We start from the raw sequence: 56,753 nt of genomic DNA, 5'->3' as shown, positions 1-56,753 counted from the left end.
GCGCACAAGCGCCAGACCGATGCCCTTTGACGCACCGGTGACAAGCCATGTTTTCTCGTTCTTACTCATGATGATCCTCTAAGCGGATGGATAAAAAGCGATGCAAGCCGCAATGGTCACCGTGCGGCAGTGTCGCTGCTGGCCGCACTTGCGGCGTAGGTTGATTGATTATCTTCTCCACCACATCCATCGAGGTGCACGATCAGGGATTAATGATGCATAAAAGTCCGAATCTTCCCCAGGACCGCACCTGACGCTCGTAGCAGACGATAGTCTTCACTGGTTTGTTCGCCTCGACCTATCTGCCGGGTCAAAATTCGGATTTTTATGCACTAACTATGGAAGAACAGACAGCCCAACTTCGCTGCTTTACCCGATAGTAAACACAGCTACTGAGGTAGGAGACACCACATGTCGAGTCCACTTGGGCGACTAATGGTGATACCTCTCCCGCGCACGCTCCGGTTCAACTAACACATCTATCGAGGATTGATATGAAACACGCCTTAGTTATTAATGCATTTCAGTTGTATGAAGGATTCTCCAAGGGAGAGCTCAATAAGACGATGGCCAGCGTAATCCAGGAAGAGTTGGAGCGCAGGGGCTACGAGGTCCGAACGACGAATATCGAGCAGGGCTACGTCGTACAAGAAGAAGTCGAAAAGCATCTGTGGGCGGACGTAATCATCCTGCAGACCCCAATCCATTGGTTTGGCGCCCCTTGGATCTACAAGAAGTATGCCGACGAGATATTTACGGCAGGACTGCTGCAGAAAGTTCTGATCGTGAACGATGGGCGCGTCCTGGGCGATCCCTCCAAACAGTACGGCACTGGCGGCTTGATGCAGGGCAAGAAGTACATGCTGTCCTTGACCTGGAACGCCCCGCGCGCCGCTTTTGACGACAAAGGCCAGTACCTTTTTGAGGGAAAGTCCGTCGACGACGTCATGGTCGCCAACACGGCCAACTACCGGTTCTGCGGCGCAGAGGTTCTCCCTTCCTTCTCGTCCTTCAACGTCATCAAGGACCCGCATGTGGGCGAGGACATCGTGCGGCTTCGCGAACACCTGGCGCAGCTCTTCCCGATCCCTGCAGCGGACGGCGGAGAAGAGACGGTGGCATGGCATGCGCAGGCAGAAACTGCCTGAGCGGGGGAACACGATGCGCCGTCTTGAAGCGTCCAAGACCTACCGGATACTTGAATCTGGCCCCATCGTCATGGTCTGCACAAACGATGGCGCACGCTCCAACATCATGACCATGGGGTTCCACATGATGGTTCAGCACGCGCCACCGCTGATCGGATGCGTCGTCGGCCCCTGGGATCACAGCTTCACTGCGCTCCGCGCGACCGGCGAATGCGTTCTCGCGGTGCCCGGTGCTGACTTGGCGCGCACCGTCGTTGACGTCGGAAACTGCAGTGGCGCGGAAGTGGACAAGTTCGAACACTTCGGCTTGGCCACCTCTAAAGCGGCGAAGGTCAAAGCCCCGCTATTGAGCGACTGCCTCTACAACATCGAATGCGTCGTGCACGACGACACACTGGTCGACAAGTATCAGCTTTTCATCCTTGAAGCTGTTGCTGCCTGGTCCAACGATTCGCGCAAGGAACGCCGCTTCTTGCATCACCACGGCGACGGCACGTTCACTGCCGACGGGGAGCGCTTCGATTTGCGAGACCGCATGACGCTTTGGAAGCAATTCCAAGTTGACCTGTAAATGCCTACACCTTTGGAGTTTCGGATATGGATCAGACCAAGTACGCCTTCATCATCAAGGCACCCGGCTACCGCCGGAACACGCACAAAGCACACATGAAATCGCCTACGTTCGACGCGAAATTCATCGGTGTGGAGGACTTTGACGAAGCGCTGGCTGCCATCGACGACCTTGCCGGTGCAGGTACACAGGTTGTCGAACTTTGCGGCGGCTTCTCGGCGCAGGAGGCGACAAAGCTGCGTCGCCGTTTCCCCGACTGCGAGATCGGGCGCGTGACGTACCCGTAAGAGATCCCACTCTACGGGGAGCTTTTTTTCATCCACTTCATTCCTATTGGAGATCCATCATGAAATACAAGACTCTAGGCAACACCGGCCTTCTCGTTTCCCAACTGTGTCTCGGCACTATGACGTTCGGTGACGGTAGCGGAATCTACAAGCACATCGGCGCCGCTGGACAGAAAGACGCCGACGATCTCGTCAAGGCTGCGCTGGACGCAGGCGTCAACTTCTTCGATACCGCCGATGTCTACTCCGCCGGCGCCAGCGAACAGATGCTGGGTCAGGCCTTCAGAAATCTTGGCATCGCGCGCAAAGATTTTGTTCTCGCGACCAAGGTGTACAGTCGAATGGGAGAAGGCCGCAACGACGTGGGCGCCTCGCGTGGGCACATCATGGACGCCGTGGAGGCGAGCCTGAAGCGCCTGCAGACCGATCATATCGACCTGTACCAGATTCACGCCAACGACATGGTGACGCCGGTGGAAGAAACGCTGCGCGCCCTTGATGACTTGGTCCGACAAGGCAAAGTCCGCTACATCGGCGTCTCGAACTGGCAAGCCTGGAAGATCGCTCGTTCGCTGGGGACCTCTGAACATCGGAATCTGGCGCGCTTCGAAACGTTGCAGGCTTACTATTCGCTGGCCGGGCGAGACCTCGAACGAGAACTCGGCCCACTGCTGGAAGCAGAAAAGATGGGCCTGCTGGTATGGAGCCCGCTTGCCGGCGGCTTACTCTCGGGCAAATTCACTCGCAACAATCAGAAGCCTGGCGATTCGCGTCGCTCTGAGTTCGACTTCCCGATCGTCAATCGAGATCGCGCCTGGAACATCATTGACGTTCTGCTGCCTATCGCAAAAGCCCACGGTTGCAGCCCGGCGCGCGTCGCTTTGGCGTGGCTGCTATCCCGGCCGGTCGTCACCTCGGTGATCATGGGGGCCAAGCGCCTGGACCAACTCCAGGACAACCTGGCAGCTATCGACCTAATCCTGACCGAGGATGAGTTGCGCCAGCTCGACGAAGTCAGCGCACTTCCGCCCGAGTACCCGGGCTGGATGTTGAATACCCAGGGTGCCGACAGGCTAGGCCCAGTCGATCTGTGGTCGGCAGCTAGCACTTCCTGAGACCGGTAACGAGCATCTCGCCTATATCTTCTGCCGTGTCCGAGTCGCCTACGGTTCGGGCATGGCTGCAGCAAGGGAATCCGAATCATGACCTCTATACAAGGCAAGACCATTATTGTTACTGGCGCAGCCAACGGCATCGGACGAGCGGAAGCCGATCTGCTCGCGCAGTCGGGTGCGAACGTTGTCTTCACCGACCTCGACGAGGTCAACGGCACATCGGCAGTCGAAGCATTTAGCGGCCACGCAATTTTTGTGCGCCACGATGTTTCCTCCGCGTTGGATTGGGAACGAGTGATCGCTACCACCATTGAACGCTTCGGCCGCCTAGATGGGCTAATCAACAATGCTGGCATCTACCGGCCAGGCTCGCTGGAAGAGACGACCGAGGAGATCTTCGACAGACAGGTCGCCATCAATCAGAAAGGCACCTTTCTCGGTATGAAGTACGCTGCTGCCGAGATGAAAAAGGTTGGAGGCGGTTCTATCGTCAACACTTCGTCGATCTGCGGCATCCGTGGCATCCGTGGCTGTATCGCCTACAACGGTACCAAGTGGGCGATACGCGGCTTGACCAAAACAGCCGCCGCGGAACTTGGTGAGTACGGCATCCGCGTCAATGCGATCCTGCCCGGCTTCATCGACACCAACATCCTCGCCGCCAACCCGCCAGAGATGAATCAGCAGGCAGCCAAGGACGCTGTCCTCAACCGCTTGGGGTCCCCGGGAGACATCGCGTCACTGGCGCAGTACCTAATTTCGGACGAAAGCTCCTTTGTAACCGGTGCGGACTTCTTAGCTGACGGCGGCTACACCCTTTGAAGTACGCCGTACCAGATCGAGCATTCGATCGCCGATGGCGCGGCCTTGGTGGGCTGCAGTTACGCTTCTCGATGAGAGACGAAACGGTGTTTGACGGATTGAGCCAGGAGGGCAGCCTTTGGAGCTACGACATCTTCGCTGCTTCGTAGTCCTCGCTGAGGAACTGCATTTCACGCGGGCCGCTGAACGCCTGCATATCGAGCAACCCCCTCTATCTCGCGCCATCAAAGACCTTGAGGATGAGCTAGGGGTGCTCCTTTTCGATCGAAACCGCCGAGGAACGGAACTGACAGCAGCGGGTGCCGCATTCTTGCAGGACGTTCGCAGACTATTCACCATCTTGGAGCAGGCACGCGAGAATGCCAAGGCTGTAGGGGCGGGCTTGCGAGGGAGCATTCGCATCGCAGTATCTGACGGAGCGATCGATCCTCGACTCTCGGCGTTTCTCGCCCGGTGCCGCGCAGAGGAACCAGAAATCGAGATACGCCTCTGCGAACTGCCTTTGTCTGAGCAGTTGCGCGGCCTCCGCTCGGGCGACTTTACGCTCGGGTTCGCCCACACTGCCGATGTCGGAGAGGGCATTGTTGCTGAACCCATCTGGCAAGATCCATTGGTGATCGCCGTACCAGCCCGACACTCACTCCTAGCCCACAAGGAGGTGCCACTCCACGAACTCGGAGGTCATCCGCTTGTCTTGTGCGACCCGCACGCATGCGAGGGTTATTGCCGCGAGCTCGGGCGTCTCCTACAGGCAGTGGAGCACAAGCTGAACGTCGTGGAGGAAGTGTCCTCGCTGGATATGATGCTCACCGTAGTCGGTGCAGGCTACGGCGTCGGCTTCATGACCTCGACCAAGATTCCGGTCTCCCAACGGCCGGATGTGGTGATCCGTCCCCTGGCGATGGATTCCGCCATGATCACCACTTACCTGCTTCGGCCCGACAACAGCACTTTGTCGGCTTCGCTGGAGCGGTTTATCGTTCGCCTACGCGACTCTTCGGGCGGCTGACGGAACACCGCCGGCGTACCCCCTCACTGATCGGTTTCGGCACGCAGATTGCGTTCGGTCGCCGTCATCAGTTCAGCCGCGCTTATCCTGAGCGCCGTAGAAATTTTCAGTATGAGCGGAAGCGTGGGCACGTGCTCACCACGCTCGATCTTGCCCATGTGCGAGCGCGAAATGCCTGCCCGAGATGCGAACTCGTCTTGCGCGATTCCTTGAGCGACACGCGCAGCGCGCACGGCTTGTCCGAAGGCTGACGCCGCCTCGGATTCATATGTCGATGTGCCAGAAGGACGGCCTGGCTTAATTGTCGGTTTCTGCATCAGCAGAAGCGTCAATCAATCCTCCAAAATTAACCACGTTAAAGATGACGACGTTAAACTTCACTCTTAGACTTGTTGACTCGTCTTTCTGACCAGATCGCTTCTTGGGGGCCCTCATGCACGATGCCACCAGCCGGTTTTCCCACTTCAGGCTTGCTATAGCGCCTGGGGTTCCGTCCCCATGTCTCTCCACGCTTCTTGCCCTGCAGCGCGCGGAAGAGCCGGACATCACCATCGCGTTCTTTGAGACCTCGGGTGACGACTTGGTGACAGGCCTTCATGAAGGCCGCTACGACGCAGGAATGTCGCTTAGAAACGTGAATGCTCCATCCTTGAAAAGCCAACCGCTATGGAGCGAGAGCATGGCCGTTGCCATACCGTTGCGGTCCCCCTTGCTCGGCCAGGCGAAGCTCATGATCGCCGAGCTTCTGGACTATCCCGTGTTTCGCTGGCCGGCAGAAACCTGCGCACTGCTGGATCAGCGGCTGTCCTCCCTCCCGTCGGTGAGCCAGCCGAGCATCCAGCACGTGACCTCGTTCGAGATGATGGCGCTATGGGTCGCTGCCGGCTATGGGGTCGGGATATCCGCGCAATCGCGCATTGAGCACGCGCGTGGATGGGAGATCAGCACACGGCCGCTGTCCGACGGCCCCTACGAGGTCGTGACGCATCTGCAGCGGCCCAGCGGACAAGCCAATCCTGTTTCTGATCGGTTCGAGAGCAGAGCACTACAGGTTGCCAGGGTTGGAATAGCTTAGGGAGCCCTATGGCCGAGGGCATCTTTCCCCGGCCATAGGGTGGCGCATCGGGGCTAGGCCTGTTCAAGCACCACAGCACTATCCACCAAACGGCGGACGCTCTGCCGCACATTCTCAGGGATAGGCCGCGAGGGCGAGACCGCATCGGGAACATCTGCGTGCTGTTGGCTGCCTGCGATGACGTGGACGACCATGCCCAAATTCGTCGGCGTCACCACATCAATGGCCGCGCGATCACCCAGGTCCGGGTGCGGTCGGGTCAGCATGCGGTAAAGCTCCCACGAATCCGCATGCGGGCACTGGTTCATGAGCACCTGGGCCAGCTTGTGCTTGAGCGGCACCAGTTGCCAATCGGGAACACGCTGCCCCCGATTGCCCAAACTGATGGACAGCAACTTGCCCGCTTTCAGTTCGCGGTTGATCTGGTCCTTGGACTTCCCGGCCAGCTTGCCGAACAGCGGGACCGGCAAGCTGCTTGGCGACTCGTAGATGGTCAGCATTTCCTCGCGCTCGCGCTGGATCGCGGACACTTCCGGCTCCGGGGCATGCGTCGGAGGCGGCGGCACCTGAGACAGCCGCTGGAACGTGATCCCGCCGCTGCTCGGGGTTACGACAATAGGCGTGGCCACGACGGGCGGGACGCCGGGAGGAGTGGGCTCGGCCATCGTGAGGGCCGCATCCACCGCTTCCTCCACTTCTGCCATCGCCGGCACCCCGTCGATACGGATGGTCAGGTGCGCGCTCGCGGCTTCCACTTCGCCCTGTTCGAGCAGGTCGAGCCGATCGGCCCAGTCCTGCATCATCCGGCGGCGCGGTTCCACGTACTTGGCATGGTTGTAGGCCGAACTCACCTTGTTGGGGTCGGAGTGCGAAAGCTGCGCGTCCACCCAAATCTTCGGATAGCCGATCTCGTTGAGCGCCGTCGAGATAGTGCCGCGGATGCCGTGGCCGGTCAGGCGCCCCTCATAGCCCATGAGCTGCACGGCCTTGTTGAGGGTGTTCTCGCTGATGCGCTTCTTGAGTTCGCTACGGTGCGACAGCACGTACTTCTGCGCCGGCCGCATCACGCCCAGGAGGTAACGAACGATCTCGATGGCCTGCTGGGACAGAGGCACGATGTAGGGCGGCACGTCCTGCGGCCGCTTGCCGGCCTTGCGCATCTCGTCCTGAAGCTGCTTGACGACCTGTGGCGGGATGATCCACAAGCCCCGGTCGAGGTCGAACTGTTCAGGTTCCGCCAACCGCAGTTCGCCCGTGCGCACCCCCGTCAGGAACAGAAGCCGGATTCCAAGCTGGGTCTGCCAGCCACGAGGGTTGTAGAGCCGGAGCTTCTGGAGGAACTCGGGCATCTCGGGCAGGTGCAGGTAGGGGTTGTGGGTCACCGGGGGCTTGGGCTCGGCAACCACGTCCAGGTCGGCGGCCGGGTTGACCTCCAGCCCCTCGGCGATGACCAGGGCATAGCGGAACAACTGGTTGAACCAGGTACGGACCTTCTCGGCGGTGGTGAACGCCTTGCGTTTCTCGATCGCTGCTAGAACACCCAGGAGTTGGGGGCGGCGAATGTCATAGATCGACATCTTCCCCAGGGTGGGCAGCACGTCCTTGTTGAAGATGCGCAGGATCTGCGAAAGCGTGCTCTGACGGCCTTCCTTGAGTTCCTTGCGGCGGTGCTCGACCCAGGCATCGAAGACGTTCTTGAAGGTGTGTTCGCCTGCCAGCTTGGCGGCGTGCCGCCTCCGGTCGCGCTCGACCTGGGGATCGATCCCCCTAGCGAGTAGGGCCTGGGCCTTGTCTCGCTCGACGCGGGCCTCGCGCAAGCTGAGGGCGGGATAGCCGCCCAGGGACATGCGCTTCTGCTTGCCCAGCCAGTAATAGCGGAATAGCCACGACTTGCCGCCTGCGGCAGAGACCAGCAGGCCCAAACAGTCGTTGTCGGAGATGGTGTAGCGTTTTCCGGTGGTCCTTGCCTGCCGGACGGTCAGATCAGAGAGTGCCATTTCGAGGCTCCTAAGTTATGACTTAGGCTCTATGCTCGTCATGGTTCCCGCTCAGCCCCAGCAACTATCCGGTAGCCGACCCGCCCGCATTCTTGTGCCTCAATTGGCGCCTCAAAAACGCTGGCTGTAGGTGGACTTCCGTGGCGCTCGCTGGAATGAAAAAAGGGGCCGAAGCCCCTTTTTTCAACGACTTACAGACGTCAATAGAAGTCTGTAGATCATAATTTGGAGCGGGAAACGAGTCTCGAACTCGCGACCTCAACCTTGGCAAGGTTGCGCTCTACCAACTGAGCTACTCCCGCATGACACCGAACACCAAGGATTAACTCACTTAATGTCCAGTGTGAAAACTGGAGCGGGAGACGAGTCTCGAACTCGCGACCTCAACCTTGGCAAGGTTGCGCTCTACCAACTGAGCTACTCCCGCATTGTCATGCGTACTACCAATCCATCAACTTCTTAAAACTTCGCTGCCGGGCTAGTGCCGTAGCAGCGAGAAGGAGATTATGTCTAAACGTCGATTCAGTGTCAAGCACCTGCACTGAAAATTTGTGAAGTATTTTCTCCTTCACTGCGCAGTTCGCGCGTCCATCCCGCATTTTCAGGGACTTACGCTCACATCTGCGCGCCGCCACGCTCGCGAATCTGCGGCCACGCGCGGCGCAGATAGTACAGCATCGACCACAAGGTCAGCACCGACGCCACGTAAATGAGCCACGTGCCCCAGAAGCGCGAGTCGAAACGCAGACCGTTCCATGCCACCGTGCCGTTGAAGAGCAACAGCGGAATCGCCACCATCTGCGCCGCCGTCTTGATCTTGCCCAGTTGATGCACCGCCACGCTACGCGACGCGCCAATTTGCGCCATCCATTCGCGCAACGCCGAAATCGTGATTTCCCGACCGATGATGATCAGTGCCACCAGCGCATTGATCCGGCCCATCTGCAACAGCATCAGCAGCGCCGCCGCCACCATCAGCTTGTCAGCCACCGGGTCCAGGAATGCGCCGAATGCCGACGTCTGGTTCCAGCGACGCGCCAGAAATCCATCGAACCAGTCCGTCAGCGCCGCCAGCACGAACACCGCGCACGCGACCCAGTTCATCTCGACCGATGACAACCAGGTCGTCGGCAAATAGTAGACGCCGACCACCAGCGGGATCAGCACGATCCGAAGCCAGGTCAGGAAGATGGGGACATTAAAAGGCATGGCAGCATGAGTTCGGCAAACAGCGGTCGACACACGGCGCGCTCGGCAGCCGTACCAGACCCGCATTGTGCCGTGTCTGCCCCGCAGCGACAAGGCCGGGGCACCTCACGCCTGTTGACATGTGCGCCGGTGTGCCCCTATCTTGCTCGCAACATCCCGCCAATAGCGCCGATCTCGTGAAACTGCCCCGGCCCCTGCCCGCCCTGCGTGGTGCCCTGCACCGCCCCGTGCTCTCCGCGCACATCGTCATCGCGGCGCTGGTCGGCATCGACGGCCTGCTGCTCGTCGCGTCAGTCCTTCTGCGCGTGCCCGGCTCGCTGCTCATCGACCTGTTCGTGCGCGGCGACATTTCCGCGCTGGAGCGCATCGAAGCCACCCATTTGCCCCGCCTGCTGTTCGGCCTGAACGCCATCGAGCGCATTGACTTCTCGCATCTGCCCCGCGCGCTCGTCGGTCTGGCGCTGGTCGCGCTCGCCTGCGGGCTCGTCATCCGCGCACGCACCGCGTGGGCGTTCACGCTGGTGATGCTCGTGCTCGCTGCCACGATCAACTTCCACCTCAACATCCGCTTCGATCTGACGTTCGTCCTTTCGCTCGTCTGCTTCGGCCTGCTGCTCTGGTACTGGCGTGAGTTTGACCGGGCAAGCTTTGCCGCCGCCACGCTCTACACACTCGTGGCGGTGTTCGCGCTAGTGGTCTACGCGACGTTCGGCACGATGTATCTGGGGCGCGAATTCAAGCCGAACGTCGCCGATCTGGCGACCGCCTTCTACTTCGCCATCGTCACGATGACGACCGTCGGTTATGGCGACATCGTGCCCATCTCGACAGACGCTCGCCTGTTCACCGCCTCGGTCATCATCTTCGGGATCAGCGTGTTCGCCACATCGCTCACGGTCGTCATCGGCCCGCTGGTCGGTGGCAACCTAAAGAAAATTCTCGCCGGGAGATTCACACACGTGATACGAAAGAACCACTTCATCGTGGCCGGTGCCTCGCCGCTTGCCGTCAACGTGCACCACGAACTCACCAAGCGCGGCTGGCCGGTGACGGTCATCATCGCAAGCAGTGTCGACAACCCGTATCCGGAAGGCGCGGATGTCATGCACGGTGACGCCAGCGATAACACCGTGCTCACGCAAGCCGGGATCGATCACGCGAGAGCCGTGCTCGCCTTGCGGGCGGACGATTCGGAAAACGCCTTCATCGTGCTTGCCGCGAAGGAGATCGCGCCGAAAGTTCGCACGATTGCGTCGGTCAACGACAGCAAGCATCTGAGCAAACTCAAGCGCGTGCAGCCGGATATGATCTTCGCGCCGCCGGTCGTCGGTGGTGAACTCCTCGCACGCACGCTCTCCGGGGAGACGGTCGACAACGAGACCGTCATGCGCCTGCTGTTTCACGGCGATACGTGATGTGACGTGGCGTGGCGTGACGTGGCGTCGTGCAATTCGAGTCGACGACGCAGCCAGCGCCGTGATCGCGCCCGCACCGTTGGCGTTGCGCGCAACGGCGAGGCGGTTCCAGTGTGCGTCCACGGATTCGCGGTACGCGTTCTATCGACTGACGCCGACGGCGATCAGTGAAGCTGACGGTAGATCTGTTCGGCGAGCGTCGTGGAGATGCCTTCGACGCTGGCCAGTTCGTCGACGCTGGCCGACGCCACGCCCTGCAAACCGCCGAAGCGCATCAGCAGGCGCTGACGTCGCTTCGCGCCAATACCCTCGATCTCCTCAAGTCGCGACGTCTGACGCGCCTTCGCACGCTTGGCCCGCATGCCGGTGATCGCGAAGCGGTGGGCTTCGTCACGAATCTGTGCGATCAGCATCAGCACGGCGCTCTCGCGGCCAAGCTCCAGCGGCGCCCGACCGTCGGCAAAAATCAGCGTTTCGAGACCCACTTTGCGGCCCTCGCCCTTCGCCACGCCGACCAGACGGCCGATGTCGATACCCAACTCGACGAACACCTGACGCGCGACCTCCACCTGCCCCTTGCCGCCGTCGATCAGCACCAGTTGCGGCAGGTTGGCTTCGACATCGGAGACGTCCGGCTTACCGGACGCCGTCGATGCCGTCACTTCAGTCGCCTCGCCATCCGCAACGACCGAAGTCTCGGCCTCGGCACGCGCCACATCGGCCGCGACCGATGACGGGTCGGCCGCATCGGCCAACGTCACGGAAGCCGCCGACGCCGCCTCCATCAGACGGCCATACCGCCGCGTGAGCACCTGACGCATCGCCGCGTAGTCGTCGCCCGGCGTGATGCCAGCGATGTTGTAGCGCCGGTACTCGCTCGTCTGCATCTTGTGATGATGGAAGACGACGCACGACGCCTGCGTGGCTTCCCCCTGCGTATGGCTGATGTCGAAGCACTCGACGCGCAGCAACGCCGGATCGTCGATATCGAGCCCGATCGTCTGCACCAGATCACGCGTTCGCGCCTGCTGGCTGCCTTGCTCGGTCAACAGACGTGTCAGTGCCAGTTGCGCCCCCTGCTGCGCCATGTCGAGCCACGCGCGACGTTGTCCCTGCGGTTGCCGCACCATCGCAATACGACGGCCGGCCTGCTCCGACAACGCGGCCAGCAACTCGTCGTTGGGCAATGCGTGGCTCACGACCAGCACCGGGGGCACCGACTGCCCCAGATAGTGCTGCGCGACGAAGGCTTCGAGCAGTCGCGATTCGAGCGACGCCGACGGCGTATCCGACGGCATCTCGCCGGCGATCTCGCCTTCGTTGAGGGTCGCGTCCTTCGGCGGGTCGCCCGATGCGTCCTGCGCCAGCACCTCGTCTTCCTCGAACTCGTCGGCAATGCCGCCCTCGACGCCGCGCTCAACGTGCGCCGGGAAATACGCCTTGTCGCCCAGGTGACGTCCGCCGCGCACCATCGCGAGGTTCACGCATGCGCGCCCGCCCGCGTACGCGACGGCCAGAATGTCGGCATCGACGTCACCCGCCGTCTCGACGGATTGCTGCTGGAGAACGCCTGACAACGCCTGCATCTGATTGCGCACCACCGCCGCCTGCTCGAACTGAAGCGCCTCGGCATACGTCATCATCTTGGCTTCCAGCGCACCGAGCACCTCGTTCTGGCGTCCGGAGAGGAATGCCGCAGCGTTTTGCACGTCGCGCGCGTAGTCCTCGTCCGTAATCGCCCCCACGCACGGTGCGCTGCATCGCTCGATCTGATTCAACAGACAAGGCCGCGTGCGGTTCGAGAAGACGGAGTCTTCGCACGTCCGCAGTTGGAAGACTTTTTGCAGAATCTGGATGCTTTCGCGCACCGCCCATGCGCTCGGGAATGGTCCGAAATACTGTCCACGACGATCCACCGAACCCCGGTAGTAAGCCATGCGCGGGTATTTGTGCTGCGTGAGTTTGAGGAACGGATACGACTTGTCGTCGCGAAACAGGATGTTGTAACGCGGATGCAGCGCCTTGATCAGATTGTTCTCAAGCAGCAGCGCCTCGGTTTCCGAGCGCGTCACGGTCGTTTCGAGCTTCGCGATACGCGCGACCATCAACGCGATGCGCGGCGAGAGCTGCGTCTTGTTGAAGTAGCTCGATACGCGCTTCTTGAGATTGCGCGCTTTGCCTACGTAGAGGACGTTGCCCGCTGCGTCGTAGTAACGGTAGACGCCCGGCAGGTTCGGCAATTGTGCGAGGACCTTGCGGGCATCGAACCGTGGGGCGTCGTTGGCGTCGCCGGTTTGGGAAGCGGTGTCAGTGCTATCGACGTTACCGGCTTTGCGGGCGCGCGTCGTCTTGCTGGCCTTGGCCGGTTTTGTGGTGGCCGGTGCGTCGCTCGCCGCGGCCGTCGTGCCGCTCGTGTCCACTTTGGCCGCATCGGTCGCCTTAGCGGTCCCGGTGGGTTCGTCAGCCGGCACCGATACCCGCGGCGCAACGCCCTCTCCCGGTTCGACTACGCCGGTGCCAGACTGCGCGACGGAATCGTCGACCGACGCCGACGTCTTCGTCGGCTGAGCGACGCTCTCCCCCGACTCGGCTTGAGCGGCTCTGGCTTTGCGGGACTTGCGCGGCGGCGTGACGTCGTGGGCGTCTTCGGTCATGAACTGTGGTGATCGGTGCGTCCCCGGGAAGCGGCGCGACACGACGGCAGCGGTGACACCGGCGCCGGTGTTTGCACCGGGCACGTCGCCGCAAGATGACATCGTCACGCGTCACAGGGACTAAAATCAAGAGTTTAGACCAATCCGCGTTTCCGCTTCTCAATGTCCCTGCCTGTCACGCCGTCCTCCGTCGCCCCGATCTCAGGCGCCCTTCCTCCGGTACCGCGCTGCGATCTGTTCTGCACGGTCGTCGACAATTTCGGCGATATCGGCGTGTGCTGGCGGCTTGCGCGTCAACTCGTGCGCGAGCACGGCTGGTCGGTCCGGCTGTGGGTCGACGACCTCGCAAGCTTCCGTTATCTGCGCCCTGACATCGATCCGACGTCGCCCCGGCAGCGCTGCGACGGCATCGACGTGCGTCGCTGGGATGCCGACTTCGGTGCCATCACCGACGACAACGGTCCCGGCGACATCGTCATCGAAGCCTTCGCCTGCTACCTTCCGGACAACTACATCCAGGCGATGCACGCCCGCAAGCAAGCCGGTCGCGCGCCGATCTGGATCAACCTCGAATACCTGAGCGCGGAAGCATGGGTCGACGACTTTCATTTGCAGAAGTCGGTCCATCCGCAACTGGGGCTCGTCAAAACGTTTTTCCTGCCCGGCTTCACGCCCCGTACGGGCGGACTCGCCCGCGAGCGCGAGCTGTTCTCTCGTCGTGACGCTTTTCTTGCGTCTGACGACCTACGTAACGCATGGTGGCAACGCACGCTGGGGCTACCCGCCGCACCGCAGGATGCGCTGGTCGTCTCGCTCTTCGCGTACGAAAACGCGGCGCTGCCGGGACTGCTCGCCCAGTGGGCGACCAGCCAGACGCCTATCGTCTGCCTTGTGCCCCAGGGGCGTATCGCCCCCGCCGTTGGCGAGTGGTTCGGCCGCGAGGCGTTCGCGCCGGGAGAATCGGCCACGCGCGGAGCGCTGACGGTGTATGGCCTGCCTTTCGTCCCGCAAACTGAATTCGACGCCCTGCTCTGGGCCTGCGATCTCAATTTCGTACGCGGCGAGGACTCGTTCGTCCGGGCGCAATGGGCCGCCAAGCCATTCGTCTGGCATATCTATCCGCAGGACGAAAATGCGCATCACGTGAAGCTCGACGCGTTCCTCGAACGCTACCTGGACGGCACGACGCCCCCGCTCGAACAGGGTGCGCGAGAGGCCTTGCGCACCTTCTGGCACCTATGGAACGGTTACGCGAGCACGGCGCCCGACTGGGCAGCGCTGGCATCGGCCTTACCCGCGCTGCACCGCCATGCGCAGGCATGGGCGCAGGCTCAGGCGAGCCTCCCGGACCTTGCGCGACAGTTGGCAAGCTTCGCGGAAAATCAGGTAAAATAGCTGGTTTTTCAACGCTTTGCTGCTGAACCTGCTGCCCCGGAGACCGTTCCGGGCGGACGCGGGAATCAAGCGGCGAATGGGCGTATGGAAGCGCTCAACAAGCGGCAAATCGCTTATTTCGTCACAGGATCTCGTTTTTTATGAAAACCGCTCAAGAACTCCGCGTCGGTAACGTCTTCATTCTCGAGAATGAACCGAACGTCGTGCTCCGCACCGAATTCGTCAAGTCGGGCCGCAACTCCAGCATGGTCAAGCTGAAGTACAAGAAGCTGCTGAAGGAAGGTCGTGGCGAATTCACGTACAAGGCAGACGAAAAGTTCGACACCGTCACGCTCGACAAGAAGGAAGTGACGTACTCGTACTTCGCCGATCCGATGTACGTGTTCATGGACGCTGAGTACAACCAGTACGAAGTCGAAGCGGAAAACATGGACAACGCGATCAAGTACCTTGAAGCCGACATGCCGTGCGAAGTCGTGTTCTACAACGAGAAGGCTATCTCGGTCGAACTGCCGACCACGCTCGTGCGCAAGGTCGAGTACACCGAACCGGCCGTCAAGGGCGACACGTCGTCGGGCCGCGTTCTGAAGAACGCCAAGATCAACGACCTGCTGGAAATTCAGGTGCCGCTGTTCGTCAACACCGACGACATGATCGAAATCGACACGCGTACCGACGAATACAAGAGCCGCGTCTAATCGACGGCTTGTGAGCGCGGTGCCTTCGGGCGTCGGGCTCGTCAGGTAACAAAAAAGCGCTCGTCCCTTCGGGGTCGAGCGCTTTTTGTTTGCGTGACCGCGTTTGAGTTGCGTTACCCGCCGAATGTCTCCGCGATCAGACGCTTCGCCGCCTGATATTCCGGCTGCGCCAGCATCTTCTCCCAGCCATGCACCTTGCCACGGCCCTGGAGATGTTTGATACGACGCTGCGAGACCGTATCGGCGACCGGTTTCATCTCGCGCAGCAGGCGATCCGCCTTCTCCGGACTATTGCAGATGAGCACCATGTCGCAGCCGGCATCCAGCGCCGCATGCGCCGCCGTCACCACATCACCTGCGGCACTCGCGCCCTGCATCGACAGATCGTCGCTGAAAATCACGCCGTCGAACCCGTATTTGCCTCGCAGAATTTCCTTCAGCCATTTGGCCGAAAAACCTGCCGGATTCGGATCGACCTGCGGATAGATCACATGCGCCGGCATCACGGCCGAAAGCGACATCCCCAGCCAGTCGTACGGCTGCGCGTCGACGGCAAGAATCTCGTCGAGCGAACGCTCGTCGACGGGAATCTCGTGATGCGAATCGGCCGCCACGAAACCGTGCCCCGGGAAATGCTTGCCGCAGTTCGCCATCCCGGCCAGCAGCAATCCGTGATTGAGGCTCTTGGCCAGCATGGCCACGACGCGCGGATCGCTGTCGAATGCGCGGTCGCCAATCACGGTGGACGTGCCGTAATCGAGATCCAGCACCGGCGTGAAACTCAGGTCGATGTCGCACGCACGCAGTTCTGACGCCAGCACGTAACCCACAGCGGTCGTCGCGCGCGTCGCCTTGAACACGTCGTCATGCCAGAGCTTGCCCAGCTTGCCCATTGCGGGCAGATGCGTGAAGCCATCGGTACGGAAGCGCTGCACGCGTCCGCCTTCGTGATCGACCGCGATCAGAATGTCGTCGCGCACGTCGCGAATCTGCTTCGTGAGCGAACACAGTTGTGCGCGATCGTCGAAGTTGCGGGCGAACAGAATGACACCCCCAGTCAACGGATGGTCGATACGACGGATGTCATCTTCGCTGAGGGTCAGCCCGACGACGTCCAGCATCACCGGGCCCGGCCTGCGCTTCGTCATTACGTTTTCTCCGATGCAATATGGCTTGCGTTACTTGAGTTATCCAAATGGCGCGAGGCGATCGCAAACGCGACCGCATAGTCTTTTTCGTCGGTGATCGAGATCTCGATCGACAGTTGCCGGTCCGCCAGCCACTGCACCAACTCGCCGGACGCCACGACCACCGGCTTGCCCGACGGCGCGTTGAGCGTCTGTACCGCGCGCCACGTCATCGGCCAGCGCATGCCGAGGCCGATGGCCTTCGACACCGCCTCCTTCGCGGCGAACCGCGTGCACAGGTAGGCGAGTCCGCGTACCTCGGAGCGCTTCTGACGGGCGTAATAAACCTTGAGTTCCTCGGGCCCCAGCACGCGCTCGGCAAATCGGCCCTTGGTGCGTGTCATGACGCCGACCACCCGGCTGATTTGCAGAATGTCGGTGCCGACTCCGTAGATCCCTGTCGCGCCTTGCACCGGGGCGACAACGTGCCCGCGCTGCACCGACGTATCCGGCGATGCGGGCGGGGTGACCGAGGCCGACGAAGCCGACGAAATGGGCAGGGAGGACGAGGGTGTCGTATCGCTCATGAGTATCGCGTCGCGTTATCGCGAATTCGGCGCTGGCGAAAAGAAAAGTCGCACGCTCAACCGCGCGCTGCGATACGGCTGGCCACCATGATGGCCTTCATCTCGCGCACCGCATTTTCCCAGCCGGCGAACAGTGCATGCGCAACGATGGCGTGGCCGATGTTCAACTCGGAAATACCTTCGATCGCGGCGATCGGCTGCACGTTTTCGTAATGCAGGCCGTGCCCGGCATTGACACGCAACCCGAGCGACACGCCCAGCGCAACCGCACGTTCGATGCGGGCAAACTCCGCCTCACGCGTCGCTTCGTCGTGCGCTTCGGCGTAACGCCCCGTGTGCAGTTCGACCACCGGCGCGCCCATACGTGCCGCAGCTTCAATCGCCGCCGCATCCGGATCGATGAAGAGCGACACACGGCTACCCGCTTCGCCGAGTTGCTGCGTTGCCGCCGCGATACGGTCGTAAAGACCCACGACATCCAGACCGCCTTCGGTCGTCAACTCCTGACGGCTCTCAGGCACCAGGCAGACATCGTGCGGCTTCACGCTGCACGCAATCTTCAGCATCTCTTCCGTGACCGCACATTCGAGGTTCATGCGCGTGATCAGCTTGTCGCGCAGATTCGTCACGTCCTCGTCACGAATATGGCGACGGTCTTCGCGCAAATGCAGCGTAATGACATCGGCGCCCGCCTCTTCAGCCAGCAATGCGGCCCGGATCGGGTCGGGATACCGCGTACCGCGCGCATTGCGCACCGTCGCAACGTGATCAATGTTCACCCCGAGGTCGATGGGGTTGCCTTGGAAGAAGAGGCTCATAGTTTTTGCAGATCAAGCAGGATCTGCCGGGTGTTGAGCGGCACGCCGCCCAAATGGTGGTTGAGAAGAAAGCGCATGAGCAGCTTGCTTTGCTGCACGGTCTGCGCCCGTGAATAGTCGTCTTGCTCCATGTCGAGCAGTGTCTGGCCAATGACCACGGGCCAGTCTGACGGCTCGTCGCCACGCGCCGGGCGTACGCCCCAGTCGGGATGAAACACGTAACGGCGATCCGACGTGACCTTGCCGCGCGTTTGCGTGCAACGGTCGAACGCCACGGCATAGCCGGTCTCGCGCAACAGCACGCGCTCGAACGCACGCAGGATGATGCCTGCCGGCTCGCCGTGCGCCAGATGATGGAGTGTCGTCAGATAGTGCTGGAACAGTTTGTCGTGCGGATCGTCGCGCGCACAAAACTTCACCAGCAGTTCGTTCAGATAGAAGCCCGAGAGCAACGCGTCGCCTTCCAGCGGACGCAACCCGCCCACCCATTCGGCTTTCGTCAGCGTACGCAGCTCGCCTTTTCCCAGCCAGGCCAGCGAGAGCGGCTGAAAGGTCTGAAGCACGCCGCGCAAGGCGGAATGCGGACGCTTCGCGCCCTTCGCAACCAACGCGATACGGCCATGATCTCGCGTGAGCACGTCGATGATCAGGCTGGTTTCGCGGTAGGGATAACTGTGGAGCACGAAGCCGGGTTGTTCCGTCACCCGGCTCTGCTCGCGCTCAGCCACCCGGGCGGGTGACGGCGCACGCCGAACGCGCTTGGTTTCGCGTTTGGCATCACGACCGGCGTTCTCGGCATTGGCTTCGGCCTGCTGAAACGCCTCCGAGGCATCGTCATCCACGGCGCGTGAGCGCGGACTACGGGACTGACGCGCGGGCCGCGCCCCTGTCTCCGATGACGAGGACCCACGCGACGTTCGCAACGCGTTGCCCGCCGGGGTTACCTCGGCGGGTGCAGCGATGTCGTCGTGTGAAGTTTCGAGCTCACTCGTAGCCATATGCCCGCAGGCCGGCTTCGTTGTCGGCCCAGCCGCCCTTCACCTTGATCCACACTTCCAGATACACCGGTCCGTCGAAAAGCTTCGCCATATCCAGACGCGCATCGGTCGAAATCTGCTTGAGCTTGGCGCCCTTGTTACCGATGATCATCGCCTTGTGGTTATCGCGGTCGACCAGAATCGTCGCGAAGATACGGCGCAGATTCCCTTCCACCTCGAACTTGTCGATGATGACGGTGCTTGTGTACGGCAGCTCGTCGCCCGTCCAGCGGAACACCTTTTCGCGCAGAATCTCTGCCGCCATGAAGCGCTCGCTGCGATCGGTCAGATCATCTTCGCCATAGATCGGATCGCCTTCGAGCAGATACGGGCGCAGCACGCCGAGCAGGCGCTTGATGTCGTCCACACGCTTTGCGGACAGCGGCACGATTTCCCGGAAATCCCGCACTTCACCCACCTTGCGCAGGAACGGCAGCATTTCCGCCTTGTCGTTGATGCGATCGAGTTTGTTGACGATGAGCAGCACCGGCGTGGTCTCCGGCAACAGCTTGAGCACCTTCTCGTCGTCCGGCCCGAAATTCCCCGCCTCGATCACGAACATCACGACATCGACGCTCGAGAGCGTGGACGTGACCGCACGATTGAGCGAGCGGTTCAGTGCCGTGGCGTGACGTGTCTGGAATCCCGGCGTGTCGACGAAGATGTACTGCGCATCTTCCGTGGTGTTGATGCCGGTAATGCGATGTCGCGTCGTCTGCGCCTTGCGCGACGTAATGCTGATCTTCTGACCGACGAGGGCGTTTAGCAACGTCGACTTGCCGACGTTCGGACGCCCGACGATCGCCACGGTACCGCAGCGAAAATCCGTCTTATCGTTCATGTTTGGAAACTCTCTTGAAAAGGGGCAGCGCGTTGCGCTCGCCCCCAAATGGGACTCAGGCGGCTGCCGGAGGCTGCTTGGCGGCGTCGGCCTTCTCTGCCGGCTTTTCGGCAGCTTTTTCGACAGCCTTCTCGGCAGGCTTCTCCGAAGGTTTTTCCGCGGGCGCTGCCGTGCCGCGCGGCGCAGCGTGGCTCGACGCCGTCATCGCCGGTGCCGCCGACGATCCCGTCGCGGCATCACGCGCGTCCTTCGGCTCTCGCGACTCCTTGATGTCCTTCTGGTCCTTCGCGTCTTTCGCTTCAACTGGCTGTGCCCCCGTAGCATTCGTGGCACTCGCCGCCTTCTCCGCCTTTTTCGCTTCGGACGCCGCAGCCTTGGCCGCACGCTTTTTGGCGGCCTTGGCGCTCTTCTCGGCCTTCGGCTTGGCCAGCGCGGGCATCTTCTGTACCTCTTCCAGCGCCTTTTTGGCAGCGGCTTGCTCCGCCGCCCGGCGGCTCGCGCCCGAGCCACCGACCTTGATGTCGAGCTTCGGCACCGTGCACTCCACCTCGAACTGCTGGTTGTGTGCCGCGCCGTGGGTGGCAATCACCGTGTACTGCGGCAGTGCGATCTTGTGCCCTTGCAGGTATTCCTGGAGCAGCGTCTTGGCGTCTTTGCCGAGCGTCTTCGGATCGACGTGTTCGAGCACCGGCGTGTACAGACGCTCGATGACCGCGTAGGCCGCTTCGAATCCACCGTCGAGGTACATGGCGCCGAACAGGGCTTCGAGGGTATCGGCCAGAATCGACGGGCGACGGAAACCGCCGCTCTTGAGCTCGCCTTCGCCCAGGCGAAGGAAATCGGAAACACCAAGCGTCTGCGCGATCTCGTACAACGACTGTTGCTTCACGAGATTGGCACGCACACGAGAGAGGTCGCCTTCGTCGAGCTTGGCGTAGCGCCGGAACAGAATCGCTGCGACCGAACAATTCAGAATGGAATCGCCGAGAAACTCCAGCCGCTCATTGTTGGCGGCACTATGGCTACGGTGCGTCAGTGCTTGGCAAAGCAATTCCGCATCGTGGAAACGGTACTGGAGGCGTTCTTCCAGTTGGTTCAGTGATTGAGGCATGGCGCAAGTATAGCGCGACGCTCCCGCCCCGGCGTGCGTCGTCGCCAAGAAACGACGGGCTTTACCCCCGTCCAGCGGGCTTTTCGGACTCACGTGAGAGCAGTGGATCGGACAATACCGAGGTCAGGACAGACGCTTCCCAACGGTAGTCATCCCCCGTCGCATCTTTTATTTCTTATTTAAAAATAATAATGCGGAAATCGACGAAATTACGTCAATTTCCGCATTAATTCAATGCATATCGAAGGAAACGATCTCCTCCGGGGCATCGAGACTTACTGGAAGCTACCCAGACGCTTCAGATTCGAGAAGTTCATCCAGATAAAGAATGCGCGGCCGACGATGTTCTGCTCCGGCACAAAGCCCCAGTAGCGGCTATCCGCGCTGTTGTCGCGGTTGTCGCCCATCATGAAATAGTTGCCCGGCGGCACCTTGCAGATCACGCCCTGGCTGTTGTACTGGCAGTTCTGCTTGTTGGGGAAGTCGTCGGCGCCCATGATGTACGGCGGCACGTTCGGATCGTTCAGAATCCGGTTCTTGACGCCCCCCACGGTCTCCTCGAACTGCTTGAAGTAAGCGATGTGTTCGTCGTCGAAGAAATCCGGCAAGGCCGTTTCCGGCACCGGCTGACCGTTGATCGTGAGCTTCTTGTTCTGATACGCCACGACGTCGCCCGGCACACCGATCACACGCTTGATGTAGTCCATCGACTCATCTTTCGGATAACGGAACACCACGACATCGCCACGCTTCGGCTCGCCGAGATCGATGATCTTCTTGTTCACCACCGGCAGACGAATGCCGTAGTCGAACTTGTTCACGAGGATGAAATCGCCGACGAGCAGCGTCGGAATCATCGACCCGGACGGGATCTTGAACGGCTCGACCACGAACGAGCGCAGCACGAACACCGCCAGAATCACCGGGAAGAAGCTGGCCGAATATTCCAGCCACCACGGTTGACGGAGCTTTTCGTCCCGCAACTTCGCACGGGCGCTCGCCAGTGCATTGCCTTCCTGCGCGCCAGAGCCCTGAATGCCGGACCCCTGCAAGGCCAGTTGCTGCTGATCGAACTGCGACACAGCGTCTTGTGCTGCCCGGCGGCGCGCCGGTTGAAACACCAACTTGTCGGCCACCCAGGCCACCCCGGTCACCAGCACCAGGATCAAAAGAATCAGGGCGAAATTCATGCGGGACCCGTCGCTACGTTATTTGTCTTCGACTTGCAAAATGGCAAGGAACGCTTCCTGGGGAATTTCAACGCTCCCCACCTGCTTCATGCGCTTCTTACCTTCCTTCTGTTTCTCGAGCAGCTTCTTCTTACGCGTGATGTCGCCACCATAGCACTTTGCCAACACGTTCTTGCGCAATGCCTTGATGTTTTCACGGGCAATGATGTTCGCACCGATCGCCGCCTGAATCGCCACATCGTACATCTGGCGCGGAATGATTTCCCGCATCTTCGATGCGACCTGCGCACCGCGACGACGGCTCTCCGAACGGTGAACGATGATCGACAGCGCGTCGACCTTGTCGCTGTTGATGAGCATGTCGACCTTGACCACATCCGACGCGCGATATTCCTTGAACTCGTAGTCCATCGACGCATAACCGCGCGATACCGACTTCAGACGATCGAAGAAGTCGAGCACGATTTCGGCCATCGGAATTTCATAAATCAGACGGACCTGACGGCCGTGATACTGCATGTCGATCTGAATGCCGCGTTTCTGCTGGCACAACGTCACGACCGAGCCGACGTACTCCTGCGGCATATAGAGGTTCACGGTCACAATAGGTTCGCGAACTTCTTCAATACGGCCCGGATCCGGCATCTTCGACGGGTTTTCCACCGACACGACCGTACCGTCGCGCTCCGTCACCTCATAAATCACGGTCGGCGCCGTGGTGATGAGGTCCATGTCGAACTCGCGCTCCAGACGCTCCTGCACGATTTCCATGTGCAGCAGCCCCAGGAAGCCGCAACGGAAGCCGAAGCCCAGTGCCTGCGACACTTCCGGTTCGTACTGGAGCGAGGCATCGTTGAGCTTGAGCTTCTCGAGGGATTCGCGCAGCGCGTCGTACTGGTTCGCTTCGACCGGATAGAGGCCGGCGAACACCTGCGGCTTGACTTCCTTGAAGCCCGGCAGCGGCGCCTCGGCCGGCTTGGTGGTCGTCGTGACGGCATGCGTCACCGTATCGCCCACCTTGGCTGCGCCCAGCTCCTTGATGCCCGAGATGATGAAGCCCACCTGACCGGCCGACAGCGACGTACGCTGCTGCGACTTCGGCGTGAACACGCCAACCTGCTCGACCAGATGGCTCGAACCCGTAGCCATCAGATGAATCTTGTCCTTCGGCTTGAGCGTGCCGTTGACCACACGGACCAGCATCACCACGCCCACGTAGCTGTCGAACCACGAGTCGATGATCAGCGCCTGCAACGGTGCGTTCGCATCGCCCTTGGGCGGCGGCACCTTGGCAATCAGCGCTTCGAGTACATCCTCCACGCCTAGACCGGTCTTCGCCGAGCATCGCACGGCGTCGGTCGCCTCGATCCCGATGACGTCCTCGATCTCCTGAATCGCGTTTTCCGGCTCCGCCGACGGCAAATCGATCTTGTTGAGCACCGGCACCACTTCCACGCCCAGCTCGATGGCGGTGTAGCAGTTGGCAACGGTCTGCGCTTCCACGCCCTGCGAGGCGTCGACCACGAGCAGCGCGCCTTCACATGCAGACAGCGAGCGGCTCACTTCGTATGAGAAGTCGACGTGTCCCGGCGTATCGATCAGGTTGAGGTTATAGACCTTGCCATCGCGCGCCTTGTATTGCAGCGCGGCGGTCTGCGCCTTGATGGTGATGCCTCGCTCGCGTTCGAGGTCCATCGAGTCGAGGACCCGCGATTCCATTTCACGATCGGACAAACCGCCGCTAAGCTGGATGATGCGATCGGCCAAGGTGGATTTCCCATGGTCGATGTGGGCGATGATCGAAAAATTGCGAATATGGTCCATGAGACGGGCTATAGAAAAGTCGGTGCCATCGGATTCGGCTCGGCAGCGGCTTTCGAGAGAATCGGCAAACACGACATTTTAGCCGAAAGCGCACCGATGCCGCCCGGAATCACGTCGCTATTGCATGTTTCGCACGTCATTGACGTTGCAAATGTTTCGCGGCAATACGCTGGAAATGGCGGGAAGGTATGGGAGACGTCCGTGGAAGGCGTGGCAGGCGGGGTCCGTAGCGTCAAGCCGACTGGAACACCGTCGCGACGGCATCGGCATCGAATCGATACCGGCACAACTCCCGCTCCCCCAGCGCCAGCACCGGCACGATCTCGTCGTACCGGGCTTCGAGCGCGGGGTCGCTGTCGACATCGACGACCGTTACCGAAAAATCCCACGCCGGACGCATCGCTTCGAGCGCCGCAAGCATGTCATCGCACAGATGACACCACTTGCGGCCGTAAAGCGTGAACGCCGGCGCGGTCATGGGCAGAATTACTTGCCGCTCGGCGCGCGCGGGCGCAGCGGCACGAACTGCGTAGCGTCGCCACGGCGCACGAGGATCGGGACCAGACGTTTCGGATCGAGCGCCTTGACCACTTCCTCGAACTGCTTGGCGTTGGCAATATCGGCGTCGCCGACGCGCAGGATGATGTCACCCTGCTGAAGCCCCGCACGCCCCGCCGGACCCTCTGCCAGTTCGACCTGCACGCCGCCGCGCAGCTTCAAGTCCTTCTTCTGCGCCTCGGTCAGATCGGAGACGACCAGGCCCAGCGCATTCGGATGCGGCGTATCCGCGGCCCCACCCTGCGCCTTCGACGCCTTGGGCGTATCGGCGTCAGCCTCGGCAATCGTGATCTTCAGATCCTGATTCTTGCCCTTACGCAACACTTGCAGCGTGGCGCTGGAACCCGGCTTGGTCTCACCGACCATACGCGGCAGGTCCGTAGCATGGTCGACGGGGCGGCCCTCGAACTTCATGATGATGTCGCCCGGCTGCACGCCCGCCTTCTCGGCAGGGCTGCCCGGCTCGACACTGCGCACCAGCGCGCCTTGCGCACGCGGCAAGCCCAGCGAATCGGCCACTTCCTTGCTGACTTCGCTGATCGCCACACCGATACGGCCGCGCACGACTTTGCCGGTCTTCTTGAGCTGATCGACCACACGCATGACTTCGTCGATCGGAATCGCGAACGAAATGCCCATGAAACCGCCGGTCTGGCTGTAGATCATCGAGTTGATGCCCACGACCTCGCCGCGCATGTTGATGAGCGGGCCGCCCGAATTCCCCGGATTGACCGCAACGTCCGTCTGAATGAACGGCAGATAGTCACCGGTATCGCGGCCCTTGGCCGACACGATACCCGCCGTTACCGTATTTTCGAGACCGAACGGCGAGCCGATGGCCACCACCCACTCGCCGACCCGCAGCTTGTTCGAGTCGCCGACGGGCACCGTCGGCAGATCCTTGGCTTCTACCTTGACCACCGCCACGTCGGTGCGCTTGTCGGCCCCGATCAGTTTCGCCTTGAACTCACGCTTGTCGGTCAGGGTGACGTAAATGCTGTCAGCACCATCGACGACGTGCGCGTTCGTGAGAATGTAGCCGTCGTTCGAGACGATGAAGCCGGATCCCACGCCACTGTTCTGCTCTTCATCCGGCTGCGGCTGGCCGCGGCGCGGCGTGCCGCCCTTCGGGCCCGGCTGCTGCGGCATCGGCACGCCGAAGAATCGACGGAACAGCTCGGCCATATCGTCGTCCATTCCCGGCGGCAAGCCGCGCTGCGAACGGCTGACGCGCTCGGTCGTACGGATGTTCACGACGGCCGGCCCGACACGGTCGACGAGTTGCGTGAAATCGGGAAGATTGCTGACGAGGGGTGCGTTCGGCGCCGTTGAACCGCTGCTCGGCGCTGAAGCCGGTGCGGCATAGGCGGCGGGCACTCCCGCCAATTGAGCGGCAATGGCGCCGCCGAGGATGACACGAAGCAGGAGAGTCTTCTTCATTGGAAGATCGTGGTGCGCGAAAGTCTCGGAATCCCTGAGGGCAGTGCGGCACCCGACGCATCATCGCGTCTCATAAGCGCCTCGCTACCCGGACCGCGCCGTTACCGGTCGCGGCCCACCCGACAGCCGGTCACTTCGCCGGCTGTTTGTACTCGATACTGGAGGCGAATTGTTGCAGAGTGGTCTGCGGCACTTCGCCGAGCAAGGTCAGCCAGAAGTCGCCATAGCGCTTGATGAGGATGTTCGTCGCCCCCGCGCTACCGTGGCCTTCCTTGCGCTCACGCGTGGCTGGCTCGATGAACACCGAAAGTCCCGCCATGCCGTCGGAATATACCACCTGCTGGACTTCCAGCGGCTTGCTGTCCGCCGAAGAACGCATCGTGCGACGCACTTCGCGCACGGCCTTGAATCCCGGCACCTTCTTGTCGACGTCGATGCTCCAACCGGCATCGGACAGCCGCGTCGAGGCAATTTGCGGCTTGACGACATGCCACCCGTGCGTCGCCTGGATCGCGTGCACGATGCGCGCCTTATCGTTCGGCACGCCGATCGAAATTTGCGAAAACGCCGCCTGCTCCAGCAGATGACCTTCCGCGTCGAGCGTCTGCGCACGCAACAACAGGCCGGTATTGCGATCGGCCCACAGGCGATACCCGAACCGGTACTCATCCTTCGGCGAAAGCTCGATCACCATGCAGTCGAAGCCCGCCATCCGTTCGTTCGGCAGCAGCTTCGGCGCGTAATAGTCGAGTACATCGCGATTGGGCGTGGCGAGCAACGCGGGGAAAGAATCCTTGCTCTCGCGCTTTTCCTGGAAGACGGTCTTCTGCTCGGGAATCAGCGTGTAGACGTCGTCGTTCTGACGAAGAATGCGGCGCTGACGTCCGTCGAGCGTTTCGAGTTCTTCGTACTCGTTCCCCTTATCGGCGAAATGACTGATCTTCGACGAACGCATGGTCGAGCCACGCTGGTAGACGAAGGTGCCGATGTAGTTCTGCGTCTGCGCGGCGCGGTGGATCTTGTTGAGCCAGGCGCTGACTTCACGCTTCTCGATCAACGGATCGGTGGACGGCGCGGATGCCTGGGCCCACGCCTGCGTTTGCAGCGTGGTCGCCAACAGGAAAGCGAACAGGAAGAAAGTGCGCCCGATGGGCGCACGCGGCAAGGATTCGATACTCAGGCGCTGCATTTATTCGTCCGCTTGCGCCGAGGCTCGCATGTAAGGGGAAACGCTCTGGCCGATAGGGGCCGGTGCGTATTGCTGGTGAGCCGCCAGATACTGGTCGAGACGCGCATCGCGCAGCACGATCAGATCATTCGGCCCGCCGGTGGCGGCGCCGTTGGCAGCCACGGCGGCCTGGGGTTGCTGCGAGAGCGCCACACGCGTCAGGCTGGAGCCACCGGCTGCGGGAGCCGCCTGAGCGAGCACCTGCGGTTGTGCGCCGCCGGCCGGGTGGTCCTGCAAACGCGGCACCACGACCCACGACAGCGCAGCGACGGCCGCAGCGGCCGCAGCCGTCGGCAGAACGCGGCGCACGCGCAGGAACGGATTGATACGCGTGACGCGCGAGCCGGCAGCTTTCGCATCCGGCGCGGCCACGGCCTGCGCATCAGCCAGAGCGGCCGGTGCGAGCAGGTGCGGCTCAGCGTCGAGACGCGCTGCGAAGGACGCCATGAAGGCAGACTCCGAACGCGGCAGCGTCAATTCATCGGAGCGCAATGCGTCCCCGATCAGGTGGTAGTCGTCCCACAGAGGCCGGCCCGAGGTGTCAGCCTCGTCCAGCAGGGCGGCCAGTTCGTCCGGATCGAATTCCCCGTCCATCAACGCGGAAATCCGCTCGGCTTGCAGCCCCCGCTGCGTTTGCACCGTCGCTGATCCCATGATATCCCCCAACGAAAATAACTTTCCCGGCGGCGCGCTCACCAGCGCTTACCGTCAGGCGTGTCCAGCAGCGGCCTCAGCCGGCTGGCAATCGCTTCACGCGCCCGGAAAATTCGCGAACGGACCGTTCCGATCGGGCACCCCATGGCTTCGGCGATCTCTTCGTAGCTCAGACCCTCGATTTCTCGCAGGGTGATCGCCGTCCGAAGTTCATCGGGCAAAGCCTCCATCGCTGTGTTGACCGTCTGAGCAATCTGCTTGCTCATCAGCATCGACTCAGGCGTGTTGATATCCCTTAGTTGATCGGCCTCGGCAAAAGTTTCCGCTTCTTCAGCGTTCGCTTCAGTCGAAGTCGGTGCACGGCGTCCCTGCGTTGCCAGGTGGTTTTTCGCCGTGTTGACAGCAATACGATACAACCAGGTATAGAACGCCGACTCGCCACGAAATTGCGGCAAGGCGCGGTAGGCCTTGATAAAGGCCTCCTGCGTCACATCCTCGACCTCGGCGGCGTCGCGCACGAGCCGCGATACGAGGCGGATGATTTTGCGGTGATATTTCGCGACCAATAGCTCGAAGGCGGCTTTGTCGCCCTTTTGCACGCGCTCAACGAGCGCCTGGTCGATTTCTCGTTCACTCACCTGATATGGATCCGTATTTTCTCTGGCTGCCAGGCCCCGGTCGGGCCCGATTGCACCACGGCGGCAATCGCCACCGTAGCTGGAAGTGTCTTTGACGCCGCACGCCCGGGCACACTCACCGGAGCGTGGGTCAGCGGGACGGGACGCCTGCGCGGCGTCCCGCGAACTTAGACGCGCTGGAAGACCAGCGAGCCGTTAGTCCCGCCAAATCCGAAAGAGTTCTTCAACGCAACATCAATTTTCAGATCACGAGCCGTGTTTGCGCAGTAATCGAGGTCGCAAGCCGGGTCCTGATTGAAGATATTGATTGTCGGCGGCGATATCTGATGGTGAATCGCCAGCACGGTGAACACTGACTCCAGACCGCCGGCGCCGCCCAGCAAGTGGCCGGTCATCGACTTGGTGGAGTTCACCACGACGTTCTTGGCCGCATCGCCCATCAGGCGCTTGACCGCGACCGTCTCGGCGATATCGCCCAGCGGCGTCGAAGTGCCGTGTGCGTTCACGTAATTGACGGCGTCGGCATTGATACCGGCGTCGCGCAACGCGTTCGTCATGGCGCGCAAGGCACCGTCGCCATCTTCGCAAGGCGCGGTCATGTGGTACGCGTCCGCGCTCATGCCGAAGCCTTTGAGCTCGGCGTAGATCTTCGCGCCGCGCGCCTTGGCGTGCTCATACTCTTCGACCATCATCACGCCGGCGCCTTCGCCCAGCACGAAACCGTCGCGATCCCGATCCCACGGACGGCTCGCCGTCGCCGGGTCGTCATTGCGCACGGACAGGGCCGTCATCGCCGCAAAACCGCCGATGCCCAGCGGCGACACCGTCGATTCGGCACCGCCGGCAAGCACTGCGTCCGCATCGCCGTACTGAATCATGCGTGCCGCCTGACCGATACAGTGCAGACCGGTCGTGCAAGCCGTGACGATGGCGAGGTTCGGACCCTTCAGGCCGTACTTGATGGAAAGATGGCCGGAGATCATGTTGATGATCGAACCCGGCACGAAGAATGGGGAAATCTTGCGCGGACCGCCATTGAGCAGATCGGTCTGCGTATCCTCGATCATCGGCAGGCCGCCGATGCCGGAGCCGACCAGCACCCCGACGCGCTCGGCGTTCTCTGCGGTGATCTGCAGGCCGCTGTCTTCGAAGGCCTGAATGCCGGCTGCAAGGCCGAAATGGATGAACGTATCCATGCGGCGCGCTTCCTTGGCCGACAGATACTTCTCGGTATCGAAGTTTTTGACTTCGCCTGCAAAGCGAACCTTATGGTTGCTCGCATCGAACTTCGTGATGTTGGCGATGCCCGAACGACCTGCGACCAGATTCTCCCAACCTTCGGCAACGGTGTTGCCGACCGGCGAGATCAGGCCCAGACCGGTAATGACGACGCGACGACGACTCACGATACTCCCCTTCTTCTGCTGGGTCATACAAAACAAAAGCCACAGAGGCGACAAGGTCCGACCCTGCGCTCCCTGCGGCTGACAGGCAGGCCTGACGCCAGGAGCCGGTCGGCATCCCGGCCAGTCAGGCGATCCGTAGGCGTATTAGGCCTTCGACTGAGCCTGGGCGAAATCGATGGCTTGCTGCACGGTGGTGATCTTTTCTGCGTCTTCGTCCGGGATCTCGATCTCGAACTCTTCTTCCAGAGCCATCACCAGCTCAACCGTGTCGAGCGAGTCAGCGCCGAGATCGTCCACGAAGCTGGATTCGTTCTTAACGTCGGCTTCAGCCACGCCAAGTTGTTCCGCGACGATCTTCTTGACGCGTTGCTCAATGTTATCCATTCAAACCCTCCGGGGTAGTTAGTTCAGACAAGTGCGCGCATTTTAACAGGTTTGCCAAGCAAAGTTAGCATGCGCCAAATAATGTTCAATGTCGCGCAAATACGTGCAATTTCCACATATCCGCGCACATCTTCCTTAATTCATGAACATGCCGCCGTTCACGTGCAGCGTGACGCCGGTGATGTAACCAGCCTGCGGAGACGCAAGGAACGCCACCGCATTTGCGATGTCTTCCGGCGCACCGAGTCGGCCAAGCGGAATCCGCGCCTTCAGCACGTCTTGCTGCGCCTCGGGCAACGCCTTCGTCATATCCGTATCGATGAAGCCCGGGGCAACGCAGTTGACCGTAATGTTCCGACTGCCGATTTCGGCGGCCAGCGAGCGAGACATGCCCGCAACGCCCGCCTTGGCGGCAGCGTAATTGGCTTGCCCCGGATTGCCGGCCGAACCGACAACCGACGTCACATTGATGATCCGGCCGCTGCGAGCCTTCATCATCGGCTTGATCACCGCGCGCGAGAGACGGAAGATCGCCTTCAGATTCGTGTCGATGACGTCGTCCCACTCGTCGTCCTTCATGCGCATCGCGAGGTTATCGCGCGTGATGCCTGCATTATTGACGAGAATGTCGAGCTTACCGTGTTGCTTCAGGATGTCGTCCAGTGCTGCGGCCACGCCCTCGGGGTCGGTCACATTCAGGACAATGCCCTTACCGGCAACGCCGGCTTCCGCAAAGTAGGCGTCGATTCCTTGCGCGCCGGCTTCGCTGGTGGCGGTACCCACGACCGTTGCCCCCTGACGAGCGAGCTCGAGAGCGATGGCGCGGCCAATGCCGCGCGAGGCGCCCGTCACCAGAGCCACGAGGTTGTCGAGTTGCTTGCTCATGAAAAAAATACCCTTGCTATAGCTTACGAGAGTTGGGCGCGCACATCGGCGAGCGACGCCGGATCCGTGATCGCCAAACCCGTGAGATTGCCGTCGATGCGCTTGGTCAGGCCAGTCAGCACCTTGCCGGGACCGCATTCGACGACCTGGGTCACGCCTTGCGCGGCGAGCCACTTCACCGATTCGACCCAGCGCACGGGCGCGGCAGCCTGACGCACCAGCGCATCCTTGATGCGGGACACGTCGGACTCGACGGCCACATCGACGTTATTGACGAGCGGGATCTGCGGAACGTTAAACGTCACGTTCGCCAGATACTCGCGCAGACGATCCGATGCCGGCTTGAGCAGCGACGAATGGAACGGCGCCGACACCGGCAGCACGAGCGCACGCTTCGCGCCGGCAGCCTTGGCCAGTTCACAAGCCTTCTCCACGCCAGCTTTCGCGCCAGCGATCACGACCTGCGCCGGGGCGTTGAAGTTGACCGCCTCGACCACACCTGCGGCCGACGCTTCGGCGCAGACGTTGCGCACAGTGTCATCGTCCAGACCGAGCACAGCAGCCATGCCGCCTTGCCCGACCGGCACCGCTTCCTGCATGGCTTGCGCGCGGAAGCGCACCAGCGGCACGGCGTCCTTGAATGCGATCACACCTGCGGCGACCAGCGCCGTGTATTCGCCGAGGCTATGCCCTGCGACGAATGCCGGCTTGGCGCCGCCGTCGGCCAGCCATGCGCGGTACATCGCGTACGCGGCGGTGAGCATCACCGGCTGAGTGTTTGTGGTCAGATTCAGATCTTCGGCCGGGCCAGCGGCAATCAGCTTGGCCACGTCCTGCCCGAGGGCGTCCGAAGCTTCGGCGAGCACTTCGCGCACGGCAGCGTTATCTGCGAACGCGTCGAGCATGCCCACCGATTGGGATCCCTGTCCCGGGAAAACGAAAGCGAATGTCATAGCGCCTGATTTAGCATTCAGATTCAGAAACATGTCGGCGCATTGTCGCGCGCCGGCATGACGCGCACGAGAGCCTCACCACGAACCGCGCGCTCAAGGGAGCGCAGCCGGTTCGCACGGCGCTCCGGCGCCGGAAAAATTACATGCGGAACAGCACCGCGCCCCATGTGAAACCGCCGCCCACGCCTTCGATCATGACGTTATGCCCCGCCTTGATGCGGCCATCGCGAACGGCGACGTCGAGCGCGAGCGGAATCGAAGCCGCAGAGGTATTGCCGTGCTGGTCGACGGTCACGACCATCTTCGCTTCGGCCTCCAGCTTGCGAGCGGTACTCGTCATGATGCGCAGATTGGCCTGGTGCGGAATCAGCCAGTCGATTGCCTTCGCTTCCAGCCCAGCCTTCTCGAGGGCTTCATGAGCCACCTTCTCGAGTACCTTGACGGCCAGCTTGAACACCGCCTGACCGTCCATGTAGAGGAACGCTTCGCCCTGAACCGCGCCGGCATTCACGTTACCCGGCACGCAGAGGATGTTCGAATGGCTACCGTCCGCATGCAAGGCGCTCGACAGAATGCCGGGCTCGCTGGACGCTTGCAGCACGACCGCACCGGCGCCGTCGCCGAACAGCACGCACGTCGTACGGTCATTGAAATCAAGGATGCGAGAGAACGTCTCGGCGCCGATCACGAGCACGTTGCGATACGCGCCGGAGCGAATGAAATTGTCGGCCGTCGCCATCGCATAGGCAAAGCCCGAGCAGACCGCCTGAATGTCGAACGCCGCGCAGCCGTTCGTGATGCCCAGCTTGCTCTGCACGAGGCAGGCGGTGCTGGGGAACACGAAGTCGGGCGTCGACGTGGCGACCATGATCAGGTCGATCTGGTCCGCGCTCAATCCGGCCATGTCAAGCGCGCGCTTGGCGGCTTCCACCGCCATGTCGCTGCTGGTCTGGTCGGGCGCGGCAAAGTGACGTGCCTGAATGCCGGTACGCGCGACGATCCACTCGTCGCTCGTCTCGATGCCTCGGGCGGCAAGCTCGTCTGCCAACTGCTGATTGGTCACGCGTCGTGCCGGCAGATAGCTGCCGGTGCCGATGACACGGGAATAAATCGCGGACTGGGTCATCTTATGATCGGTTAGCGCACCGGGGCGGGCACCGGTTTCAGAGCGCCGGAATGGCGCTCACCGGCTTGGTGTCCTGGAGCTGGTTCTGATTCTCTTGCATGGCGCGCGACAAACGGTCCAGCACGCCATTGCGAACTGCATCATAGCCGCGTTTGATGGCCCACTCAAACGAGTAGGCATCGGCGGACCCGTGGCTCTTGATGACGAGCGCACGCAACCCGAGCAACGCAGCGCCGTTGTAACGACGATGGTCGACGCGGTTTTTGAAGCGGGTAAGAATCGGCAGCGCAATGACGGCAATCACCTTCGTCCACCAGGTGCGGGTGAACTCTTCACGGATCATGTCGCCGAGCATTTGCGCCAGGCCTTCGGAAGTCTTGAGTGCGACGTTGCCGACGAAACCATCACATACGACGATGTCGGTCGTGCCGCGATAAATGTCGTTGCCTTCCACGTTGCCGTAGAAGTTGAGCGTCGAGCCACGCAGCAGCTCGCCTGCCTGCTTGATGACGTCGTTGCCCTTGATGACTTCTTCGCCGATGTTGAGCAGACCGATCGACGGACGCTCCTTGCCATCGACCGCCGCAACGAGCGCATGGCCCATCTCGGCGAATTGCAGCAGGTGGGTCGGCTCGCAGTCCACGTTCGCGCCCAGATCGAGCATCGTCGTGTAGCCGCCCAGTTGATTCGGCAGCACCGTGGCAATCGCCGGGCGCTCGATACCCGGCAGCGTCTTGAGCACGTAACGGGAAACGGCCATCAGCGCGCCGGTATTGCCGGCGGACACGCAAGCCTGCGCGCGCGCTTCCTTGACCAGATTGAGTGCCACGCGCATCGAAGAGTCTTTCTTCTTGCGCAACGCGGTCTCGACGGAGTCGTCCATGGCGACGACTTCGCTCGCATTGACGACGGACAGGCGCGGGTGATCCGTCACACGCAACTTCGCGAGCTGCGCGTTGATGATCTCCTGCTGCCCGACCAGCACAAGTTCGACATCGTCGGTAGATTGCACGAAGCGAACCGCAGCCGGCACCGTCACCGATGGGCCGTGATCTCCGCCCATACAATCGATCGTCAGGGTGACTGTCATGTCGACGTGATTGGCTTGCGGTACAGGTAACAAAAAAAGCGGCAGGATGAGTGCCGCTTTTGCCACATCGGACGATCAAACTGCGCCATGATGGGCGCGTATCGCCTGGAGGGCCGAATTAGTCGTTCTTGGTCTTGATGACCTTGCGACCACGGTAGAAACCGTTCGGCGAGATGTGGTGACGCAGGTGCGTCTCACCCGACGTCGGTTCGACAGCGGTCGACGGTGCGGTCAGGAAATCGTGCGAACGGTGCATGCCGCGCTTCGACGGCGACTTCTTGTTCTGTTGAACGGCCATGATAACTCCTCAAAATATCGCGAAATTTTAACACAGTTCGAGCGCCGCCCTACGGTGTCGGCCTGTCGGCCCGACCTGTGCGACTAACGCAAACATGTACTTTGGTGAGCCGGAAATCCGGCCGCACATTACTTTCCGTCCTTGTCCGGCGAGCGCTTGAGCGCTGCCAGCGCCGCGAACGGAGACGGCTTATCCTCTTCTTCCGGTGCCGGGGGCGGTTCCGCCAACCCGTCGCTACCGGTAGCCAGACTATCGTGAACACTCGGACAAACCTCATGTTTCGGGACGATAGGCAAAGCCAACAGCAATTCTTCTTCGATCAACTCACGCAAATCGAAATGTTTGGAGCCGACCAGCGCTTCGAGTTCGTCCTCGTCGAGCGGGCGATCTTCCGCGGCTGCTTCGTCGTGCACGATCTCGAAAGTCGTTTCCGAGGCGAGCGGCGCTTCGTACGGTGTCAGGCAGCGCTGGCATTCGAGCCACATCGGCCCTTCGACCGAGAGCGTCAGAAACTGCACCACGGCCGGCTTGCCATCCGCGCGCAGCACCGGCTTTTCCGCACCTTCGGCGCGCCAGTGGAACACACCCTGCGCACGCCCCGACGCCGAGACTTCGGCAGGCACTTCGGTTACCATGCGCGGCAATGCCGCAAGTTGCACGTCACCTTCCGCCACCCGGCCGGTACGCGCGAATTCGAACAGATCGACGATATATTCGTTCATCACGCTCATCCTTGCCTTGGCGCATCTGGCCGCATTTCAACGTCCCCTGCCACTCGCAGCGCCTTGATCCGACGCCACTTTCGAGCGTTCGAACCGGTATCGCGCAGACTGGCGGGACCGAGCGCCAGATTGCAAAAGCCGTGAATTCTAAATAGTTTTTCGTTTCTCGTCAAACACTTAAACCCGATGACCGCACAGCCCCTGCCACCGCTGATCCTGGCCTCCGGATCGCGCTATCGCCGTGAACTGCTGGAGCGCCTGCGCCTGCCGTTCTCGGTCGATGTTCCGGACATCGACGAAACCCCCATTCCCGGCGAAACGCCCCATGAGACGTCGCTGCGCCTGTCGCGCGAAAAGGCACAGGCCGTGGCGATCCGCCATCCGGGCGCCGTCATCATCGGCTCCGATCAGGTCGCCACCTTCGAGGGTCGCCAGATCGGCAAGCCCGGGAATTTCGAGAATGCCATGACGCAACTGCGCGACATGCGCGGCAAAGTCGTCGAATTCCACTCGGCGCTTTGCGTCCACGACGCCCGCACCGCTCAGAGCCAAGCCACAGACGTCGTCACACGCGTGAAGTTCCGCGATCTGCCTGACGACGTGCTCGCCGCCTATCTCCATGCCGAAACGCCCTACGACTGCGCGGGCAGCGCCAAATCCGAAGGATTGGGCATCATGTTGCTCGAAACCATCGAAAACGACGATCCGACGGCGCTCATCGGTCTCCCCCTGATCGCCCTGACGACGATGCTGATGCAGGTCGGCATCGCCCTTCCGGGCCCCGGTCTGAACGGAGCGACGGCATGAGCGGCACGCTGTATCTGATCCCCAACACCCTCGGCACGAACACCCGCGGCGGCTTGCCGGCCGTGCTGCCCGAGGAAGTGCGCGCCGTGACCGCCGGCCTGAAGTATTTCGTCGGCGAACAGGCCAAAAGCACACGCGCGTTCCTGAAGCTGGTGGGCGTGAGCACCCCGATTCAGGAAATCGACATCCGCGAACTGAACGTCAATACGCCGAACGCGGCGATCGATGCCCTGCTCGCGCCCATTCTCGCCGGCGCAGATGGCGGCCTCGTGTCGGAAGCGGGATGTCCGGCCGTGGCCGATCCGGGCGCATTGCTCGTGCGACGCGCCCACGAAAAGGGCGTCCGGGTCGTACCGTTCGTCGGTCCCAGCTCGATTCTTCTCGCCCTGATGGCCAGCGGCCTGAACGGCCAGAGCTTCGCCTTCCACGGTTACCTGCCGACCGATGCGGGCGAGCGTAGCAAGCGTCTGCGAGAACTGGAACAGCGCTCGCGCAAGGAAAAGCAGACGCAGATCTTCATCGAAACGCCCTATCGCAATAAAGCCATGCTCGACGCGCTGCTGCAAAGCTGCGACGCCTCGACATTGCTGTGTGTGGCGGTCGATGTCACGCAAGATGGCGAGCAAATCGTGGCGCACCCCGTAAAAGGCTGGCCGCATGCGAGCGTCGATCTGCACAAGCGGCCCGCGATCTTCCTGTTTCTGGCGCAATAACAGCCCGAACCGAACAACCAACAAAAACCCCACGGACATCCGAATTTCCGTGGGGTTTCGTGTTGATTACCAGCATCTTCGCCATCGATCAGGCGAAAACCGCATTATTTCATCGTCAAGGCAGTGCCCATGAGCATCGTCTTCATGGCTGCCGTGCCCACGGCCGCACCGAAGCGACGCGCCATGCGCTCAGGCAGATTCTCCTTGACGGTGTAGTCGACGAGATCGGGCGCCTTGAGCACGTCGCGAGCCACCGAATCGACCGTACCCAGACCGTCTGCCAGCCCAAGCTCCACGGAACGCTGCCCCGTCCAGAACAGGCCGCTGAACAGATCCGGATCGTCCTTCAGACGGTTGCCACGCCCTTTCTTGACCGCACCGATGAACTGCTGGTGCACCTGTTCAAGCATGTCTAGCGCGTACGTCTTCTGCTGATCCGTCTGCGGCGAGAAAGGGTCGAGGAAACCCTTGTTGCGGCCCGCCGTCAGCAGACGGCGCTCCACGCCGAGTTTGTCCATCAGGCCGGTAAAGCCAAAGCCGTCCATCAACACACCAATGGACCCGACGATGCTCGCCTTGTCCACGTAAATCTTGTCGGCCGCCGCCGCCACGTAATAACCGCCCGAAGCGCACATTTCCTCGACGACGACATAAATCGGCTTCTTCGGATATTTCGTGCGCAAACGGGTGATGTCGTCGTAGATCATGCCGGCTTGTACCGGACTGCCGCCAGGGCTGTTGATCCGCAGAATCACCCCGGCAGCCGACTTGTCTTCGAACGCCGACTCCAGTGCCGCGTTGATTTTCTGCGCGCTGGCCTGACCGTCCGCCGAAAGCTCGCCGCTCAGCGAAACGAGCGCAGTGTGCTTGCCCGAGGCCGATCCGGCCGACGTCGTGCCGCCCCCGTCAAAGTCGAAGATCGACCAGACGGCGAACGCGATGATCGCCAGAATCAGCAGCCGGAAGAAAATCTTCCACCGGCGCGCCGCCCGCTGTTCGCGGATACCCGCCATCAAGACCTTTTCCAGCATCTCGCGCTCCCAAGGCCTGACCTCATGGGGATCGCGAACCGCACCGCCACCGGAGGGCGGACGCCCGCCAGGCGGTGGAAAACCGGGTTCGGTGCGAGGGGAATCGGGCGGCAGAGAGTCGGCCATACGTTATCCAGGACTTGGGAAATTGACGTTAGAGACGTGTGAGACCGGATGCCGCGCGCTCACGAAGGCGCCGCTGCCGGAGCCTCAATATAAGTGTCGGGCCACCAGACCACGGTCGTGGCCTCGCCCGGTGCCGCAGCGGGCTGCTCCTCGACGCGAACCGCCTGCAAGGCGCCACCACGACACGGACCACCAACACACAACCCGGTGTCCGGCTCGTAGGTCGCGCCATGCGTCGCGCACATCAAGTATAAGCCGCCCGTCTCGAAGAACTGCCCCTCGGACCAGTCGAGCTCCATCGGCACATGCGCGCACTGATTGAGGTAACCGTAGACACGCCCGTCATACCGGATCACGAACGCCGGCGTAGAACGCCCGCCCACAAGCACCTCGAAGCGCACGCCGCGCCCGCCATCTTCGAGGGCGTCACCCGGACAGATCGGCAACGGTACGGCAACGTCGCTCACACGCGCTCCAGTAACCAGTCGCGAAGCTCGGTCACGCTCCCCGCGCAGTAGGCGGGTTCGAGCGCCACCAGTTGCTCACGCGGATGCGCGCCGCCGTAGGCAACGCCCACACCGGCAGCCCCGGCGCTGCGCGCCATCTGCAAGTCGTGCGTCGTATCGCCGATCATGACCGTACGGCGCAGATCCTGACCCAGTTCGCGCGTCAGTTCCTGCAACATGGCCGGGTGCGGCTTGGAAAATGTCTCATCCGCGCAACGCGTGGCGTCGAACATGCGCATCAACCCTGCCGATTCGAGTGCACGGTTCAGGCCCACACGGGATTTGCCCGTGGCGACGGCCAGAAAACGGCCCCGCGAGCGCAATTCTTCCAGCAGTTCGCGAACGCCGGTGAACAGCACCGTCTCCTTGTCGCCCACGAGATAGTGGAAGCGGTAGCGCTCGGACAAGCGCGGATAGTGTGCAGGATCGAGTGACGGGACGGCCATTTGCAGGGCGTCACGCAGCCCGAGGCCGATCACATGGCTCGCGAGTTCGTCAGTCGGTACCGGCAGACCGAGGTCCCGGCAGGCCGCCTGGATGCAGCGGGTAATCGTGGGCGTCGAGTCCATCAACGTCCCGTCCCAGTCGAACACGACCAGGTCAAATTCAGGGCTTGGCATCGGCGGTGGTGGTTCGAAGTTGATTCAGGAATTGCTCACATTCTGGCGGTAACGCCGCTTCCAAGGCAATCGGCGTATCCAGTACCGGGTGCGTGAACTTCAACCGGTAAGCATGCAGGAACATCCGCTTGATGCCCGGGCGCGCGTTCGGACGCGCCAGATTCTTGTTCAGCGTGAAGTCGCCGTACTTGTCGTCACCCACGATGGGCGTGCCGCAATGCGCCAGGTGAACGCGAATCTGATGGGTCCGCCCCGTTTTCAGTTCCGCTTCCAGCAACGTATAAGGTGGAAACGATTCCACCATGCGAAATACGGTATGCGATGCCTGACCGTCTTCCTGCACCCGCACCCGGCGCTCGCCCTCCGCCGTGACATATTTATATAGCGGCGCTTTCACGGCGCGCTGACGGTCGCGCCATTCGCCGGTGACGCAAGCCAGATAGCGCTTGTCCATCCGGTTGTGACGAATCTGTTCGTGCATGCCAACGAGGGCCGCCCGCTTCTTCGCGAGCAGCAGAATGCCGGACGTTTCACGGTCCAGCCGGTGTACCAGCTCCAGGAATTTCAGATGAGGCAACGCCCGGCGCAGTTGCTCGATCACCCCGAACGACACCCCGCTGCCGCCGTGCACAGCCACGCCGGCCGGCTTGTCGATGGCCATCAGATAGTCGTCTTCGAAGAGGATCGGGAAACTTGCGGCCGGTACGTGGGCTTTCGCCTCGGGATCGGGCGTCGCCATCCGGACGGGTGGAATGCGGACGATATCGCCAAGGACGAGTCGATAGGCTGCGTCTACCCGTCCTTTATTTACGCGGACCTCACCGCTACGCAGAATGCGGTAAACGTGGCTCTTGGGAACCCCTTTGCACTCACGCAGGAGGAAATTGTCGATGCGCTGACCGGCCGAACCATCGTCGACTTCGACGAGCTTGACCTGCGGCGCGGACGCCGGCGCAACCATTTTCTGCCGACTTTTGCCTAACTCATTCATTATGAATATAATTTGTCCGACAGAGATGGTGGTAGCGGGAATCATGCCAAATCCCCACCTCTGTCCGGTGCATACCCCAAAACGGTATTTTACTTGCACCCCGGGCAGGCTGCTCGTCCGGTGACCCTGGAGCAGCGAGCGCACGCACGTCACGCAGCGTCGGCAGGAAGTTGGCCCATAGGCCGCTTCGGTCGCAGCGCGCGGGACGCGGATAGAGTTGGTGGTTATAGAATTTTTTGGTGATCAGCCCGGACGACATTGCCCGAGCTGATCGCTTTGTGAATATCGTTCGCGCAAAAAGTCGAAGTGAGGCGCCGTCACAAGAAGAATAAGTGTCGGCAGGCGCCCCGAGAAAACGCTGATGAAGTTTCTCGTCCAGTTTCTCTTGGTATGGACTGCAAGCCCGAAGTGATCCGCGCCGAGCCGGAATTTTTCCGGTGGCCCGGCGGATCCGGGTGAGCGCGAAAACGTATTCCTGGCGCCATAGCGTCCGTCGGCCTCATCGCCCGGACCCCCCGGCAATTCTTCCACTCCCGGCTCGAACCTCGCGTGTTGGATAACTCGAGTGATACGTGCCCGACGCACTGCGCATTGGCAACTGCGGCGGGTGGGAGTCGTTTTCATGAAACGCATGTTGTTCAACGCCACGCAGCAGGAAGAACTGCGCGTGGCAATCGTCGATGGGCAGAAACTCATCGACATCGATATCGAGACGGCCGGACGCGAACAGCGTAAAGGCAATATCTACAAGGGTATTATCACCCGTATCGAACCCTCTCTCGAAGCCTGCTTCGTCAACTACGGCGAAGGCCGCCATGGCTTCCTGCCGTTCAAGGAAGTCGCCCGCGCGTACTTCCGCGAAGGTGCCGATGTGCGCAATGCGCGCATTCAGGACGCCCTCTCCGAAGGCCAGGAACTCATCGTTCAGGTCGAAAAGGAAGAGCGCGGCAACAAGGGCGCAGCCCTCACCACATTCATTTCCTTGGCCGGCCGCTATCTGGTGCTGATGCCGAACAACCCGCGTGGCGGTGGTGTTTCGCGTCGTATCGAAGGCGAAGACCGTCAGGAACTGCGCGAGACGATGGGTCAGCTCGAACTGCCGGAAGGCATGAGCATCATCGCCCGCACCGCCGGTATCGGCCGCTCGGCCGAAGAACTCCAGTGGGATCTGAACTACCTGCTGCAACTCTGGCACGCCATCGAAGGCGCCGCCCATAACATCGAACTGCCGCGCGACTCGGCGCTGATCTATCTCGAGTCGAGCCTCGTTATTCGCGCCATCCGCGACTACTTCCAGCCGGATATCGGTGAAATCCTCATCGATACGGAAGAAATCTCCGAACAGGCACGCAACTTCATGCAGGTGGTCATGCCCGACCACCTCAACCGCGTGAAGCAGTACCGCGACGACGTGCCGCTGTTCTCCCGTTTCCAGATCGAACACCAGATCGAGACGGCCTATTCGCGTCAGGTGCCGCTGCCCTCGGGCGGCGCGATCGTGATAGATCACACCGAAGCGCTCGTCTCCATCGACGTCAACTCGGCACGCGCCACCAAGGGCGCCGACATCGAAGAAACCGCCCTGCGCACCAACCTGGAAGCTGCCGACGAAGTCGCGCGCCAGTTGCGTCTGCGCGACCTCGGCGGCCTGATCGTGATCGACTTCATCGACATGGAGTCGGCCAAGAGCCAGCGTGAAGTCGAACAACGTGTCAAGGATGCGCTCAAGCACGACCGTGCGCGCGTCCAGATGGGCAAGATTTCGCGTTTCGGGCTGATGGAGCTGTCGCGTCAGCGCCTGCGTCCGTCGCTGTCGGAAGGCACGCACGTGACCTGCCCGCGCTGCAACGGCACTGGCCACATCCGCGACGCCGAATCGTCGGCACTGCAAGTCCTGCGCATCATCCAGGAAGAGGCGATGAAGGAGCACACGGCAGCGATCCACTGCCAGGTGCCGGTCGAAGTCTCGGCGTTCCTGCTCAACGAAAAGCGTCAGGAAATCAACAAGATCGAAGCGCGCTTCAAGGTTGGCGTGCTGCTGATCCCGAACAAGCACCTCGAAACGCCGCATTACAAGCTCGAGCGTCTGCGTTTCGACGACCCGCGTCTGGATGCCCCGAAGGCCAGCTACGCGCTCGCCGAAGAAGCGGCCCGTTCGCTGGAAGAAGATCCGGCCGGTTACAGCAAGAAGAAGGAAGATACGCGTCCGCGTCAGGAAGCGGCCGTCAAGGGCATCACGCCCGAGCAGCCGGCACCGGCCGCACAGCCGCGTCCGGAACCGGTCGCCGCAACGGCGCCTGCCGCCGCCGCACCGGCCAGCGGTGGCGGTTTCTTCGGTTTCCTCAAGCGTCTGTTCGGCGGCGGTGCTGCCGCACCGGCACCCGCGAAGGCCGAAGAACCGGCCAAGCCGACGGCTCGCCCGCCGCGTGAGCGTCACGAGCGTCCGCATCAACAAAACCGCAATCGTCGTGGCAACGCCCGCGACGACAACAAGTCGGGCAAGGACAACGCCGGTCAGCCGGTGCGCGAAGGTCGCGGCACGCGTCCGGAACGCGCGGAGCGTGCAGACCGTGGCGAGCGCAACGAGCGGGGTGACCGTAACGAGCGCAATGAACGCAATGAGCGTGGCGATCGCAACGAGCGTCAAGAAGGCCGCGATAGCCGGGATAACCGCGACAAGCGCGAGCGCGACGACGCCCAGCGTCAACCCGCACAGGACGTGCGTGCCGAGGAAGGTCGCGAGCCGCGTGAAGGCCGTGAGCGCGGCAGCCGCCGTGAACGCGGCGAGCGCCGTGACCGTCGTCAGGGCGAAGGCGCTGAAGGCCAACAAGCCGCACCGCAACGCGTCGCTCAGGCCGCAGCACCGCTGAGCGACGAGCAAGAACCGCTGGATCAGGATCGTCTCGCGGCACAGGTCGAAGGCGCACCGCAAACGGCAGGCGAAGAAGGCGAACAAGGGGGTGAAGAGCGCCGCCGCAGCCGTCGTCGCGGTCGTCGTGGCGGCCGTCGTGAGCGTGAAGCCGGCGAGCAGCAACTGAATGCCGACGGCGAGCACATCGACGTGGAAGGTGCAGAAGTCCGGGAAGCCGCAGAACATACGCACGCCCCGGTGCAGAGCGATGAAGCTGCTGAGCATGCCGCGAGCGAAACTCTCGCCCGTGCCGCAGCACCGGTAGCAACGCCCGCGTTTGTCGCCGCCACGCCGGCACCGGCGGCTCATGCCGAACCGACGCCGGTGCGTGCCGAGCCCGTGGAAGCCCCGGCAGCGCCGGTCACCACGGTGAGCGAAGCTGCGCCTGCCGCTACGCCGGAAGTGCCGTCGCACGTTATCGCCGAGCCGGTCGCACAAGCGCCGCAGGTGGCTGTGCCCGTCGCACCGGTCAACGTTGCCCCGCTGCCCGCGGCCGAAGCGGCTGCCGCACCGGTCGTGCCGCAGGTCAGCGCCCCGCTGCCGGTCACGTCGGCTGCGCCGGCCCAACCGACGGTGCCGGCCGAAGCCCTCGCCGAGATTGCCGCTACGGCCGCCGTCGCAAGCGCCCCGGCAGATGTCGCACCGGCAACGCAACCTGTGCAACCCGCCGCTGCCCCGATCGAAATGGTCGAGACCGCGAAACCGGTGCAGGCCGCACCCGAAGCACCGGTGCAGGTGAGTACGGCAGTGCCGGTCGCCCCGGAAGCCGCTGCCGCCGCAACGGAAGTCGTGGCGCAGGCCGTCGCACCGGCCGCCGCCGCCCCGACGCTGGAGCGCGGTGCACTGGAATCGACGCTGGCAAGCGTCGGGCTGGTGTGGGTTCACACGGATGCCGACAAGCATCGCGCCGCCAAGGAAGCCGCTGCGCAAGTCGCACCGGCACCGCACGTGCCGCGTGAGCGCCGTGCGTCGACGCCGCTCAACAGCGGTCCGATGGAGCAAGTGGAAACGCGCTCGGCCAATCACGTTGCCTGACAGGCACGTGTGAGGTAGAAAAAGGAGGCTTCGGCCTCCTTTTTTGCTTTTGGGGGCGACTTCACGCGAGACAACCCCGCGTTGTCCCGACTTGTGCCCACCACGCACGCCCCGTATCGTCTGCCTCAGTACGGGTTTGACGTCTCACAACGAATTCTCGGTACCGTTATCCGATGCCCGACGGGATCGCCTCGGCGACATTTGGGCCAATTCGTTAGAATGGAGACGCAAGCTAAGGCCCCACCATGACTGAAACGATCATCAGACTCACCGATTTGCGTAGCGACGCGCGTTATGCGACGCACTCGCCGCAGATCCCCGCACAAGTGCGCACCGCCACCGGCCATCTCGAAGATGCGTTGGCGCGGCCCCTGCACGACCTGCGGATCTCGGTGACCGATCGTTGCAACTTCCGCTGCGTCTACTGCATGCCGAAGGACGTGTTCGACAAGGACTACGCCTTCTTGCCGCAATCCTCCCTGCTGTCATTCGAAGAAATCGAGCGAGCTGCGCGCCTGTTCGTCGAACATGGCGTGGAGAAGCTGCGTCTGACGGGCGGAGAGCCGCTGCTGCGCAAGCACATCGAACGCTTGATCGAAATGCTGGCCCGTTTGCGCACGCCGTCGGGCAAGCCGCTCGACATCACGCTCACGACCAACGGCTCGTTGCTGGCACGCCGGGCGCAATCGCTCAAAGATGCGGGCCTCACGCGCGTTACCGTCAGCCTGGACAGTCTGGACGATAAGATTTTCCGCCAGATGAACGACGTCGACTTCCCCGTCGCGAACGTGCTCGAAGGGATTGCCCAGGCGCAGCACGTCGGCCTCGGCCCGGTCAAAGTCAACATGGTCGTCAAGCGCGGCACCAACGATTCAGACATCGTGCCGATGGCGCGTCATTTTCATGGCAGCGGTGTCGTGCTGCGTTTCATCGAATACATGGACGTCGGCACGTCCAACGGCTGGCGCATGGACGAAGTCCTGCCGTCGGCCGAGGTCATCGCGCGTCTGAACGACGCCCTGCCAGTCGAGCCCATGGAGCCGAATTACCCCGGCGAAACGGCACAACGCTGGCAATATCGCGACGGCGGCGGTGAAGTCGGCGTCATTTCGTCCGTCACCCGTGCATTTTGCGGCACTTGTTCGCGTGCCCGATTGTCTACGGAAGGCAAGCTGTATCTCTGTCTGTTCGCCAGTTCGGGGTACGACTTGCGAACGCTGCTGCGTAGCGACGCGAGCGACGCGCAGATCTCGACCGTCATCGGCGATATCTGGCACGCCCGCACCGACCGTTACTCGGCCTTGCGTACGGCGGCCACCGGCCTGCCGGAAAACGCACCACCGAAAGTGGAGATGTCTTACATCGGCGGATGAAAGTCCGGGACACGGCCGGACCGCGACCAGACATGCCTCAGTGATCTGATTGCCCGGTTACCCCGCGACCGTCGACGCTTCCGCACCGCTTTCGATTTACCGAATTCCTTCTCGACTCATGATTGCTTTTGCCCCGGGTGCCAGCCGCGCCCGAGACACCCTCACCGTCCCAGCGTCCAGCGCCGCGCCCGCCCCCCATCAAGGCGTGCGTCACACACGCGTGAGCCGCCCTTCGCATCGCATGCAGCGCCTCGTTGTAGCCAGTCTGAGCGCGCTGACGTTGCTGTTAACGGCGTTCGCGTCCACTGCGGCCTACGCTGACTGCGACCCATCCGATCGCAACATCGCCAATCACCTGATGACGTACAGCGGACAGCTCGGCGAGCGCAATCCGCTGCGACTCGTGCTGCGTCCCACCTCCGGCGGCAAACTGGAAGGGCGCTATGCCAACGCATCGTCGCAAAGCGATACGCAGCTCACCGGCAAGATCGATAGCAAGTCGCATGTGCACCTGACCGAATTCGACGCCGGCGGCATGCCGCGCGCGACCTTCGACGGCGAATTCGCCTCGGCGGACGACGTCAATCGCCAGCAAGGTGCATCGGCGGCATGCGAAGTCATTTCGGGCCAATGGAAGGACTTGCGCAGCGGCCGCACGGTGCCGTTCGAGCTGGCGCTATCGAGCATTCAGACGGGCAAGATCGACCATCTGTACGGCGTTGCCGGGGTGAGCGACGACGAAACCGTCAATCGCGCGGCCACGCAATTCCGCAAAGGGGTGCTCGACGACCGGCGCGATGTCGTCGCACAATCGATCCGTTACCCGTTGCATGTCTCACTGCGGGGCAAGACACTGATCCTTCGGAACCCGAAGTCGTTGCTCGCCCGCTATAACGAAATCTTTTCCGACGGATTCGTTCGTACCATCGGTGCCGCCGTGCCTCGACTGATGTTCGCGCGCGATCAGGGCGTGATGCTTGGCGACGGCGCCGTCTGGTTCGACGCGGCGGGTCGCGTCATCGCCCTGAACCGCCCCTAACCCCTTCCCATGACGACAACGTCCATCCTGCGCAGCGACATCACCGGCCTGATCCTCGCAGGCGGGCGCGGGCAGCGTATGGGCGGACGCGACAAAGGCCTGCAACGACTCGCCGACCGACCGCTCGTGGTCCATGCCATCGAGCGCCTGCGTCCGCAGGTCGGTGCGATGCTCATCAGCGCGAATCGGAATCTCGATGCCTATGCGGCATTCGGCGCAGACGTCGTGAGCGACGAGACGCAGGACTTTGCAGGACCGCTCGCGGGCATGCTGGCCGGCTTGCGCGCGGCATGTACGGAATATGTCCTCACCGTGCCGTGCGACTCGCCCTATCTGCCGACCGATCTCGGCGCCCGGCTCAGCGCCGCACTCGACGTACCGGACGGACGCGACGTCTCTCCCGGCATCCCGACAGCGCGACCGCTGGCCGCCTATGCCGCGACGGCACAAGGCCCGCATCCGGTATTTGCTCTTTTGCACCGCTCGCTGGCCGACGATCTCGCGGCCACACTGAGCGCCGGGGAGCACCGAGTGCGAGCGTGGCTCGCGCGCCACAAGGCCGTACAAGTTAACTTCGGTGACGAGCGTCCGTTTTACAATGTCAACACGCTGGACGACCTCCATACCGATTCGCCGCGCGCCCGCTAAGACATTCCGGGCACCGACGCGGCCCGATTCGTCGCCACCGCATTTTTGAGATCCATGCATGTGATGCATGCAGCACATGTGCCGGATGACGACGCCATACCGATGACAACACTAGACGACGCCTTGGCCGGCTTGCCGGACTACGACCCCAACCATATGACGGTCGAAGCGGCGCGCGCCGTCATTGCGCGCACCGCGAGCCCGGTGTCCGCCATCGAGCAGGTGGCGGTACGCAGTGCGCTGGGCCGCGTGCTCGGTCGCGATGTCGTTTCTCCGCTCGACGTCCCCGCTTTCGAAAACGCCGCCATGGATGGCTATGCCTTTGCCGGCAGCGCGCTGGCGGCTGGCGGCGAAGTGCGTCTGCGCGTGGCGGGGCGTTCTTTCGCGGGCCGTCCGTTCGACGGCGTCGCCGCTGCCGGTGAGTGCGTGCGCATCATGACCGGCGCGCTGCTGCCGGCCGGTTGCGACACGGTCATCCCGCAAGAACAGGTGCAACGCGAAGGCGACACCGAAATCATTCGCTTCGACGCCGGTGCCGTGACGCCCGGCCGTCATGTACGCCATATCGGGGAAGACCTGGCCGCCGGTCATCCGGCGCTGCACGCAGGCAAGCGTCTTCGCCCGGCCGCCCTCGGCCTGCTCGCGTCGCTCGGCATCGCCGAAGTGCCGGTGCGCCGTCGCATACGCGTGGCCTTCTTCTCGACCGGCGACGAACTGCGCTCCGTGGGTGAGCCGCTCGTGCCCGGCAATCTGTACGACAGCAATCGCTACACGCTCTTCGGCATGTTGCAACGGCTGGGCGTGGAGGTGCTGGATCTGGGCGTCGTGCGCGACGACCCGCAAGCCATCGAAAACACACTACGTACGGCATGTCGTGAAGCCGACGCCGTCATCACCTCGGGTGGCGTGTCGGTCGGCGAGGCCGATTTCACGCGCGAGATGATGACGCGTCTGGGCAACGTTGTGTTCTGGAAGATGGCGATGCGTCCGGGCCGGCCGTTCGCATTTGGCGAACTGGAAAGTGAAGGCAAGCGCGCCTTGTTGTTTGGTCTGCCGGGGAATCCGGCCGCAGTGATGGCATCGTTCTACCACCTCGTGCGCGACGGACTATTCGTGCTCATGGGCGCCGAGCCGCAGATCACACCGAGCCTGCCAGTACCGACGGCGACGGCCATTGCCAAGCGCCCGGGCCGCACCGAATTCCTGCGCGGCATTCTGGCCGCCGATGCTCAGGGCCGATGGCAAGTCACCGTCGCCGACGCACAGAGTGCAGGCATTCTGCGCACGATGAGCGAAGCGAACTGCTTCGTGACGCTCGGCACCGAGCGTGGTGACGTGGCCGCCGGTGAACTGGTCGACGTCATTGCCTTCGACGGTCTGGTCTGACCTTCGCGCCGCCGTCACCGCATCGACTGAATCAAACGAACACGAGTCCACACACGAATTTCACCCCAAAAGCGAAGCAACGAATCAGCAAAACATTGCCCGCGTCGGCGCTTCGACGACACGGGCGCCACACAAGCCGAAAGCACACACGTCAATGACAACGAAAAAACAGATCACGTACATCAGTCCCGGCCAGACGGCCAAAGCGCTGGTGCTGGTCTACCTCACATTCAGCATCCCGCTCGTTCTGCTGGCATTCCTCGCGGCGTTCATCCGCTACGGTGAGTTGCCGGGCCTGGCGATCATCTCCGCGCTGGTGCTTAACGCCATCGTGGGCTTCGTGCTGCTCTGGATCGCCTGTCACCTCTACAACTGGGTGGCGGTCAAATTCGGCGGCATCGAAATCGCACTGAGCGACGCTCCCGAAGAAGAGTACTGAGCGTCCCGACGTCGATCCACGTCGTTCCGGCGGCGACTGACGGTGGATTCATCCCCGCCGCAGCGCCGCTTTTCTCATTTTTCAGCCCCCTCTCACTGCTCCTGCGCTCCGACCATGTCCCTGACCCTGCGTACTGCCACTGCCGACGACGTCGGCGCCATTCATGGCCTGATGCGAGAACTGGCCGTCTTCGAAAAGCTGCTGGATATCTTCGAAGCCACGCCTGAGAGCGTGCATGACGCGCTGTTTGGCAAAGCTCCGGCGGCAGAATGTCTGATGGCGGAATGGGATGGGCAGCCGGTCGGCTACGCGTTGTTCTTCCACAATTTCTCGACCTTCCTGGGACGGCGAGGTCTGTATCTGGAAGACGTCTACGTGCAGCCGACGATGCGAGGTCGTGGTGTGGGACAAGCACTGCTGCGTCGGCTCGCCCGTATCGCCATCGAGCGCAACTGCGGACGCTTCGAGTGGACGGTGCTCGACTGGAATCAGCCGGCGATCGATTTCTACACATCGCAAGGCGCGACGGTATTGCCCGACTGGCGCGTGGTGCGTATGACCGGCGAGGCGCTGACGCAATTCGCGAAGCAGGACGACGGCGCGCAGTGAGCGACGCAGTGAGCGCTTAGTGGCGTCGTGCGCATGCAGACGCCACCTGACCCAACCGCGAACCGTCCTGAAGTCCTCTAGAGCCTCGACTATCGAGGTTCCCGAGGCCTTCGTACCGCTCAGGCGTCCTCCTCCGGGTCCAGTTCCACACCGAGCAATTCCACGGCCTGATCGCCGGGCAACGCCTCCACGGCCTTGAGTTGACGGGCCATGGCACGGGTACGGACTTCGGCTTTGTCGATGGAGCGCGTGACTGTCTCCAACTGCGATTTCGTCTTGGCGAGCACGTCGCCAAACTTCGTGAACTCCGTCTTCACTGCGCCGAGCACCTGCCAGACTTCGCTGGAGCGACGTTCGATCGCCAGCGTACGGAACCCCATCTGAAGACTGTTGAGCAGGGCCGTCAGCGTCGTCGGCCCGGCCACCGTCACGCGATATTCACGTTGCAGCAGATCGGAGAGGCCCGGACGCCGCAACACTTCCGCGTAAAGTCCTTCCGTCGGCAGGAACAGCAGCGCAAAGTCCGTGGTGTGCGGCGGCGCCAGATACTTGTCGGCAATCGTCTTCGCCTCCAGACGAATGCGGGTCTCCAGCGCCTTCGATGCCTCTTCTACCGCGACCGGATCGGCACGCTCCTGCGCATCGAGCAGACGCTCATAGTCTTCGCGCGGGAATTTGGCGTCGATCGGCAGCCAGACCGGCTGATGGCTGTCGCCGTTCTGCCCCGGCAACGCAATGGCGAATTCCACACGCTCGGTGCTGCCCGGTCGGGTTGCCACATTCTTCGCGAACTGCTCGGGCGTGAGCAATTGTTCGAGCAACGCCTGCAACTGCACCTCGCCCCAAGTCCCTCGCGTCTTCACGTTGGTCAGCACACGCTTGAGATCGCCCACCCCGGCGGCCAGCGTCTGCATCTCGCCCAGCCCGCGATGCACCTGTTCGAGACGATCCGAGACCAGCTTGAACGACTCGCCCAGACGCTGCTCCAGCGTCGCGTGCAGCTTCTCGTCGACCGTGCGGCGCATCTCTTCGAGCTTCGTCGCGTTGTTGACTTCGATGTCCTTGAGTTTTTGTTCGAGTGTTGCGCGCACTTCGGCCAGACGACGTTCGTTGCCCTCAGCGAGTTGCGTGAGTTGCTGATGCTGCGCCTCACCGAAACGCCGGAGTGTCGACGCCTGTTCCTCGCGCATCTGCTGAGCGTTGAGCACAAGACTCTGACGTACGGCCTCGATCTGCGTGGCGTTCGACTCGGTGAGCTTGGCGAGTTGCTGCGCGAAGCCGTCGATCTGATTGTTCTGGACGGTGGCCACGCTCGTCATCTGTGCGGCGAGTGTCTGCTGGAACTGCGCCATTTGAGCGCTCTGCTCGCCCCGTCCCGCGCGGGCCGTCTCTGCGAACTCCTGACGCAGCCCTCGCTCGCTGCGATCCGCCGCGTGCAGCAGATCGTCGCGCACCTGAGCGAGCGAATCGACGAGCGTGTCGCGCAACGACGCGTCGCCGCCGCGTTGCCAGACCTTCACCGCAAGCGCGATCATCACCAACAAATTCAGCGCCGCCAGCGCCACAAACACCATCTCGACCATCGCCTTGCGACTCCCGTTGACTCTTGCCTTCCGACGTTTCCGACGCCTCCGAATCTACCGACCTACGCCCGACGCGCAGCAGGGTTGAGCAGACACGGCGGCTTACCGGCCGCCGCGCCGAAGCCCAGCGCCGCAATCAGATTGTCGGCCGCGAGACTCGCCATGCCACGACGCGTTGCCGCCGACGCACTGGCGATATGCGGCGTCAGCACGACATTCGAAACCTTGAGCAAATCGGGATGCACCTTCGGTTCGCCTTCGAACACGTCGAGCCCGGCAGCGGCAATCTGCTTTTTCGCCAGCGCTGCGGCCAACGCCGCATCGTCGACGATGCCGCCGCGTGCCAGATTGACCAGCGTGGCCGTCGGCTTCATGAGCGCCAGTGCTTCGGCATCGATCGTGTGATGCGTCGCCGCCGAATACGGCAGCACGAGAATGACGTGATCGGCGGTTCGCAGCAGCACATCCTTATCGACGTAGCTCGCCTTGCATGCGGCCTCCGTCTCGGCATCCAAACGCGAGCGGTTGTGATACACCACTCGCATGTTGAAGCCCATCGCGCGACGCGCAATCGCCTGCCCGATGCGCCCCATGCCGATGATGCCCAGCGTGCTGCCGTGCACGTCGGCGCCGAGGAACATGTCGTATGCCCACTTATCCCAATGCCCTTCGCGCAGCCAACGCTCCGACTCGGTGACACGACGCGCCGTCGCCATCAACAACGCCCAGCCGAAATCGGCGGTCGTCTCGTTGAGAACATCGGGCGTATTCGTGGCCATCACACCGGCCGCCGTCATCGCGTCGATATCGAAGTTGTTGTAGCCCACGGCCATATTGGCCACCACACGCAGATTCGGCGCCCCCGCGAGCACGGCGGCATCGATACGCTCGCTCGCCGTGGTGATCGCGCCCGCCTTGTCGGCCAGTCGTGCGCGGAGTTCGTCGCTCGAAAACACCGTGTCGGCATCGTTACGCTCGACATCGAAATACTGCGCCAGACGCTCGATCACGTCCGGGAAAATGGCTCGGGCTACCAGAATCTTCGGTTTCACCAGTTGTCTCGCAGAGGTTGGCCGCGTGGCAATGTCGCGGCTCAGAAAAATATGAGGGTCATCAGGACGAACAGCGGCAGCAGAATCGCGCCCGACCACAGCATATAGCCAAAGAAGCTCGGCATGCGAATGCCGCGTTGCTCTGCAATGGCTTTCACCATGAAGTTCGGTGCATTGCCGATATACGTGTTGGCGCCCATGAACACCGCCCCCGCCGAAATCGCCGCCAGCGTTGCGGCGCCGGTCGTCATTAGCGTTGCGGCATCGCCACCCGCCGTATTGAAGAACACCAGATAGGTCGGTGCGTTATCAAGGAACGATGACAGCAGCCCGGTCGCCCAGAAATACATGACGTTGTCAGGCGCACCACCCGGCCCCGTCACCAGACGGATCACCCAGCCGAGTGCCCCCGCCTCACCCGCCCGCAGGATTGCGACCACCGGAATGATCGTCAGGAAGATACCGGCGAACAGCTTCGCCACTTCCTTCATCGGCTCCCAGTTAAACCCGTTGCCTTCGCGCGCGGTGCGCGGCGTGATGGCCAGCGACATCAGCGTCACGACGATCAGACCGGCATCACGCGCCAGGTTTTGCAGCGCCACCGGCGTGCCGAACACGTCGAACTCGATGCCCGGTTTCCAGATGCCGCTCATCAGCACCAGCCCCACGGCCGCCGCCAGCAGAATGAAGTTGCGCTTGCCTTCGAGTCGTACGGGCGCGGCATGCGGCGTCGGATCCAGCGCGTCGATCTGACGCTCGGTCTTCTGACGGAAGTAGTACACGTCGATCACGAAGAACAGCACCAGCAACACCGTGCAGATGAACAGCGTCTCAGGCCAGATATGCGCCGTCGTCCAGAAGAAATCGACGCCTTGCAGAAAGCCGAGGAATAGCGGCGGATCGCCCAGCGGCGTGAGCGAGCCACCCGCATTTGCCACCAGGAAGATGAAGAACACCACGACGTGCACGTTGTGCTTGCGGTTGTCGTTCGCGCGAATGAGCGGACGAATCAGCAGCATGGCGGCCCCGGTCGTTCCCATGAGGCTCGCGAGCACGGTGCCCAGCGCCAGCAATCCGGTATTGAGCCACGGGCCACCTCTCAGGTTACCGTGCACGCAAATACCGCCCGCAGTGGTGAACAGCGCCGTGAGCAGCACGACGAATGGAATGTACTCGGCGACCACGGCGTGAACGGCGCCATACCAGGCAGCGCCCGCGCCGAAGACCAGCGCGAACGGCAGCAGAAATGCCGCGCCCCAGAACGCGGCGATCTTGCCGAAGTGGTGATGCCAGAACGCCGGCGCGAGCAACGGCCCGAGCGCAATCGAGAGCAGCAGCCCCGCGAACGGCACGCCCCACCAGGCGACGAGTTGTGCGCCGTCCGGTCCCGCAGCGATCGCCGCAGGGCTCGCCAATGCCAGCCCCGCCACAGCCAATGCCCCCCAAATCCCCTTATGCATTGTTTCTGGTTCCTAGTGATTGATGGTCGACTGCATACGAGTCGTCATCCGCGCAAGAGTGCCCATCGTCGCGTCAGCTTGGGATATATCCCAAAGCAAAGTAAGGAATCCCCCGAAAACGCCGAGCCCATCGACCTTCGGGCGTTTTCCGAAAGTCTTGCATCCCGCGATCGTGTAAGCGCGAGCGGAAAAGCTTCGTGGCCGATCAGCGCCGCCGGGACGACGCAGCGTCAATCAGGCGCCGTCGACGATGATGAGGTGAACGCGGTACGGGCCATGGGCCCCGAGCACCAGCGTTTGTTCGATGTCTGCGGTACGCGACGGTCCCGCAATGAAATTGGTGGCGCGCGAGAGCTGACCGCGCTCGCTGCGCATGAGCGCGAATCCGTCTTCATGCCCGGCCACGACGCGCGAGGCAGGCACGACGGCAATGTGCGTCTCGGGCAACAGCGTGGCCGACGCAAACGTCTCGGGGCCCGACATCATCATGAGTGCGCCGGTCTCTGCAATGGCGCAGAAGCAGCCGGTAATGCCGACGAGATCGTCCCCGTGCGGCTTGCGAAACTCGACGTGACATCCGGCGCCGGTCCAGTCCAGCTCTCGCAGCGTCGGCCAGCCGACGGCCTGCGTCGTGAGACCGTTCGCCTGCAAATACGTGGCGGCAGCCGCCGGTACGTCCTGCATGGCGGGCACGCGGGAAATCGTCGTCGACAGGGCTTCGGCCTTGGCAATGAAGGTCGCGATGAGATCGGCGGACATCGCCGGACGCGGCCCTTGCGGGTGTCGCGCCAGATAATCCTCAGCCGCCGCCTGCTCGTTCGCACGTGCGACATCGGGGCGATGTTGTGCGTTGCGAATGCGGGCAAAGATGCGATTGCGGGCGTCGGAGGTATCCATGAGCTGTCCTGTGAAGCCAACGCGCCGGTCTGCGGCCGACGTCGTCACGTGTCGTCTCTCGAGGCCGCCGGCACTCGGTCCGGCGGGCGATGGGCAATTATAGCGGCTGGACAACGCCGCGCGACCGGCGTTCGCGCACTATCGGAATCGTCTGCCCGTGCGCTCGGACTGCACCCCAGACGTCGACGCCGTCAGTTTCCCTTGGACGAGATCGGCGCGGGCTCCGGCGCAATGTCGAAGACCTGCCGCAGGTAGGCCAGATAAGCGTCGTCGTCGCACATGTTCTTGCCAGGCGAATCGGAGAGCTTTGCCACCGGCTGACCGTTGCAACGCACCATCTTGATGACGATTTGCAGCGGTCGATAGCCCAGATCGTTGGTGAGGTTGGTGCCGACACCGAACGCCAGCCTGCATCGATCGCGGAAGCGCTCGAACAGTTGCAACACCTTGGGAATGTCGAGGCCGTCCGAGAAGATCATGGTCTTGGTGCGAGCGTCGACGCGGTTTTGCGCGTAGTGCTCCAGCAGGCGCTCGCCCCAGGCGAACGGGTCGCCGGAGTCGTGACGCGCGCCGTCGAACAGCTTGCAGAAGTACATGTCGAAGTCGCGCAGGAAGGCGGACATGCCGTAGACGTCCGAGAGCGCAATGCCAAGGTCGCCGCGATATTCCTTCGCCCACGTCTCGAAGCCGAAGATCTGCGAATCACGCAGACGAGGGCCCAGCGCCTGACACGCCTGAAGATACTCGTGCGCCATCGTGCCAAGCGGCGTGAGGCCGAGCTTCGATGCGTAATACACATTGCTCGTGCCCGCGAACTGCTCACCGAGTTCATCGCACAACGTCTGAATGACTTCCTGGTGCCACTCTTTGGAGAAGCGTCGACGCGTTCCGTAATCGGCGATCTTGCAGTCGCGGAAGTCCGGCCGCTCGGCCAGCATGCAGATCTTGTCCCTGAGTCGCTGACGGCCTTCCTCATACGCCGGCGTACGCTGGGTATTGCGGAAATACACCTCGTTGACGATGGCAAGCACCGGAATCTCGAACAGAATCGTGTGGAGCCACGGCCCGCGAATCGTGATGTCGATCTCGCCATTGCCTTTGGGCGACGGCTGCACGGTGATGTACTTCTCGTTCAGGTGGAACAGATCGAGGAAGTCGATGAAATCGCTCTTGATAAAGCGCATGGCGCCGAGATAGCGCAATTCCGACTCGGTAAACCGCAGCCCGCACAGCAGGCGGATTTCGTCGCGAATCTCATCGACGTAAGGCGTGAGATCGACGCCCTCGGTGCGGCACTTGAAGCGATATTCGACCTGCGCGGCGGGGAAATGGTGCAGGACGACCTGCATCATCGTGAACTTGTAGAGATCGGTATCGAGCAGCGACGTGATGATCATGACGACAGGCTCCGCGAGGAGCGCTCACGAGAAAGCATCGAACGCTGCCGAGTGCGCACATGCGGATGCGGGATTCGCACGTTCGCACGGCGCGAGGCAGCGCACAGGAACATCGAACATCGTACCGCAAAGCGGTGTCACGCATGACGTCATGGCCCATTTCGTACAATCCGGCGTGGTGCCGGCACCATTTGTGCCGGAATGAAACGCAATGCCGGCTTCGTCGTCCCGCTCTCGCACCTGTGAACGCGGGCTGCGCTACAATACCCGTTTTAACGGCCGATCGAAGCCGTTTCGCGCCCTACTCCGGAGTTGTTGGCATGACGCACGTTGTCACCGAAAGCTGCATCAAATGTAAATACACCGACTGTGTGGACGTTTGCCCCGTGGATTGCTTCCGCGAAGGCCCGAACTTCCTCGTCATCGATCCGGACGAGTGCATCGATTGCGCAGTCTGTGTGGCCGAGTGTCCGGCGAATGCCATTTATGCCGAAGAAGACGTGCCGGGCGACCAACAGCACTTCACCGCGCTGAACGCCGAACTGACGCCGAACTGGCCGAGCATCACCAAGACGAAACCGTCGCTGGCCGATGCCGACGACTGGAAGGACGTCAAGGAAAAGCTCCATCTGCTCGAGCGCTGATCCGCGAGCGTGACTCTGGCGGCTTTCTCGCTGTGAACGCAGAAAAAATGCGTTCCCGGTGTTGACAGTGTGTAAAAACCGCCACTATAATCGCTTTCTCTTTTGATCCCCGATAGCTCAGTTGGTAGAGCGCCGGACTGTTAATCCGTAGGTCCCTGGTTCGAGCCCAGGTCG

At 62.2% G+C, this 56,753-nt stretch carries 56 protein-coding genes and 2 tRNA genes (1 of these 58 running past the window's edge); 20 read left to right on the top strand and 38 right to left on the bottom strand.

Annotation, left to right across the window (positions count from 1 at the left end; all coding sequences use genetic code 11):
* On the bottom strand, positions 1–69 hold the 5' portion of the coding sequence (locus tag C5N93_RS03665) for an SDR family NAD(P)-dependent oxidoreductase (RefSeq protein WP_242558305.1). Its footprint begins 780 nt before the window's first position; 69 of the gene's 849 nt are visible here — the first part of the coding sequence; its start codon is at positions 67–69; its stop codon lies beyond the left edge, outside the window.
* A 425-nt stretch (positions 70–494) separates the two neighbouring features.
* Between C5N93_RS03665 and C5N93_RS03660 the strand changes: the two genes are divergently transcribed.
* From C5N93_RS03660 to C5N93_RS03635, 6 genes are all read left to right on the top strand, one after another.
* Positions 495–1,148 carry an NAD(P)H-dependent oxidoreductase gene (locus C5N93_RS03660; RefSeq protein WP_242558304.1) on the top strand — a complete coding sequence of 218 codons (654 nt, stop codon included), beginning with the start codon at positions 495–497 and terminating at the stop codon, positions 1,146–1,148.
* Positions 1,149–1,161: 13 nt separating this feature from the next.
* Positions 1,162–1,719 (top strand): flavin reductase family protein, encoded by a 558-nt coding sequence (locus tag C5N93_RS03655; protein WP_242558303.1) that lies wholly within the window; start codon positions 1,162–1,164, stop codon positions 1,717–1,719.
* 26 nt (positions 1,720–1,745) lie between these two features.
* Positions 1,746–2,006 carry a DUF6506 family protein gene (locus tag C5N93_RS03650; protein WP_242558302.1) on the top strand — a complete coding sequence of 87 codons (261 nt, stop codon included), beginning with the start codon at positions 1,746–1,748 and terminating at the stop codon, positions 2,004–2,006.
* Positions 2,007–2,065: 59 nt separating this feature from the next.
* Positions 2,066–3,121: an aldo/keto reductase gene (locus C5N93_RS03645; RefSeq protein WP_242558301.1), complete on the top strand. Its 1,056-nt coding sequence runs from the start codon at positions 2,066–2,068 to the stop codon at positions 3,119–3,121.
* A gap of 87 nt (positions 3,122–3,208) precedes the next feature.
* A complete protein-coding gene (locus C5N93_RS03640; RefSeq protein WP_242558300.1) occupies positions 3,209–3,943 on the top strand; it encodes a glucose 1-dehydrogenase in 735 nt (244 codons plus the stop codon).
* Positions 3,944–4,061: 118 nt separating this feature from the next.
* Positions 4,062–4,952 carry a LysR family transcriptional regulator gene (locus tag C5N93_RS03635; RefSeq protein WP_242558299.1) on the top strand — a complete coding sequence of 297 codons (891 nt, stop codon included), beginning with the start codon at positions 4,062–4,064 and terminating at the stop codon, positions 4,950–4,952.
* Between the two features lie 23 nt (positions 4,953–4,975).
* Here C5N93_RS03635 and C5N93_RS03630 read toward each other — a convergent pair whose 3' ends face one another.
* On the bottom strand, positions 4,976–5,269 hold the full coding sequence (locus tag C5N93_RS03630) for a helix-turn-helix transcriptional regulator (RefSeq protein ID WP_242558395.1): 294 nt from the start codon (positions 5,267–5,269) through the stop codon (positions 4,976–4,978).
* A gap of 116 nt (positions 5,270–5,385) precedes the next feature.
* Between C5N93_RS03630 and C5N93_RS03625 the strand changes: the two genes are divergently transcribed.
* Positions 5,386–6,027 (top strand): LysR family substrate-binding domain-containing protein, encoded by a 642-nt coding sequence (locus C5N93_RS03625; RefSeq protein ID WP_242558298.1) that lies wholly within the window; start codon positions 5,386–5,388, stop codon positions 6,025–6,027.
* A gap of 53 nt (positions 6,028–6,080) precedes the next feature.
* On the opposite strand, the gene C5N93_RS03620 is transcribed toward C5N93_RS03625, so the two are convergent.
* The 4 genes from C5N93_RS03620 to pgsA form a co-directional block, all read right to left on the bottom strand.
* Complete coding sequence (locus C5N93_RS03620) at positions 6,081–8,024, bottom strand: integrase arm-type DNA-binding domain-containing protein (protein WP_242558297.1); 1,944 nt, start codon at positions 8,022–8,024, stop codon at positions 6,081–6,083.
* A 226-nt stretch (positions 8,025–8,250) separates the two neighbouring features.
* Positions 8,251–8,326 (bottom strand) — tRNA-Gly (locus tag C5N93_RS03615).
* 49 nt (positions 8,327–8,375) lie between these two features.
* A tRNA-Gly gene (locus C5N93_RS03610) sits at positions 8,376–8,451 on the bottom strand.
* A 188-nt stretch (positions 8,452–8,639) separates the two neighbouring features.
* The gene (gene pgsA, locus C5N93_RS03605; RefSeq protein WP_150668652.1) at positions 8,640–9,233 is read right to left on the bottom strand and encodes a CDP-diacylglycerol--glycerol-3-phosphate 3-phosphatidyltransferase; all 594 of its coding nucleotides are present in this window, start codon (positions 9,231–9,233) and stop codon (positions 8,640–8,642) included.
* Positions 9,234–9,409: 176 nt separating this feature from the next.
* Here pgsA and kch point away from each other — a divergent pair, with 176 nt between their 5' ends.
* The gene (gene kch, locus C5N93_RS03600) at positions 9,410–10,648 is read left to right on the top strand and encodes a voltage-gated potassium channel protein (protein WP_242558296.1); all 1,239 of its coding nucleotides are present in this window, start codon (positions 9,410–9,412) and stop codon (positions 10,646–10,648) included.
* Between the two features lie 164 nt (positions 10,649–10,812).
* On the opposite strand, the gene uvrC is transcribed toward kch, so the two are convergent.
* Positions 10,813–13,404, bottom strand: a complete 2,592-nt coding sequence (gene uvrC, locus C5N93_RS03595) for an excinuclease ABC subunit UvrC (protein WP_242558295.1) — start codon at positions 13,402–13,404, stop codon at positions 10,813–10,815.
* A 60-nt stretch (positions 13,405–13,464) separates the two neighbouring features.
* Between uvrC and earP the strand changes: the two genes are divergently transcribed.
* Positions 13,465–14,697, top strand: coding sequence for an elongation factor P maturation arginine rhamnosyltransferase EarP (gene earP / locus C5N93_RS03590; protein WP_242558294.1), 1,233 nt, complete (start codon positions 13,465–13,467; stop codon positions 14,695–14,697).
* Positions 14,698–14,837: 140 nt separating this feature from the next.
* Positions 14,838–15,395, top strand: coding sequence for an elongation factor P (efp, locus tag C5N93_RS03585; protein WP_069342277.1), 558 nt, complete (start codon positions 14,838–14,840; stop codon positions 15,393–15,395).
* 113 nt (positions 15,396–15,508) lie between these two features.
* Here efp and nagZ read toward each other — a convergent pair whose 3' ends face one another.
* The 21 genes from nagZ to C5N93_RS03480 all read right to left on the bottom strand — a co-directional run bounded on the left by nagZ (position 15,509) and on the right by C5N93_RS03480 (position 35,321).
* Positions 15,509–16,543: a beta-N-acetylhexosaminidase gene (gene nagZ, locus C5N93_RS03580; RefSeq protein WP_242558293.1), complete on the bottom strand. Its 1,035-nt coding sequence runs from the start codon at positions 16,541–16,543 to the stop codon at positions 15,509–15,511.
* Positions 16,543–16,995, bottom strand: a complete 453-nt coding sequence (gene acpS, locus C5N93_RS03575) for a holo-ACP synthase (protein ID WP_150720003.1) — start codon at positions 16,993–16,995, stop codon at positions 16,543–16,545. The genes nagZ and acpS overlap by 1 nt, the downstream gene beginning before the upstream one ends.
* A gap of 170 nt (positions 16,996–17,165) precedes the next feature.
* Positions 17,166–17,927, bottom strand: coding sequence for a pyridoxine 5'-phosphate synthase (gene pdxJ / locus C5N93_RS03570; protein ID WP_242558292.1), 762 nt, complete (start codon positions 17,925–17,927; stop codon positions 17,166–17,168).
* Positions 17,924–18,925 (bottom strand): DNA repair protein RecO, encoded by a 1,002-nt coding sequence (gene recO, locus C5N93_RS03565; RefSeq protein ID WP_242558291.1) that lies wholly within the window; start codon positions 18,923–18,925, stop codon positions 17,924–17,926. The genes pdxJ and recO overlap by 4 nt, the downstream gene beginning before the upstream one ends.
* The gene (gene era / locus C5N93_RS03560) at positions 18,912–19,805 is read right to left on the bottom strand and encodes a GTPase Era (RefSeq protein ID WP_242558290.1); all 894 of its coding nucleotides are present in this window, start codon (positions 19,803–19,805) and stop codon (positions 18,912–18,914) included. Before era ends, recO begins: the two co-directional genes overlap by 14 nt.
* Before the next feature lie 55 nt (positions 19,806–19,860).
* The gene (gene rnc / locus C5N93_RS03555; RefSeq protein ID WP_242558289.1) at positions 19,861–20,916 is read right to left on the bottom strand and encodes a ribonuclease III; all 1,056 of its coding nucleotides are present in this window, start codon (positions 20,914–20,916) and stop codon (positions 19,861–19,863) included.
* 275 nt (positions 20,917–21,191) lie between these two features.
* Positions 21,192–22,106, bottom strand: coding sequence for a signal peptidase I (lepB, locus tag C5N93_RS03550; RefSeq protein ID WP_150719727.1), 915 nt, complete (start codon positions 22,104–22,106; stop codon positions 21,192–21,194).
* 18 nt (positions 22,107–22,124) lie between these two features.
* Positions 22,125–23,930: a translation elongation factor 4 gene (gene lepA / locus C5N93_RS03545; protein ID WP_069342271.1), complete on the bottom strand. Its 1,806-nt coding sequence runs from the start codon at positions 23,928–23,930 to the stop codon at positions 22,125–22,127.
* A 232-nt stretch (positions 23,931–24,162) separates the two neighbouring features.
* Positions 24,163–24,408 carry a glutaredoxin family protein gene (locus tag C5N93_RS03540; RefSeq protein ID WP_242558288.1) on the bottom strand — a complete coding sequence of 82 codons (246 nt, stop codon included), beginning with the start codon at positions 24,406–24,408 and terminating at the stop codon, positions 24,163–24,165.
* An 8-nt stretch (positions 24,409–24,416) separates the two neighbouring features.
* The gene (locus C5N93_RS03535; protein WP_242558287.1) at positions 24,417–25,928 is read right to left on the bottom strand and encodes a DegQ family serine endoprotease; all 1,512 of its coding nucleotides are present in this window, start codon (positions 25,926–25,928) and stop codon (positions 24,417–24,419) included.
* 130 nt (positions 25,929–26,058) lie between these two features.
* Positions 26,059–27,117 (bottom strand): MucB/RseB C-terminal domain-containing protein, encoded by a 1,059-nt coding sequence (locus C5N93_RS03530; protein WP_069342268.1) that lies wholly within the window; start codon positions 27,115–27,117, stop codon positions 26,059–26,061.
* Entirely contained in the window at positions 27,118–27,810 is a 693-nt protein-coding gene (locus C5N93_RS03525; protein WP_242558286.1) for a sigma-E factor negative regulatory protein, read from the bottom strand. It lies immediately after the preceding gene.
* Positions 27,811–27,848: 38 nt separating this feature from the next.
* Positions 27,849–28,448, bottom strand: coding sequence for an RNA polymerase sigma factor RpoE (gene rpoE / locus C5N93_RS03520; protein ID WP_010805230.1), 600 nt, complete (start codon positions 28,446–28,448; stop codon positions 27,849–27,851).
* 167 nt (positions 28,449–28,615) lie between these two features.
* Entirely contained in the window at positions 28,616–29,854 is a 1,239-nt protein-coding gene (gene fabF, locus C5N93_RS03515; RefSeq protein ID WP_242558285.1) for a beta-ketoacyl-ACP synthase II, read from the bottom strand.
* A gap of 144 nt (positions 29,855–29,998) precedes the next feature.
* Complete coding sequence (gene acpP / locus C5N93_RS03510) at positions 29,999–30,238, bottom strand: acyl carrier protein (protein ID WP_242558284.1); 240 nt, start codon at positions 30,236–30,238, stop codon at positions 29,999–30,001.
* Between the two features lie 135 nt (positions 30,239–30,373).
* Positions 30,374–31,123, bottom strand: a complete 750-nt coding sequence (fabG, locus tag C5N93_RS03505) for a 3-oxoacyl-ACP reductase FabG (protein WP_150719734.1) — start codon at positions 31,121–31,123, stop codon at positions 30,374–30,376.
* Positions 31,124–31,146: 23 nt separating this feature from the next.
* A complete protein-coding gene (gene fabD, locus C5N93_RS03500) occupies positions 31,147–32,076 on the bottom strand; it encodes an ACP S-malonyltransferase (protein WP_242558283.1) in 930 nt (309 codons plus the stop codon).
* 139 nt (positions 32,077–32,215) lie between these two features.
* On the bottom strand, positions 32,216–33,202 hold the full coding sequence (locus C5N93_RS03495; RefSeq protein ID WP_242558282.1) for a beta-ketoacyl-ACP synthase III: 987 nt from the start codon (positions 33,200–33,202) through the stop codon (positions 32,216–32,218).
* Between the two features lie 37 nt (positions 33,203–33,239).
* Positions 33,240–34,292, bottom strand: a complete 1,053-nt coding sequence (gene plsX, locus C5N93_RS03490) for a phosphate acyltransferase PlsX (protein WP_069342291.1) — start codon at positions 34,290–34,292, stop codon at positions 33,240–33,242.
* 118 nt (positions 34,293–34,410) lie between these two features.
* Positions 34,411–34,590 carry a 50S ribosomal protein L32 gene (gene rpmF / locus C5N93_RS03485; protein ID WP_023594409.1) on the bottom strand — a complete coding sequence of 60 codons (180 nt, stop codon included), beginning with the start codon at positions 34,588–34,590 and terminating at the stop codon, positions 34,411–34,413.
* A 128-nt stretch (positions 34,591–34,718) separates the two neighbouring features.
* Positions 34,719–35,321: a YceD family protein gene (locus C5N93_RS03480; protein ID WP_242558281.1), complete on the bottom strand. Its 603-nt coding sequence runs from the start codon at positions 35,319–35,321 to the stop codon at positions 34,719–34,721.
* A gap of 177 nt (positions 35,322–35,498) precedes the next feature.
* On the opposite strand from C5N93_RS03480, the gene C5N93_RS03475 reads away from it, so the two are divergent.
* Positions 35,499–36,119 (top strand): Maf family nucleotide pyrophosphatase, encoded by a 621-nt coding sequence (locus C5N93_RS03475; RefSeq protein ID WP_242558280.1) that lies wholly within the window; start codon positions 35,499–35,501, stop codon positions 36,117–36,119.
* The gene (locus C5N93_RS03470; protein ID WP_242558279.1) at positions 36,116–36,832 is read left to right on the top strand and encodes an SAM-dependent methyltransferase; all 717 of its coding nucleotides are present in this window, start codon (positions 36,116–36,118) and stop codon (positions 36,830–36,832) included. Before C5N93_RS03475 ends, C5N93_RS03470 begins: the two co-directional genes overlap by 4 nt.
* A gap of 104 nt (positions 36,833–36,936) precedes the next feature.
* On the opposite strand, the gene C5N93_RS03465 is transcribed toward C5N93_RS03470, so the two are convergent.
* The 5 genes from C5N93_RS03465 to C5N93_RS03445 form a co-directional block, all read right to left on the bottom strand.
* Complete coding sequence (locus tag C5N93_RS03465) at positions 36,937–37,989, bottom strand: S49 family peptidase (protein ID WP_242558278.1); 1,053 nt, start codon at positions 37,987–37,989, stop codon at positions 36,937–36,939.
* 59 nt (positions 37,990–38,048) lie between these two features.
* A complete protein-coding gene (locus tag C5N93_RS03460) occupies positions 38,049–38,456 on the bottom strand; it encodes a Rieske 2Fe-2S domain-containing protein (protein WP_242558277.1) in 408 nt (135 codons plus the stop codon).
* Positions 38,453–39,115 carry an HAD-IA family hydrolase gene (locus C5N93_RS03455; protein ID WP_242558276.1) on the bottom strand — a complete coding sequence of 221 codons (663 nt, stop codon included), beginning with the start codon at positions 39,113–39,115 and terminating at the stop codon, positions 38,453–38,455. Before C5N93_RS03455 ends, C5N93_RS03460 begins: the two co-directional genes overlap by 4 nt.
* A complete protein-coding gene (locus C5N93_RS03450; protein ID WP_069342256.1) occupies positions 39,102–40,106 on the bottom strand; it encodes an RluA family pseudouridine synthase in 1,005 nt (334 codons plus the stop codon). The genes C5N93_RS03455 and C5N93_RS03450 overlap by 14 nt, the downstream gene beginning before the upstream one ends.
* 243 nt (positions 40,107–40,349) lie before the next feature.
* Positions 40,350–40,637, bottom strand: a complete 288-nt coding sequence (locus C5N93_RS03445; RefSeq protein ID WP_139133187.1) for a hypothetical protein — start codon at positions 40,635–40,637, stop codon at positions 40,350–40,352.
* A gap of 91 nt (positions 40,638–40,728) precedes the next feature.
* Here C5N93_RS03445 and C5N93_RS03440 point away from each other — a divergent pair, with 91 nt between their 5' ends.
* From C5N93_RS03440 to C5N93_RS03410, 7 genes are all read left to right on the top strand, one after another.
* A complete protein-coding gene (locus C5N93_RS03440) occupies positions 40,729–44,052 on the top strand; it encodes an Rne/Rng family ribonuclease (protein ID WP_242558275.1) in 3,324 nt (1,107 codons plus the stop codon).
* Positions 44,053–44,297: 245 nt separating this feature from the next.
* Positions 44,298–45,425, top strand: a complete 1,128-nt coding sequence (moaA, locus tag C5N93_RS03435) for a GTP 3',8-cyclase MoaA (protein WP_242558274.1) — start codon at positions 44,298–44,300, stop codon at positions 45,423–45,425.
* 241 nt (positions 45,426–45,666) lie between these two features.
* Positions 45,667–46,464, top strand: a complete 798-nt coding sequence (locus tag C5N93_RS03430; protein WP_242558273.1) for a hypothetical protein — start codon at positions 45,667–45,669, stop codon at positions 46,462–46,464.
* A gap of 9 nt (positions 46,465–46,473) precedes the next feature.
* Positions 46,474–47,112: a molybdenum cofactor guanylyltransferase MobA gene (gene mobA, locus C5N93_RS03425; RefSeq protein WP_242558272.1), complete on the top strand. Its 639-nt coding sequence runs from the start codon at positions 46,474–46,476 to the stop codon at positions 47,110–47,112.
* A gap of 102 nt (positions 47,113–47,214) precedes the next feature.
* The gene (gene glp, locus C5N93_RS03420) at positions 47,215–48,498 is read left to right on the top strand and encodes a gephyrin-like molybdotransferase Glp (RefSeq protein ID WP_242558271.1); all 1,284 of its coding nucleotides are present in this window, start codon (positions 47,215–47,217) and stop codon (positions 48,496–48,498) included.
* A gap of 154 nt (positions 48,499–48,652) precedes the next feature.
* Positions 48,653–48,937, top strand: a complete 285-nt coding sequence (locus tag C5N93_RS03415) for a hypothetical protein (protein WP_039401268.1) — start codon at positions 48,653–48,655, stop codon at positions 48,935–48,937.
* A gap of 114 nt (positions 48,938–49,051) precedes the next feature.
* Positions 49,052–49,546 carry a GNAT family N-acetyltransferase gene (locus tag C5N93_RS03410; RefSeq protein ID WP_242558270.1) on the top strand — a complete coding sequence of 165 codons (495 nt, stop codon included), beginning with the start codon at positions 49,052–49,054 and terminating at the stop codon, positions 49,544–49,546.
* 119 nt (positions 49,547–49,665) lie between these two features.
* Here C5N93_RS03410 and rmuC read toward each other — a convergent pair whose 3' ends face one another.
* From rmuC to pncB, 5 genes are all read right to left on the bottom strand, one after another.
* Positions 49,666–51,120: a DNA recombination protein RmuC gene (rmuC, locus tag C5N93_RS03405; RefSeq protein ID WP_242558394.1), complete on the bottom strand. Its 1,455-nt coding sequence runs from the start codon at positions 51,118–51,120 to the stop codon at positions 49,666–49,668.
* A gap of 71 nt (positions 51,121–51,191) precedes the next feature.
* Positions 51,192–52,184 (bottom strand): D-glycerate dehydrogenase, encoded by a 993-nt coding sequence (locus C5N93_RS03400; protein WP_242558393.1) that lies wholly within the window; start codon positions 52,182–52,184, stop codon positions 51,192–51,194.
* 38 nt (positions 52,185–52,222) lie between these two features.
* Positions 52,223–53,641: a sodium:proton antiporter gene (locus C5N93_RS03395; protein WP_242558269.1), complete on the bottom strand. Its 1,419-nt coding sequence runs from the start codon at positions 53,639–53,641 to the stop codon at positions 52,223–52,225.
* Between the two features lie 234 nt (positions 53,642–53,875).
* On the bottom strand, positions 53,876–54,538 hold the full coding sequence (locus tag C5N93_RS03390) for a lactate utilization protein C (protein WP_242558268.1): 663 nt from the start codon (positions 54,536–54,538) through the stop codon (positions 53,876–53,878).
* 191 nt (positions 54,539–54,729) lie between these two features.
* Positions 54,730–55,935 (bottom strand): nicotinate phosphoribosyltransferase, encoded by a 1,206-nt coding sequence (gene pncB / locus C5N93_RS03385; protein WP_242558267.1) that lies wholly within the window; start codon positions 55,933–55,935, stop codon positions 54,730–54,732.
* A 320-nt stretch (positions 55,936–56,255) separates the two neighbouring features.
* Here pncB and fdxA point away from each other — a divergent pair, with 320 nt between their 5' ends.
* Entirely contained in the window at positions 56,256–56,579 is a 324-nt protein-coding gene (fdxA, locus tag C5N93_RS03380) for a ferredoxin FdxA (RefSeq protein WP_069342246.1), read from the top strand.
* The last annotated feature ends 174 nt before the right edge of the window (positions 56,580–56,753 follow it).

It is taken from the genome of Pandoraea sp. LA3 (genome assembly GCF_022696215.1).
Taxonomy (GTDB): domain Bacteria; phylum Pseudomonadota; class Gammaproteobacteria; order Burkholderiales; family Burkholderiaceae; genus Pandoraea; species Pandoraea capi.
This window is presented reverse-complemented; position numbering and strand designations above follow the sequence as displayed.

What these genes read in the sequence shown, in the direction of transcription:
- mobA (WP_242558272.1), top strand. Translation starts at nt 46,474, where the DNA reads ATGACGACAACGTCCATCCTGCGCAGCGACATCACCGGCCTGATCCTC.
- pdxJ (WP_242558292.1), bottom strand. Translation starts at nt 17,927, where the DNA reads ATGAGCCTCTTCTTCCAAGGCAACCCCATCGACCTCGGGGTGAACATT.
- fdxA (WP_069342246.1), top strand. Translation starts at nt 56,256, where the DNA reads ATGACGCACGTTGTCACCGAAAGCTGCATCAAATGTAAATACACCGAC.
- C5N93_RS03620 (WP_242558297.1), bottom strand. Translation starts at nt 8,024, where the DNA reads ATGGCACTCTCTGATCTGACCGTCCGGCAGGCAAGGACCACCGGAAAA.
- C5N93_RS03455 (WP_242558276.1), bottom strand. Translation starts at nt 39,115, where the DNA reads ATGCCAAGCCCTGAATTTGACCTGGTCGTGTTCGACTGGGACGGGACG.
- C5N93_RS03650 (WP_242558302.1), top strand. Translation starts at nt 1,746, where the DNA reads ATGGATCAGACCAAGTACGCCTTCATCATCAAGGCACCCGGCTACCGC.
- C5N93_RS03535 (WP_242558287.1), bottom strand. Translation starts at nt 25,928, where the DNA reads ATGAAGAAGACTCTCCTGCTTCGTGTCATCCTCGGCGGCGCCATTGCC.
- C5N93_RS03645 (WP_242558301.1), top strand. Translation starts at nt 2,066, where the DNA reads ATGAAATACAAGACTCTAGGCAACACCGGCCTTCTCGTTTCCCAACTG.
- rnc (WP_242558289.1), bottom strand. Translation starts at nt 20,916, where the DNA reads ATGCCTCAATCACTGAACCAACTGGAAGAACGCCTCCAGTACCGTTTC.
- C5N93_RS03625 (WP_242558298.1), top strand. Translation starts at nt 5,386, where the DNA reads ATGCACGATGCCACCAGCCGGTTTTCCCACTTCAGGCTTGCTATAGCG.
- lepB (WP_150719727.1), bottom strand. Translation starts at nt 22,106, where the DNA reads ATGAATTTCGCCCTGATTCTTTTGATCCTGGTGCTGGTGACCGGGGTG.
- C5N93_RS03480 (WP_242558281.1), bottom strand. Translation starts at nt 35,321, where the DNA reads ATGAGCGTGATGAACGAATATATCGTCGATCTGTTCGAATTCGCGCGT.
- acpP (WP_242558284.1), bottom strand. Translation starts at nt 30,238, where the DNA reads ATGGATAACATTGAGCAACGCGTCAAGAAGATCGTCGCGGAACAACTT.
- C5N93_RS03525 (WP_242558286.1), bottom strand. Translation starts at nt 27,810, where the DNA reads ATGGGATCAGCGACGGTGCAAACGCAGCGGGGGCTGCAAGCCGAGCGG.
- pgsA (WP_150668652.1), bottom strand. Translation starts at nt 9,233, where the DNA reads ATGCCTTTTAATGTCCCCATCTTCCTGACCTGGCTTCGGATCGTGCTG.
- C5N93_RS03640 (WP_242558300.1), top strand. Translation starts at nt 3,209, where the DNA reads ATGACCTCTATACAAGGCAAGACCATTATTGTTACTGGCGCAGCCAAC.
- rmuC (WP_242558394.1), bottom strand. Translation starts at nt 51,120, where the DNA reads ATGGTGTTTGTGGCGCTGGCGGCGCTGAATTTGTTGGTGATGATCGCG.
- C5N93_RS03655 (WP_242558303.1), top strand. Translation starts at nt 1,162, where the DNA reads ATGCGCCGTCTTGAAGCGTCCAAGACCTACCGGATACTTGAATCTGGC.
- C5N93_RS03430 (WP_242558273.1), top strand. Translation starts at nt 45,667, where the DNA reads ATGCAGCGCCTCGTTGTAGCCAGTCTGAGCGCGCTGACGTTGCTGTTA.
- C5N93_RS03530 (WP_069342268.1), bottom strand. Translation starts at nt 27,117, where the DNA reads ATGCAGCGCCTGAGTATCGAATCCTTGCCGCGTGCGCCCATCGGGCGC.
- uvrC (WP_242558295.1), bottom strand. Translation starts at nt 13,404, where the DNA reads ATGTCATCTTGCGGCGACGTGCCCGGTGCAAACACCGGCGCCGGTGTC.
- C5N93_RS03410 (WP_242558270.1), top strand. Translation starts at nt 49,052, where the DNA reads ATGTCCCTGACCCTGCGTACTGCCACTGCCGACGACGTCGGCGCCATT.
- pncB (WP_242558267.1), bottom strand. Translation starts at nt 55,935, where the DNA reads ATGATCATCACGTCGCTGCTCGATACCGATCTCTACAAGTTCACGATG.
- glp (WP_242558271.1), top strand. Translation starts at nt 47,215, where the DNA reads ATGACAACACTAGACGACGCCTTGGCCGGCTTGCCGGACTACGACCCC.
- nagZ (WP_242558293.1), bottom strand. Translation starts at nt 16,543, where the DNA reads ATGACGAAGCGCAGGCCGGGCCCGGTGATGCTGGACGTCGTCGGGCTG.
- C5N93_RS03450 (WP_069342256.1), bottom strand. Translation starts at nt 40,106, where the DNA reads ATGAATGAGTTAGGCAAAAGTCGGCAGAAAATGGTTGCGCCGGCGTCC.
- efp (WP_069342277.1), top strand. Translation starts at nt 14,838, where the DNA reads ATGAAAACCGCTCAAGAACTCCGCGTCGGTAACGTCTTCATTCTCGAG.
- C5N93_RS03390 (WP_242558268.1), bottom strand. Translation starts at nt 54,538, where the DNA reads ATGGATACCTCCGACGCCCGCAATCGCATCTTTGCCCGCATTCGCAAC.
- lepA (WP_069342271.1), bottom strand. Translation starts at nt 23,930, where the DNA reads ATGGACCATATTCGCAATTTTTCGATCATCGCCCACATCGACCATGGG.
- C5N93_RS03415 (WP_039401268.1), top strand. Translation starts at nt 48,653, where the DNA reads ATGACAACGAAAAAACAGATCACGTACATCAGTCCCGGCCAGACGGCC.
- C5N93_RS03440 (WP_242558275.1), top strand. Translation starts at nt 40,729, where the DNA reads ATGAAACGCATGTTGTTCAACGCCACGCAGCAGGAAGAACTGCGCGTG.
- recO (WP_242558291.1), bottom strand. Translation starts at nt 18,925, where the DNA reads ATGGCTACGAGTGAGCTCGAAACTTCACACGACGACATCGCTGCACCC.
- C5N93_RS03540 (WP_242558288.1), bottom strand. Translation starts at nt 24,408, where the DNA reads ATGACCGCGCCGGCGTTCACGCTTTACGGCCGCAAGTGGTGTCATCTG.
- era (WP_242558290.1), bottom strand. Translation starts at nt 19,805, where the DNA reads ATGAACGATAAGACGGATTTTCGCTGCGGTACCGTGGCGATCGTCGGG.
- fabD (WP_242558283.1), bottom strand. Translation starts at nt 32,076, where the DNA reads ATGACATTCGCTTTCGTTTTCCCGGGACAGGGATCCCAATCGGTGGGC.
- C5N93_RS03475 (WP_242558280.1), top strand. Translation starts at nt 35,499, where the DNA reads ATGACCGCACAGCCCCTGCCACCGCTGATCCTGGCCTCCGGATCGCGC.
- earP (WP_242558294.1), top strand. Translation starts at nt 13,465, where the DNA reads ATGTCCCTGCCTGTCACGCCGTCCTCCGTCGCCCCGATCTCAGGCGCC.
- C5N93_RS03660 (WP_242558304.1), top strand. Translation starts at nt 495, where the DNA reads ATGAAACACGCCTTAGTTATTAATGCATTTCAGTTGTATGAAGGATTC.
- C5N93_RS03630 (WP_242558395.1), bottom strand. Translation starts at nt 5,269, where the DNA reads ATGCAGAAACCGACAATTAAGCCAGGCCGTCCTTCTGGCACATCGACA.
- plsX (WP_069342291.1), bottom strand. Translation starts at nt 34,292, where the DNA reads ATGACAGTCACCCTGACGATCGATTGTATGGGCGGAGATCACGGCCCA.
- moaA (WP_242558274.1), top strand. Translation starts at nt 44,298, where the DNA reads ATGACTGAAACGATCATCAGACTCACCGATTTGCGTAGCGACGCGCGT.
- C5N93_RS03470 (WP_242558279.1), top strand. Translation starts at nt 36,116, where the DNA reads ATGAGCGGCACGCTGTATCTGATCCCCAACACCCTCGGCACGAACACC.
- fabG (WP_150719734.1), bottom strand. Translation starts at nt 31,123, where the DNA reads ATGAGCAAGCAACTCGACAACCTCGTGGCTCTGGTGACGGGCGCCTCG.
- C5N93_RS03395 (WP_242558269.1), bottom strand. Translation starts at nt 53,641, where the DNA reads ATGCATAAGGGGATTTGGGGGGCATTGGCTGTGGCGGGGCTGGCATTG.
- C5N93_RS03495 (WP_242558282.1), bottom strand. Translation starts at nt 33,202, where the DNA reads ATGACCCAGTCCGCGATTTATTCCCGTGTCATCGGCACCGGCAGCTAT.
- C5N93_RS03465 (WP_242558278.1), bottom strand. Translation starts at nt 37,989, where the DNA reads ATGGCCGACTCTCTGCCGCCCGATTCCCCTCGCACCGAACCCGGTTTT.
- rpmF (WP_023594409.1), bottom strand. Translation starts at nt 34,590, where the DNA reads ATGGCCGTTCAACAGAACAAGAAGTCGCCGTCGAAGCGCGGCATGCAC.